The following is a 54,876-nucleotide window of genomic DNA, read 5'->3' as shown; positions in this document are numbered from 1 at the left end:
GCCTGCAGGTTCGGGCCTGGCAGAGTTCTATCGTACTAACGCGTTTGCGCCAATATGGGTCGGAGACACGCCCGAGCACGAGGCGCGTAGGGCTCGGTTGATCAAGGCTTTATCGACTACGAACCTGCATGGTTTGCCAGAAGGGGCTTATGACGTTCAGTCGATTGTTTCAAAGATGCAGGACGCCAGATCGCTGCGGGACTTGGGTGCAGTTGAAATTGAACTGAGCAAGGCGTTTGTCAGCTACGCAAGTGATCTGTTTTCGGGCACATTGCGTCCTGCGCAGATCGACGATGGGCTGGTCCGCAAGGTGTCGCGTCGGTCGGTCAATGACCATTTGCAGGGCCTGCTTACTGCGAAGGGTGACGCGTATTTCGATCAACTCGCGCCGCAGTCCACCCAGTACCGCGCATTGATGAAACAGAAAATCGCGCTGGAAGCTTTGGTCAACCAAGGCGGTTGGGGTGCCGGTGTGCCCGTGGGTAAGTTGGAGTATGGCGATACCGGACCTAATGTAGTTAAGCTGCGTAACCGTCTGATCACAATGGGGTATCTAAGTCCGACCGCAAGCCCCGAATTTGATGAGGCAATGCTTGTCGCTGTCAAAGACTTCCAGCAAGCGCATGGTCTGGCCACAGATGGTGTCGCCGGAGAGGGCACGATCACCGAACTAAACCGCACGGCGACCGAGCGTTTGAAGGCCGTGTATGTTGCACTGGAACGCGAACGTTGGTTGCCGCGAGAACGGGGTGAGCGGCACATTCTGGTCAACCAGGCCGACTTTTCAGCCAAGATCGTGGACGATGGCCGGGTTACCTTTGAAACCCGCGCCGTGATTGGCAAGAACGTGCATGACCGTCGCAGCCCAGAATTTTCGGACGAGATGGAGCATATGGTCATCAACCCCAGTTGGTATGTGCCGCGCTCGATCATCACCAAGGAATATCTGCCAAAACTGCAGTCAAATCCGAACGCCGTTGGCCACATCCAGATCACGGATCGCAGCGGTCGCCTGGTTAATCGGGGCGCGGTTGATTTCACCCAGTTTAACACCAGAAACTTCCCGTTTGCCATGCGTCAGCCCCCCAGCAAAAGCAACGCGCTGGGGCTGGTAAAGTTCATGTTCCCCAATAAGTACAACATCTATCTGCATGATACACCTCAGAAATCTCTGTTTGCACGTGAGACACGGGCGTTCTCGCACGGATGTATCCGTTTGGCGCAACCCTTCGAGTTTGCCTATGCGCTTTTGGCCAAACAGGAAGAGGACCCAAAGGCGTTTTTCCACCGGGTATTGGCGTCCGGCAAGGAAACGACCGTCCCGCTGGAACAGCATGTTCCGGTTCATCTGATCTATCGCACCGCCTATATCGGTCCGAATGGTGAGGTTCAGTATCGCCGCGATGTCTATGACCGGGACCGGAAAATCTGGGACGCTCTGCAGAAAGCAGGGGTAGCCCTGCCGGACGTTCAGGGGTAATCACCGGGGGCAGGTCCTTAATTCGGGAAGCCCGTCATGCAGTACACTATTCAGCAAATCGCCGAAGCCTTGGGCGCGGACTGTCAGGGTGAAGTTGGCCTTGTTATAGAGCGCGCCGCAGAACCGGTCGATGCCGGGCCGTCTGACCTGGCAATGGCGATGTCGCCGAAATACGCGGACGCGCTTAGCACGGGTGCCGCCCGCGCCGCCGTTTTGTGGGAAGGTGCGGATTGGCAGGCTCTGGGGTTGGAGGCCGCGGTTTTTGTGCCGCGTCCACGCATGGCGATGGCAGGTATCACGGCAATGCTGGATCGCGGGCAGGGAGTTCAGCCGGGCATTCACCCCTCTGCCGTAATCGACCCAACGGCGGAGATAGGCGAGGGTGCCTCGATCGGTCCATTGGTAGTTGTTGGTGCCGGTGCGCGTATCGGTAAGAATGCGGTCATCGGGCCACATTGCGTGATCGGTCTGGATGCCGTTCTGGGTGACCACGCCTTTCTGCGCGAGATGGTGAGTATCGGAGCACGTGCTCAGATCGGTGACCGTTTCATTGCCCAACCCGGTGCGCGGATCGGCAGCGACGGTTTCAGCTTTGTGACGCCCGAGGTATCAGGCGTGGAAAACGCCCGCAAATCTATGGGCGATCAGGGTGAAGCCCGGGCGCAAAGCTGGCTCCGCATTCATTCTTTGGGTGCCGTTGAGATTGGCGATGATGTCGAAGTCGGTGCGAATTGCACCGTGGACAATGGGACCATCAGGAACACATGCATTGGCGATGGTTCAAAGCTCGATAACCAGGTTCATATCGGGCACAACACCCGTGTCGGGCAGGATTGCCTGTTATGCGGGCAATCCGGTGTGTCCGGATCAGTTGAAATTGGAAACAACGTTGTTTTGGGCGGACAGACCGGAGTGTCGGACAATATCTTTATCGGCGATGGTGTGATTGCGGGCGGGGGCACAAAAATCCTATCCAACGTTCCCAAAGGGCGCGTGGTTATGGGCTATCCCGCCATCAAAATGGAAACGCATACAGACATTTACAAAGCGCAGCGCCGGCTGCCGAGATTGGCACGTGACGTTGAGGCGCTGAAAAAGGCTGTTTCCAAACAGCCTCCGAGCGATTAAATCAACCACAACATGATAATTAGAGGATCGACATGAGCATCAGCGACCGCGTCATCGCAATCATTGCAGAGCAGGCCGTGCTGGAGCCGTCGGATGTGACACCCGAAAGCACGCTCGAAGATCTGGGTATCGACAGCCTTGGACTGGTCGAGAGCATTTTTGCCATCGAGGAAGAGTTCGATATCTCGATTCCGTTCAACGCAAACGAGCCGAGCGCCAGCGACTTTGACATTTCGAACGTCGCGGCCATTATCACCGGCATCCAAAAGCTGGTGTCGGAAAAGGTCTGACATAATCCTATGAAACGCGTCGTTATCACCGGGGCCGGTACAATCAATTCACTGGGCCATTCGGTGCCTGATACGTTAGAGGCTATGCGCGAAGGGCGCTGCGGTATCTCTGCGCTTGAATTTCGCGATGTTGAAAGACTGGCCATTCAGATTGGTGGTCAGGTCCGCGGGTTCGAGGCCGAGGGGCGGTTTAACCGCCAGCAAATGACCCTGTATGACCGGTTCACACAATTCACTCTGACAGCGGCCAAAGAAGCAATTGATCAATCCGGGATCGAATTCCACGGTGACCTCGCGGCCCGCTCGGGCGTTGTGTTGGGAACCGCTGGTGGAGGCGTTTCGACCTGGGATGACAACTACCGTTCCGTTTACGAGGATGGCAAAAACCGGGTGCACCCGTTTGTCGTTCCCAAGCTGATGAACAATGCGGCGGCCAGTCACGTCTCGATGGAGCATAACCTTAAGGGCCCCAGCTTTACGGTGTCGACGGCCTGTGCCTCGTCCAACCACGCAATGGCGCTGGCGTTCCAGATGGTACGCAGCGGTGCTGCTCCGGCGATGCTGACCGGTGGGTCAGAGTCGATGTTGTGTTTTGGTGGTGTCAAAGCCTGGGAAGGGCTGCGTGTCATGTCCAAGGACGCCTGCCGCCCGTTCAGCGCGAATCGCAATGGCATGGTGCAAGGCGAAGGCGCAGGTGTCTTCGTGTTCGAAGAATTCGAGCACGCCCGCGCCCGTGGGGCTGATATCCTGTGTGAGGTCGTGGGTTTTGCGATGTCGTCAGATGCGTCGGACATTGTCATGCCCAGCAAACAGGGCGCTGCGCGTGCCATGTCGGGCGCGCTTGCGGATGCAGGGTTAAGCGCGGACAGTGTTGGATATATCAACGCGCATGGAACCGGCACCGCGGCCAATGATAAGACGGAATGCGCTGCCGTGGCCGGTGTCTTTGGTCCTCATGCGGATGAACTGATGATATCTTCGACCAAGTCGATGCACGGCCACCTTATCGGTGGCACCGGCGCGGTCGAACTGCTGGCCTGTATCATGGCACTGCGGGATGGGGTGATCGCTCCGACCATCGGCTATGAAGAGCCGGACCCCGAATGCGCGCTGGATGTCGTGCCAAACGAAGCCCGCGAGGCGAAAGTGGACGTAGCACTGAGTAACGCCTTTGCATTTGGCGGGCTGAATGCGGTAATTGCCTTAAAACGCATTTAAAATCTGATTTCAAACAAAGAAGCCGCCGGTAAATCCCGACGGCTTCTTTAGTTTAGCGAAACCTCAGTTCTGCAGAACTTTCAAGCCTTCAAAACCTGCTGTGAAGCCCGACAGCGAAACTTCCAGTTGCAGTAGTTGGTTTGGTGCGAGAACCGACACGAGCGACAAGGTCGCTTTGGTTCCGACCTTCATTGCTTCCACGTCGCCCTCGGTAAAGCCCATCTGCGCAACACAGCCAACGGGGTTACAGTGGTGGTAGTCATAGCGCTTGCCCGGAGCACCATCGATCGAAAGCGCCAGCTGCGCCTGTAGCATTGTTTCCAGCGGGACAACCACAGTTGCTCCGGCAACCGCGGCCACGCCCTCGGGCAATTTTTCCAGAGTAATTTCCGCGATCGGCTGACCTTGCTCGCCGGTCAGGATCTGACGCATCGCGCAGGGGTCTTCGTCGGCATCGGTCTTGATGCACAGGATCGCCCAGTCGCCCTTTTCTTCCTTAACGTATTGTTCGCCGACGCGCGGGCCGGTTTCACCCAGGTCCAGATCACTGCCGACCTCTGTTTGCGAGGTCTGGGGCTGTTGTTCGGTTTCCTGCGTCGTTTCCTGTGCGTACGCGGCTCCGCACCACAAAGCAGTGGTCACCAGGCTGATGGATAGGGTGTTCTTAATCATGATTGCCTCGGTCTTATGTTGGATTTTTTATTCGTCTATCACCCTTGCCAGACCCTGTCAGGGGCTAAGGTGGGTCAAATCAACATGTGAACGGTTTTTCGCCGGGTTATCGGAAATCCAGCGCGACGACAAAAAGAACAAAGGGAGCCGGTGGAGCGGCTCCCTTTATATAATTTTCTCCCCGTCGGACTGGCCGACTTATTTATGCGCAGACGTTACGAAAGGTGGGGGCATCGGTCAACTGAAAACCTGAAATTTTAATGTAACGGCCATGATTTGTGAAAAAAACCGCGCCCGAAGGCGCGGTCAGTCGACAGGGAGGAAATATGCCGCCCCGTAACCTTAGCCACAAGGCAGCAATTAGACTTTCGCAGTTAAAGGTTAACTTTGTATGCTGGCCGTAGATCGGTGGAAATAAGGCCTTACATTCATGGACCAAAACATATTCTTGGGCGGCGGTGGCAACGACTACGGCCAACCGCAGTCGCTGACGCTGAAATATGCCAACCGCCACGGCATGATCGCGGGGGCGACGGGAACAGGTAAAACGGTGACACTGCAAATTCTGGCCGAGGGGTTTTCCCAGGCCGGTGTTCCGGTTTTCCTGTCTGACGTCAAAGGGGACCTGTCCGGTCTGGCCAAGGCGGGCAGCGAAGGTCACAAGCTTCACAAAGCGTTTCAGGATCGCGCCCAGCGGATAGGCTTTACCGATTACGCGTATGGCGCGTGTCCGGTCACGTTCTGGGATCTGTTCGGGCAACAGGGACATCCCGTTCGTACAACAGTAACCGAGATGGGACCTCTTCTGCTGTCGCGCCTGATGGATCTGAGCGAAGCACAAGAGGGCATTCTGAACATCGCGTTCCGGGTGGCAGACGAAGAGGGCTTACCGCTATTAGACCTCAAAGACCTTCAGTCCTTGCTGGTCTGGATTGGGGAAAATAGGGCTCAGTTGTCTTTGCGCTATGGCAATGTCTCAACCGCTTCGATCGGGGCTATTCAACGCCGCCTGCTGGTGCTGGAAAACCAAGGCGGCACCAAACTGTTTGGTGAACCCGCATTGGAACTGGCCGATCTGATGCGCGTGGATGAGAACGGGCAGGGCGTCGTGAACATCCTTGCTGCCGACAAGCTGATGGGGTCACCGCGTCTGTACGCAACATTCCTGCTGTGGTTGCTAAGCGAGCTGTTCGAAGAACTGCCGGAAGTTGGCGACCCGGACAAACCCAAACTGGTGTTCTTCTTCGACGAAGCGCATCTGCTGTTCGATGATGCGCCCAAGGTTCTGGTGGACAAGGTCGAACAGGTCGCCCGCCTCATTCGCTCCAAGGGGGTGGGTGTCTATTTCATCTCGCAGAATCCGGCGGACGTTCCAGAAGACATTCTTGGCCAGCTGGGCAACCGGGTGCAGCATGCCTTGCGCGCATTCACGGCGCGGGATCGCAAGAACCTGCGACTTGCAGCAGAAACCTATCGTGAAAACCCAGCCTTCGACACCGAAGAGGCGATCCGTGAGGTTGGTGTCGGTGAGGCCGTGACCTCGATGTTGCAGAAAAAAGGCGTGCCAGGGATCGTAGAACGCACTCTGATCCGCCCGCCGGGAACGCAACTGGGGCCAATCACCAAGGCCGAGCGGAAGGCGCTGATGGATGCGTCAGCGATGAAAGTGAAATACGGGCAGTTGAAGGACCGGAAATCTGCCTTTGAAATCCTTCAGTCCCGCGCAGATGCAGCAGCGCAAGCAGCGGCCGAGGCCGAGGAACAGTTGGAAACGCAATCCACGGCCGAGCGTGAATTTGCGACAGCAAGACGCTATTCCGGCAGCCGGGTTGGGCGGTCATCCTCTCGCGTGATGCGTAAGAAAGACACATTCGCAACCGCTATGAGTGAGGCTGTGATCAAGGAACTGAAAGGAACAACCGGACGTCGCATTGTACGCGGCATTCTTGGCGGTTTGTTCAAGGCCAGATAAGGGTAGTGCCGGGCAGGAACCTTCTACCCGGCGCACGTATTTTACTTCAGACGGCGCTGGCCTTCTTGCTTGCAATAGGCGTCCGCTTCGGAGACCGACATTTTGGTGGCCGGGAAGTTGGTCGCTCGATCCCAGATCACACGGTCTGGACGATATAGTTGGCACGTAACTTCACCCTTAGGCGTCTGCACTTTTACCGGGGCCGTTTCCAACTCTTCCGGCGACGGGATACATCCAGCCAGCATGGCGAGCAGCGGGACGGTAAGGGCTATTTTAGTGAAGGAAGTATTCATGTGCACTCTTTTTAAACTCGTAGGTTTCCCGAATGATCGCGGGCCAAGCATCAATTTAGCGTAAATACTGGCCAAAAAGAGGGCTGGATCAAGGCGGTACTGGGATTCGTCTAATCCGTATACCGTATAAAATCAAGAAACCGCACCAGTCAGTTGGCGCGGTCTCAAGAATTGATGGAATGTGATCTTACTTTTCCGGAATCAATCCCCTTGGACTGAACCTGAGAACAATCAGCAGGATAAGGCCCATGGTGAACAGACGCATATGCGCGGCACTGTCGATCAAATGAGACTTAAGCGCGCTGCCATCCGGCATGCTCGAAGTGATCAGGTTCATGAACCACAATCCCATCGGCTCGACCTGAACCCAAAGGAACCAGATCAGGAATGCGCCTAATACAGCACCGAAATTGTTGCCCGAACCGCCCACAATGACCATCACCCAGACAAGGAACGTAAACCGTAGCGGATTGTATGTGCCCGGCGTAAGTTGCCCGTCCAGAGTTGTCATCATCGCACCGGCGATGCCACAGATGGCCGAGCCGAGCACGAAGATCTGTAGGTGGCGGCGGGTAACATCCTTGCCCATTGCCTCTGCCGCGACCTCATTGTCGCGGATGGCGCGCATCATGCGGCCCCACGGGCTTTTCAACGCCATTTGCGCCATCCACAGCAGGACAAGCAGAACGATCATGAACAGCAGCGAATAGCCCAGTTTGACCGACAGGGTCGACGCGATGACCGGATCCAACCCGAGCCAGTCAGCGCGGGCGACAAAGCTGGGATCGTTCTGCAGTTCGACCTCGTAACCAACCACAGGGGCAGGGCGCGGGATGCCGTAGACGTTCTTTACACCTCGGGCCAGCCAATCCTCGTTCTTCATGATGGCAATGATGATCTCGGCAATGCCCAGTGTCGCGATCGCCAGATAGTCAGAGCGAAGGCCCAGCGCCGTCTTTCCGATCAGCCACGCCGCACCAGCGGCCAGCAAACCGCCCGCAGGCCAGGCCACAAGGACCGGCAGGTTCAAACCGCCAAGGTTGCCGGCAACTGCGGGTTCGATTGCCTCGACCCCCACAACGCTTGGATCAAATATTGCGCGGTAGACAAAGAACCCAACAAGGAGAATGGCAATAATCGTCAAGGTTTGGGCACGCCCCTTGGGCATCCGGGTCGCCACCAGCACAGCCGCCACAACGGTTGCTGCGCCTAAAAGCAACGCCAGAAGAATGCCATAACCACCCGAGGACCATGCGCCGGGGGTCGGCGGGGTCGATATCAAAACAACAGCCAGTCCACCCAGTGCGACAAAACCCATGACGCCGACGTTAAAGAGGCCGGCAAACCCCCATTGCAGGTTTACCCCAATCGCCATGATGGCCGAGATCAACCCCATGTTCAGGATCAGGATTGCGGCGTTCCAGCTTTGTGTGAAACCGGTCAGCAGGATCAGACCGCCAACGACAATGAAAAGCAGCGTGTTTTTGACGGACACGGTCATACCGCTTTCCCCTTAAACAGGCCGGTAGGCTTGAACAGAAGCACGATCAGCAAGATGGCAAAGCTGACGGCGAATTTGTAATCAGTGGACAGGAATTGCACCAATCCCGAAGGCGCCAGACTTTCTGGCGCAACGTAAGTCAGTACCTTTTTCCATGCATAGGTAACAGTGACCTCTGAGAACGCGATGATGAACCCGCCCGCGATGGCGCCCAGCGGGTTGCCAAGGCCGCCGACAATGGCCGAAGCGAAGATCGGCAGCAGAAGTTGGAAATAGACAAAAGGCTTAAAGCTCTTGTCCAAACCATAAAGAACACCAGCGGTGGTCGCCAATGCTGCCACGATGATCCAGGTGATCATCACAACACGCTCGGGGTTAATACCTGAAAGCAGCGCCAGATCCTCGTTATCGGAATAGGCCCGCATCGATTTTCCCGTGCGGGTCTTGTTGAGGAACCAGAACAGCAGCGCCACCGCGATAACGGCAACTACCAGAGTGATGCCCTGAGAGGTCTTGATCGCAAGCCCCTCACGCAGTCCGGTCATCGCCTTGAAATCACGGGCGGATATGATGAACCGCGCGCCGTCCGAAAACCTTTGGTCATCCGGACCGATGATAAAGCGAACAAGCCCGTTCATGATGAACATGACACCCATCGAGACGATCACAAGGATCACCGGCTTGGCCTTTTGTTCCCGGTAGAACCGATAGACCAACCGATCGGTTATCAAAACAAGTACGATACAGCCCAGGATCGCAAAGGGCAGGGCCAGCAGCGCGGTGGGTAGCGGGCCAAAACTCACGCCGGCGGCTTGCAGGCCCCAGGTAACCAGCACGGCAATCATCGCACCAAAGGCCATCGTGTCGCCATGGGCAAAATTCGAAAACCGCAGGATGCCGTAGATAAGCGTGACCCCTAGCGCGCCAAGCGCCAATTGGCTGCCGTAAGCAACCGCAGGCACGATGACAAAGTTTGCCAGCGCGACTAACGCATTCAATAAGTCCATTTGATCGTCTCGTTCTTTCGGGTGCGGCTTTATGGCATGCGTTTTGCCATTTGCACAATCATTCCCACGTCTTTTCCGGCGTTAATTTGGGAAATTTTCAACCCGAAAGCGACAAAATCGGCATTGCTCCGATTGCTGATGACAGCGGCGTTCTCTTTGTGCGTGTTCAGGCGGGGCTGACCCGCCAGAACGGTTGTGGTTTGGGACCCCAACGGGGCGTATTGGACCTGGTGTCGTCAGCTGACCGTGCAGGTTCCACGCTCGTTTCGGCTGTTGGCTCCCGTTGCCCGGATCGCGAGCGTACCGCTTTCGTCGATAGTGTAACCGACGCTGCCGCCATTGGTGATTTGCAGAAATTCATAAGAACCAAGCCCTTTGAAAACATGCAGCTCGGCAATATCGCCATCGACGCTCAAGGTTCCTTTGGATGCGCCCTCAACACGTTTCAGCATGATTTTCTTGGGCGCTGTGGCAGGGGAACATTTGCCGGACTTGCAAATCTCTTCAATCTGACACTCGTAAACAAACTCAGCTCCCGGTGTATTCTGCGTTGTGGCCTGCGCGACAGCGGGCAGCAACAAGGCAGCAAGAGCGGCCAGATATTTCATATAAGCTCTCCTAAAAGGTGTTGGCCGACAAATCGGTCCATGTGTTGGTAAACCGGCCATCGAAGGGCGCGATTTCTGGGCCTCACTAGGTGGGAAAAATGGCGAGAATTAATCCTTCTGGGGACAGATTTCTGAATGCTGAAATTTCCAGAAGTCTGAGGCCACAGAAATTATACATTGAAAACTCAGGATATAATTCGATGAAGATTGGTTTCCTGACCGTTCCAGCGTAAAATCCGCCTTATTTTGGACAGATTTACCGACCGTCGCTGTAACGTTGTGCAAATCCTTGCGTACCGACATTGAAACAACCAGATTCGGGGATGCTCTCAGTGACCAGCAAATTATGGCGTCCGACGTTACGAACAGTATCACGCAACCTCAAGATGAAGTGATCCGCTTGGGACAACGCTTTGATCTCGGTGGGATATCCCTAGCTTTCCAGAACGGCTCGCCGGGAAATGCGAAGCCCAACTTACGGAATACGGATCACGTCATGGCGCAGACCCAGCGGCTCCGGGAACAGAAAGGCAAGACATGAAAAACGCGGCGATTTTGTTTTTAAGTTTGGTAGCGCCCGGTGTTGCGGCGGCTCAGAACGATCCTCTGAACGGTGAGGATTTTGTGGTGAACTGCGTCTCGGACAGCACGGGCAACGCGGTGACGCTGGCGCGGTCAGGGGCCACGGACAAAGGGTTCATTGTAACCGATGACGTCAAAGGTGAAGCCGTCATCATCGGCGGGCTGAACTCGCTGACGTTTTTGCACATTAAGGATAAAGATGTGATTACCTTTGTCGTCGACTTCGAGAATCTTGACTACGACATGTCGATCAGGGGCCCGCATGCCGCGCAGGACTTTGGGTCCTGTGGTGATCCGATAGGGTAAATGAGGTTTGATATCTGGCCAGTGAAAACGGGGTCGGGAAAAGAAAACCCTGTTTTCCCGGCACAGCAATTTCAATGAAAGTTGGCGATGCTAATCCAACACGTCGAAACTTGGATAGTCGGCCTAGGCGGTTGCGGGAACAAAGACGAAGCTGAAGAGCGCCACATGGGCGTTGAGGTAGGCCACTAGTATTCTTCTCCGCAATGGCCATGGGTTACCAAAACGTCGACCATCCAACCTCTGGTTTGCGTGGTGATTGTAATGTCGGTGGGTTGGCCTTTGTGCAATTTGACTTGCATGTGCGCGATTTCGCTATCCTCAACACTGCTTGCGAAAACAGTGTTTTCTGTGGAAAGCTCTGGATCGATACTAAATTCTCCCATAGGGAACTTGCTGTCTTTTTCTGGAGAAACGGCAAAGGTATTCACCAGGCTCCCGATGGACGAGATTTCCAAGTTAAATCCGTCTCCAAGACATTCGACGGCCTCACAATCGTTGGAAATACAGTGTGCCCGAACTTCACACATCTTCATTCTACAATGCGACAGAGGAACACTTTCGGCGTAAGTCGCTTGCGGTAAAGCGAACCCAACAATGACCGAGGCAAGCAAGTAACACAGTCTTTGTTCAATAAACACCGTCGTTACCCCCCCAAGAAACTCTTCCGCACCTCCGGATCAGCCAACAGTTCCTTGCCCGTTCCAGTATAGGCATTCCGCCCCTGAACAAGCACATACCCCTTGTCCGCGATCTCCAGAGCCTGACGAGCATTCTGCTCCACCATCAGGATCGGCAGACCGGTCCGCGAAACTTCGATGATCCGGTCGAACAGTTCATCCATCACGATCGGCGAAACACCAGCGGTCGGCTCGTCCAACATCAGAACTTTGGGCTGAGTCATAAGCGCTCGGCCTACAGCGACCTGCTGACGTTGACCGCCCGACAGCTCTCCGGCCGCTTGATTTCGCTTGTCGCGCAGGATGGGGAAGAGGTCGTAGACCTGTTCCATGGTTTGGCTGATGTCGTCGCGACGGATGAAAGCGCCCATCTCAAGGTTTTCTTCAACCGTCATCGAGGTGAAGATGTTTGAGGTTTGCGGCACAAACCCCATCCCGCGGATAACGCGGTCCTGCGGAGTGAGGTTGGTGATGTCTTCACCGTCCAGCCGGACAGATCCCGACCGGACATCCAGCATTCCAAAAACGGCCTTCATCGCAGTAGACTTACCTGCGCCATTGGGGCCAACGATCACCGCGATCTGACCTTTGTCCACAGCGATGGTGCACTCATGCAAGATGTCCGGCCCCTTGCCATAACCACCGGTCATGGTGTCACCGATCAGAAACGGCTCAGACATTCAAAGGATCCTTCTTCATCTGGCCTTCAAATATCCCGGGGGTTTCGGGGCAGCGACCCCATTTGCGCAAACTGTGTGCACTCACTCTCATCACATCGCTCATGCCCCGGCCTCTAGTTTGTCTTTGTTCTTCAGGCCAGTGCCCAGATAGGCCTCGATCACGTGCTCATTGGCTTTGATCTCGTCCAGTGTACCCTCGGCCAGGACTTTCCCCTCGGCCATACAGATGACCGGGTCGCAAATCTTGCCGATAAAATCCATGTCGTGTTCGATAACGACAAAAGTATAACCGCGTTCTTTGTTCAAACGCAGGATGGTGTCGGCGATGGTCATCAGCAGGGTGCGGTTCACGCCCGCGCCGACCTCGTCCAGAAACACGATCTTGGCGTCGACCATCATGGTGCGGCCGAGTTCCAGCAGCTTCTTTTGCCCGCCAGAGACCTGACCTGCCTTGTGGTCGGCCAGGTGCTCAATGGTCAGAAACTCCAGAACCTCATCCGCTTTAGCCATTAGGGCACGTTCTTCGTCGGCGATGCGCTTGCGACCGAACCAGGTGTTCCACAGCGATTCACCCGATTGGGCGCCGGGCACCATCATCAGATTCTCGCGGCAGGACATCGAAGAGAATTCATGCGCGATCTGAAAGGTGCGCAGCAAACCCTTGTGAAACAGGTCATGCGGGGGAAGGCCGGTAATTTCTTCGCCGTCCATGTACACCCTGCCGCTGGTCGGTGGCAGAACGCCCGCGATCACGTTGAAAAGGGTGGTCTTTCCCGCCCCGTTTGGCCCGATCAGGCCTGTGATCGAACCTTTTTGGATTTCCAGCGACGCCCCATCCACCGCGTGAAACCCGCCGAAATGCTTGTGCACGTCCTCGACGACGATCATCTATTCCCCTAGCCACCCTTGTCGGTGTTTCTGCTTCCTCGACCCCAAAAGGTGAGGTGCGGCCTTTTTTCATTGAAACAGCCCGGACACAAGGCCCGGGCTGCTTGATTTTATGACGTTTAAGACCGGATCAACGGAAGTTGACGGTCTTGTTTTCGCCGTCGGTCACTTCGATCTCGCGATAAGAACCCGCGCTTTCACCTGGGCCGATCAGCTCAACACCCGACGCGCCGACATAGTCGATGTCCTGACCAGCGGCGAGAAGCTCCAGACCTTTGGCCAGTTCACCCGGATAGATCTTCTCACCCGGGGCGTTGGCGACATCCAATATCTTGGCGCCGTATTCAGCCGGGTTAGTGGAACCTGCCGCCTGCATGGCCAGCATGAACAGCGCGGCAGCGTCATAGGATTCAGGCGAATAGGGCGACGAACCGTCAAAGCCTGCGGCTTCGGCCATGGCAAAGTACTTTTCAGCACCTTCACCGCCCGAACCGGCGATCTGACCGAACGAGCCGTTCAGGTCGGGACCGACGTTGGAAGGCAGCGAGTCACCGATCATGCCGCCCGGCAGACCAAATGTGTCAAACGCACCGCTGTCCAACGAGGACTGAATGATGCCCAGACCGCCCTGGTCCAGATAGCCTGCGACAACCAGAATATCGCCACCAGCCGATGCCAGCGCACCAACTTCAGCCGAGTAGTCAGCCTTGCCGTCTTCGTGCGCGGCAACGATGGTCACTTCACCGCCGGCTGCTTCGAACGAGGATTGGATCGCGTCTGCCAGACCCTTGCCGTAGTCGTTGTTGGTATAGGTCAGGGCGATCGAGTTGATGCCGCGATCCTTCAGGATGTCAGCCATCACTTCGCCTTCACGCGCATCCGACGGTGCGGTGCGGAAGAACAGACCATTGTCTTCCATAGTCGACAGACCCGGCGATGTTGCCGACGGCGAGATCATGACCATGCCATTCGGGATCGCAACGTTTTGCAGGATCGCGCCGGTCACACCCGAGCAGTCGCCACCGACGATGCCCGCAACGCCGTCCGCAATCATGCGTTCGCCGTTCGATGTCGCCAGACCGTTGTCGATACAGCCGGTGTCAGCGCGCGATGCTGTGACCTTTGAGCCGTCCAGCAGTTTGCCGGATTCGGTGACCTCGGCCATCGCCATTTCGGCGCCTGAACCCATTGCGGGTGCCAGCGATTCAATCGGGCCGGTAAAGCCAAAGAGGACGCCCAAAGTGACGTCTTCGGCTAGTGCCGGACCAGCCAGCAGAGCGGATGCTGCGGTTGCAGTAAGCAGCTTTTTCATATGGTTACTCCCTTATTGGAACGTATTCGTTCTGGGCAAGACCCTAGGCAAGCTGTCTGGAAAAGAAAAGTCCTAACGCAAATGTGTTTTTGCCAAGAATAAACCTATTTGTTTTGATGAGTTTGTCACGTTTTACCAAAGTTGGAGATTCTCATGCTTAGGGCTGCCGCGATTCTGGTCCTGTCGGTTTTTGCCGGCCCCATCAGCGCCGATACCCTTCAAACCTCAGCCGGGACGGTTCAGGTCACGGCGATGGTCACCGGGCTGGATGCACCTTGGGCGATCGGCTTATTGCCCGGAGGCGGAACATTGGTGACCGAACGGGACGGCGATCTTTTGTTTGTCTCGGAAGGCGAGGTCAAACGCATTGCCGGGGTGCCCAAGGTGGCTGCGAACGGGCAGGGCGGGCTGCTCGATATCACCGTGGCACGGGATTTTCCGCAGACCCGCGAGGTGTTTCTCACCTTCTCTAAACCCCAAAGTGGCGGGGCGGGAACCGCGGTGGCCGTGGCGCGCCTGTCGGAAAACGGGAGCCGCTTGAACAACGTACGGATCATTTTCGAAGCAGTTCCGGGCGGTTCGACTGGCCGACATTTCGGTTCGCGCGTGGTCGAGGCGCAGGACGGAACGCTGTTTGTTACGATTGGGGATCGCGGCGACCGTCCGTCAGCGCAAGACAGGTCAAACCACATGGGCACCGTTATTCGCATCAATCGCGATGGCACGGTACCTGCCGACAACCCTTTTGTCGGACAGGCTGGAATTCGCCCTGAGATTTGGTCATTTGGTCATCGCAACCCGCAGGGCGCTGGGTTGGACAGGCAAGGTCGCTTGTGGATTTCAGAGCATGGTGCGAAGGGCGGGGATGAAGTGAACCTGATCCAACCGGGGCGGAATTTCGGCTGGCCGGTGATCTCCTACGGCGTTCACTATTCGGGCCAAAAAATCGGAGAGGGGACCTCGAAACCCGGGATGGAACAGCCGGAACACTATTGGGATCCGTCCATCGCAACGTCCGGTTTGCTGGTCTATTCCGGCAAGCTTTGGCCAGAGTGGCGGGGCGATATCTTTGTCGGGTCGCTCAAGTTTGACTACATCTCGCGCCTTGAAGGAACACCGCTGCGCGAGGTCGAACAGATCAAAGGGCCGGAAACCGAGCGCGTTCGCGATATCGTCGAAGCCCCGGATGGGGCAATCTGGTTTATTTCGGTGGGACAGGGAGCCATCTATCGCATGACCCCCGGATAGGCGTAGATCAGACGGACAACCGCCCGCTTTGCGCACCACGTTCACGATAAGGCGTGGTGTTGTAATGGGCCCGGTAGCATTTTGAGAAATGGCTGGGCGAGGCAAAGCCGCAAGCCAAAGCCACGTTGATCACACTCATGTCCGTCTGCATCAGCAGGTTGCGTGCTTTGTGCAGGCGCAATTCCATGTAGTAGCGTTTGGGTGAGCGGCTGAGATAGCGGCGGAAAAGGCGTTCCAGTTGTCGGGTGGACATGCCCACGTCTTTTGCCAGAATCGATGGCGAGATCGGCTCTTCGATATTCTTTTCCATCATCAGGATAACCTGGCTTAGCTTGGGGTGTCGTACACCAATCCGGGTCGGGGTCGACAGGCGCTGTGTATCCTGATCGGTACGGATCGAGGAATAGATCATCTGGTCCGCCACGGCGTTCGCCAGATCCTCACCATAATCATCGGCAATGATCTTGAGCATCAGGTCGATTGAGGACGTGCCGCCCGCAGTCGTCATCCGGTTTCCGTCGATCTGAAACACTGATTTGGTCAGTTCAACTTCGTCGAACTCTTCGATAAAGCTGTCCGAGTTTTCCCAGTGGATCGTTGCGCGTTTACCATCCAGCAATCCGGCCTTGGCCAACGTAAAGGCTGCTGTGCACAGACCGCCGATGCGCAAACCGCGCCGCGCTTCGCGGCGGACCCAGTTCAGCACTTTCTTTGTTGTCGCCAGTTGCACGTCGACGCCGCCGCAGATCAAGACCACGTCATCGCGTTGCAGTTCGACCAAGTCGGTTTCAACGTTAAAGGTAGTCCCGGCAGAACAGCTGACCGTATCACCACCTTCACCGGCCAGGGCCCACGTGTAGAGTTCTTTGTCTGCCATACGGTTGGCAATCCGCAGGCTGTCCAACGCCGAGGCAAAAGACAGCAGGGAAAACTTGTCCAAAAGGACAAACACGAAATGCCGAGGATTGGCCTCAGCGCCTTCCACTGTGACAACTTGGCGTTGCTCTTGCATGGCTTGGTGTCCTTGATTCGGCGCGTTGTTACGTCGCGTCCGGCGTCGTTGTTGCCAGCCACCATGATCAAAGCTTGTTTCCGACGTCAAGAGGCGCAAAAGGGATATGGTCAGTCTTCAATGCATTTTGTATAGAGACGACCTGACTACTTCAGCGGAGATCAAAGCTATGACCGAATGGCAAAAAACGAACTGGCGCAACAAGCCCCGGGTTCAGATGCCAGACTATATCGATGCGGCCGCGCTGGCCAAAGTCGAGGCTCAGCTTTCTCAGTATCCCCCGCTGGTCTTTGCTGGCGAAGCACGGCGTCTCAAACAACATCTGGGTGCCGCCGGTCGCGGCGAGGCTTTCCTGTTACAGGGCGGGGATTGTGCTGAAAGCTTTGAACAATTCAGCGCGGATGCAATTCGTGACACCTTTAAGGTGATGCTGCAGATGGCGATGGTACTGACCTATGGTGCCAAGGTGCCCGTGGTCAAAGTGGGCCGTATGGCGGGCCAGTTTGCCAAGCCGCGCAGTGCGCCGACCGAGGTTCTGGACGGTGTTGAGTTGCCCAGCTACCGCGGTGACATCATCAACGAGCTGGCTTTCACGCCCGAAGCCCGCATCCCGAATCCCAGCAAGATGCTGCAGGCCTACACGCAGGCTGCCGCTACCTTGAACCTGTTGCGTGCATTCTCGACCGGCGGATTCGCCGATATGAGCATGGTGCATTCGTGGACATTGGGCTTCACGGATGAACAGGATGTACAGAAATACTCGGAAATTGCTGACCGTATCCAAGACACGATCGACTTCATGGATGCCGCCGGGATCACAGCGGACACTACGCATGAGTTCTCAACCGTGGAGTTTTACACCAGCCACGAAAGCTTGCTGCTGGAATACGAAGAGGCTCTGACCCGTCTCGATTCTACTTCCGGCAACTGGTTGGCAGGGTCCGGTCACATGATCTGGATCGGCGACCGTACGCGTCAGCCAGACGGTGCGCATGTGGAATTCTGCAGCGGGGTACTGAACCCGATTGGTCTAAAATGCGGCCCGACCACGACAGCCGAGGACCTCAAGGTTCTTATGGCCAAGCTGAACCCGGAAAACGAAGAGGGTCGCCTGACCCTGATCGCACGGTTTGGCGCAGGCAAGGCAGGCGAGCACCTGCCGCGCCTGGTCAAGGCGGTTAAGGAAGAGGGCGCCAAGGTCACCTGGGTTTGCGACCCGATGCATGGCAACACGATCAAGTCGGCAACCGGGTACAAAACCCGTCCGTTCGACTCGGTCCTGCGTGAGGTACGCGACTTCTTTGGCGTCCATCAGGCCGAAGGCACGGTTCCTGGTGGTGTGCATTTTGAGATGACCGGTCTGGACGTCACAGAATGCACCGGCGGCGTGCGCGCGGTGACCGAAGAGGACCTGTCAGATCGTTACCACACAGCGTGCGACCCACGCCTGAACGCATCGCAGTCCTTGGAACTGGCATTCCTGGTCGCAGAAGAGCTGACCAACCTGCGCCGCGACCGCAAGAACCGCGCAGCCAGTTAAGGTTATAGACAATAATCGGAAAAGGCGGGCTGGATGGGCCCGCCTTTTTTTGTTTGTGACTTAGTCATCGCGCGACACAACCAGCCTCAGATGTGAACCGGGACGGTCAAAATTTTGCTGATCTTCTGCGAATCCGGTCTGGACCGTTTGCGACGGTTGTTTGGGAACCTGCACATCCGACACCGGGCGCAAATTGGTTTCTGAGATTGTGAATCGTCGGGGTGTTGCACCTATAGCGCCGTCGCTGACCATTACGCCCAGAATGCGGCTGACATCACCTAAATCGCTTTTCAGCGGTAACAGAAGCATGCGGGCCTGTAACTGCACACGCCCCAACCGACCTGATGATTCCAGGGTCAGATTGGCGATAGCTGGTTGTGCGAATACCTGTTCCGACACGGTCTTGATCTGGTCCCGCGCGCCGGGCTCAAAGAAGGAAGTCAGCGGCATACCACGCACTTCCATCCCGGCCAGCTGGTTCAAATGCCTCCCGGCCAGACGGAATCGGGTAAGTCCGGGGGCGATGCGTTCCAGAACGAAAGTGTATTCCAAAATGTTCTCAAGCCCGCGCGGGTCGATTTGCGACCGCATGGGAACCCCATCACCTGTCAGAAGCGCCGTCCAATACGCCTCGGCCTGCCGGATAGGCGAAAGGCTGCGCCCGCTGTCAAAACGATCCATAGAGACGATCTTTCCAAAACTTGACCCGAAACCGTTCCCGAAAAAGGTTTTCATCATTATCACCCTGGCGCCTATCGACCGTCATTTTCCTAAAATGCGAAGTACCGGGGACCTCTATCCGAGGCCAGTGTCCGCAGGTGTAAGACTGACGCAGGTTGAGTCAATTTTGGAGCAAATCTTTAACGAATGGTTAACGACTGACGGACAAAGGCAGAGTCAGCAAACTCTTGCCCTGTGCGCGCAGTTCGCATTAGGTGCGCCCAGCAAACTGAAAACGGGCAGCTATGGAAAGGGCAGGCATGATTAAATCCATGACGGGTTTCGCCTCGGGCAAAGGGGCGTTTGGCCCGCATAGCTGGACGTGGGAGTTGCGCAGCGTGAACGGCAAGGGGCTGGACATGCGTCTGCGCGTGCCGGACTGGTTGACCGGGCTTGAGGCTGCGTTGCGCGCCGCGATGTCGAAAAAACTAAGCCGGGGCAATGTGACATTGTCTTTGCGCCTCAGCCGAGATGAGACGAAGGCGGACCTGGTCCTGAACGAGACTGCCATGGGTGCCGTTCTTGAGGCTGTGGCGCGAACGCAGGAAATGGCCATTGCGCGGGACGTGACCCTTAGGCCCTCGACGGCCGCTGATCTGATCTCGCTCAAGGGTATGTTGGATGCGGGCAGTGATGGGGATGACCCGGGCCCATTGGTTGGCCAACTGACGGCAGAATTCAGTGGCCTATTGGGCGAATTCATAGAAATGCGCCAGTCCGAGGGTCGGGCGCTGGCAACTGTTCTGGAAGATCAACTAGGGCAGGTGGCTTCATTGACGGCCCAAGCGGCAGAGCTGGCAGAGCAACGCAAGGACAAGATGACCGAGGCTCTGCGGGATAATCTGGCGCGTGTCATGGACAACGCGCAGGGGGTTGATCCGGACCGCGTCGCTCAGGAATTGGCGTTGATTGCCGTCAAGGCGGACATCACCGAAGAGATTGATCGCCTGAAAGCGCATGTCGTGGCGGCGCGGGATCTGCTGGCGCAGGACGCGGCGGTCGGGCGCAAGCTGGATTTCCTAATGCAGGAGTTCAACCGTGAGGCTAATACTCTGTGCTCAAAGGCGCAAAGCGCGGAATTGACAGCGGTCGGCCTTGAGTTGAAGGCCGTAATAGATCAGATGCGTGAGCAAGTGCAGAACGTAGAATAACCACAGGAGCGCCCAAATGGCGGATCGACGCGGCCTATTAATCATTCTGTCCTCGCCTTCGGGGGCCGGTAAATCGACCCTGGCGAAACGGCTGATGCAGTGGGATTCTGAGCTTGAGTTTTCGGTCTCGGCCACCACCCGCGCACCACGCCCGGGTGAGGAAGACGGGCGCGAGTATTACTTCCTTAGTGAGGATGCGTTCCGGCAGCAGGTGTCCGAGGGACAAATGCTGGAACACGCGCACGTGTTCGGTAATTTCTACGGCTCACCGGCGGGTCCGGTACGCGAGTCCATTAACAGCGGCAAAGACGTTCTGTTTGACGTGGACTGGCAAGGCGAGGTGCAAATCCGCAATTCGGATCTGGGCAAGCACGCTTTGTCGATCTTTATCCTGCCGCCGTCTATCCCCGAGCTGCGCCGCAGGCTGGAAAGCCGCGGTCAGGACAGTGAAGACGTGATCGCCAAGCGGATGTTGAAAAGCTGGGATGAGATTAGCCACTGGGGCTATTATGACTATGTTCTGATCAATGACGATCTGGATGCCACCGAAGAGAAGCTGAAAACCATCGTCAGCGCCGAACGCATGCGCCGCATCCAGCAGCCCAGCCTGCAGAACCATGTCCGCACGTTGCAAAACGAATTTGAGGGCTTGGCATGACCATTTACGCTTTGGGTGACCACGCGCCGCAAATCCACGAAGACACCTGGGTTGCGCCGGACGCCAACCTGATTGGGAAAGTCGTTCTGGAGCAGGGTGCCTCGGTCTGGTTCGGCTGCACCATCCGCGCCGACCACGAAGAGATCCGCGTGGGCGAGGGCAGTAACGTCCAGGAAAACTGCGTCATGCATATCGACGCCGGGTATCCGCTGACCATTGGTAAGAACTGCACCATCGGACACAAGGTCATGCTGCATGGCTGCACGATCGGGGAAAACACGCTGATCGGAATGGGCGCGATTGTCTTGAACGGCGCAAAGATCGGGAAAAACTGTCTTATCGGTGCCGGCGCCCTGATTACCGAAGGCAAGGAAATACCCGATAACTCTCTGGTCATGGGGTCACCGGGCAAAGTTGTGCGGGAACTGGATGCGGCGGCAGCGCAAAAAATCACCTTCAGCGCGCTGCATTATCAGCAGAATATGCGCGCGTTTCGCAAAACTTTGAAACCTGTGTCCTAGGTTGATTCCAAACGCATCAAGAGTGACGGAAATGCCAAACGACCTGCTTGCTGAAATTGTGTCGGCCATTCCGATGCCCACGCTTATGGTTGATCAGACCGAGCGCATCATAGCGGCAAACACCGAAGCCAGAACTATGCTGGGACAGAACATCGAAGGCCGTCATTTCGCAACGATCCTTCGGCAGCCACAAGTCATCGACGCGATGGAGCAGAGCCTGCGCAGTAAAGGCCCAGCCAAAACGCGCCATTTGTCCAATGATGGTGCCCAGGACACCACTTTCGAAGTGCAATGCCGTTACATGAAGGGTGTGGGCGCGGTGGGGGGTGGTGCCGTGATGGTCGTTTTCCAGGATGTCACGCATCTGGAACAGGCCGGACAAATGAGACGCGATTTTGTTGCGAATGTCAGCCACGAACTGCGCACGCCTCTAACTGCTCTGATGGGCTTCATAGAAACATTGCGTGGTCCGGCGCGAGACGATGCAGCCGCCCGTGAGCGGTTTCTGCAGATCATGACCGACGAAGCCAACCGGATGAACCGGCTGGTCGGCGATCTGCTATCCCTGAACCGGGTCGAGAGCGAAGAGCGGGTTCGCCCCAGGGAGCAGCTTGATCTGACAGGTCTGTTGCAATCAACGCTTACAACGCTGCGTCCCCTTGCTGAGGCTGCAAATGTGGACCTGACACTGGATGCGTCTTCGGGACCAATCTCGGTGACCGGAGATAGCGACCAATTGCGTCAGGTGTTCACGAACCTGATCGAGAATGCCATCAAATATGGCGGTAGCGGCGGTAGTGTTGATGTGCGCATTCAGTCATCTGAGCGCGACACCGCCATGCGCGGCCCTGCGGTTCGGGTACAGATCGCAGACAAAGGCCCAGGGATTGATGCCGTGCATCTGCCGCGCCTGACCGAGCGATTCTATCGCGCCGACAGTCACAGATCCCGCGAACTGGGCGGTACGGGGTTGGGCCTTGCGATTGTAAAACATATTGTAAACCGCCACAGGGGGCGGTTGCGGGTCGAAAGCGATCTGGGCAAAGGCTCTGTTTTTACAGTGATTTTGCCGCGCTGATTTTCGGCCAATGACGCAGGTTCATTTCAGACGCGCGCTGTGTTCCGTACTGTCCTGTTAAGAAAACTTAAGAAAATCGTTACGTGTCATAAAACCGTTACGTACTTGTCACAAAAGGCTTACGCACGGCTTTTAGGAGTTCGCGCAGATCATCATGGGGTGATCACAATTTATCTTTTCAGGGAGACTGAAATGTCCTTTGTAAAACTGTCGGCTTCGGCGCTTACCATTGCTGCTGTATCGGCCACCGCGGCCGCCGCTCGTGATCAGGTTCAGGTTGCGGGTTCTTCAACCGTGCTGCCATACGCCTCGATCGTAGCAGAAGCCTTCGGTGAGAATTTTGACTTCCCGACACCGGTTGTTGAATCGGGTGGTTCCTCGGCAGGTCTGAAGCGTTTCTGTGAAGGTGTTGGCGAAAACACCATCGACGTTGCGAACGCATCGCGCCAGATCCGTGAAAAAGAAATCAAAGCCTGTGCTGAAAACGGCGTTACTGACATCATCGAAGTTCAGATCGGTTATGACGGCATCGTTTTCGCATCCGACATCAACGGCAACTCTTTCGAGTTCACGCCGGAAGACTGGTACAAAGCTTTGTCCGCTCAGATCGTCGTTGACGGTGAACTGGTCGACAACCCCAACAAAACCTGGGCCGACGTAAACCCTGCATTCCCGGCACAGCCGATCGCAGCCTTCATCCCGGGCACCAAGCACGGCACTCGTGAAGTGTTCGAAGACAAAGTGATCCTGGCTGGTTGTGAGCATCTGGGCGACTTTGACGTCTACAAAGCGGCCAATGGCGACGACAAGAAAGCCGCCGAGAAAGCCTGTATCGCTCTGCGTACCGATGGCGTTTCGGTCGACATCGACGGTGACTACACCGAAACTCTGGCCCGTATCGACAGCAACAAAGACGGCATCGGCGTCTTTGGTCTGGCGTTCTACGAGAACAACACCGACAAGCTGCAAGTCGCAACCATGTCTGACGTTGTTCCTTCGACCGAGTCGATCGCAACCGGCGAATACCCGGTTTCGCGCCCGCTGTTCTTCTACGTGAAGAAAGCGCATATCGGCGTGATCCCCGGCCTGAAAGAATATGCTGAGTTCTTTGTCGCTGACGAGATCGCAGGTCCCGACGGTCCGCTGGCAGAATACGGCCTGGTATCCGACCCTGAGCTGGTCAAGGTACAGGAAGCTGTTGCCAACGAAACCGTCCTGGGCGGCGGTTCCTAATCACTCTTACGAACGGAACCGGGGCGGTTTTTCTCGCCCCGGTTCTTTTTGACTCCATCTCTGCCATCCCCACGGAGTTCTCATGGCGTTATCCTGGCTGTTGCTTATCCTGCTTGCGCTGGCAGTGATCGGATTTTTTGCGGGTCGGTCCCGCGCTCTGGCAAGTGCGGGTGGTAACGTCCGCGATTTGCATTCTTTACCGTCTTACTACGGTTACAACGTTGCGCTGACGGCTCTGGTTCCTGCAGTTGGGGTGCTGATCGTCTGGCTCCTTGCCCAACCGATGATCGTGAACAGCACGGTATCCGAGCTTATTCCCGATCATGCAGTGCCCGAAGGGTCGGATCGCGGCCTGATCATGAGCGAAGTGCGCCGTGTCGCCTACGGCTTGGACGGCGCTGTTGCCAGCGGTGCGATGACCGAAACTCAAGCCCGGAACGGCAATGCGGATATCGAAGCGCTGACGAAAACGCTGAAAGACGCAGGCCAGGTTCTTACTCAGGACATCACACAGCCGATTTTGGTTGCAGCACAAAAGTTCCGCAGCATGACGTCCACAGGGACAGTTGCCATGCAAGTCGTAGTGCTGGCGATGGCACTACTTGGGGCCGCCTTTGCCTATGTGCGTACGCACAAGGAGTTTCGGGCGCGCAACGTGGTAGAGCAGGGGGTTCTGGCCCTTCTATTGCTGGCCGCGTCAATCGCGATCCTGACAACCATCGGCATTGTTCTGTCGATGCTGTTTGAGACGATGAACTTCTTCCAGCTGCATTCGTGGAAGGACTTCTTCTTCGGCAGCACTTGGGCACCGAACTTCCGCGGAGGCAGTGAGCTGTCGATCCTACCGCTGTTGTGGGGCACGCTGTACATCTCTGTGATCGCGCTGCTTGTGGCGGTTCCGATTGGCCTGTTTGCCGCGATCTATCTGTCTGAATATGCTTCGGGCGTGACGCGGTCCATCGCGAAACCGCTGCTGGAAATCCTCGCAGGTATTCCGACCATTGTTTACGGCCTGTTTGCCTTGCTAACTGTGGGTCCTGCGCTGGTGTCGATGTTTGGTGACGGTGGCGCGTTGGGAGTGGGCTGGATGGCCAGTTCGAACGCGGTTCTGACCGCTGGGCTGGTTATGGGGATCATGCTGATCCCGTTTGTCTCATCTCTGTCGGATGACATCATCAACGCGGTGCCGCAATCCATGCGTGACGGCTCGCTGGGTTTGGGAGCGACGCATTCGGAAACCGTGCGCAATGTGATTCTACCGGCAGCGCTGCCGGGCATTGTCGGCGCGATCCTTCTGGCCGCAAGCCGCGCCATTGGCGAAACGATGATTGTTGTGATGGCCGCCGGAGCGATCGCCAAATTCTCGGGCAACCCGTTCGAAGCGATGACAACCATCACCACGCGGATTGTCAGCCAGCTGACAGGCGATACCGATTTTGCCAGCCCCGAAACGCTGGTGGCCTTTGCGCTGGGTCTGACCCTGTTCATCATCACACTGGGGCTGAACATCTTTGCCCTCTACATCGTACGCAAATACCGGGAGCAGTACGAATGACCGATATTTCCCAAATGCCTGACGCTGCTCCGACCACGAAGCCCAAGGGCGGCTCGCTGTTCGAAAAGGACGCGCGCACCAAGCGGCGCAACGCAGCCGAAAGCCGGTTCAAAATGTATGGCATCGCCGCCATTGGGATCGGATTGCTGATGCTGATTGTGCTGGTGACCAATATTGTCACCGCTGGCACCGGTGCCTTTCAGCAAAGCTTTCTTGAACTGAATGTCGAATTGAAGGCCGACAAGCTGGACAAGAAGGGCAACCGGAACATCGAGGATATCAAGAAGGTTTCGACCTTTGGCTATGCCCCTCTGATCGCGTCTGCGCTGGAAAGCGAAGTCGAAAAGCTGAGCATCCAGACAGACCTGAAACCCAAGGAGATGGGCAAGATCCTGTCCAAGGCCGCGCAAGCCGAGTTGCGGAACTATGTGATCGCCAACCCCGATGAGATCGGCAAAACGGTCAGCTTCCGCTTTTTGGTCAACAGCCGTGTCGATGGCTACATGAAAGGTCGCGTGACCCGCGATTCGATTGCCAACGACAAGAGTATCTCGGTCGAACAGTTGGATTTCGTGGATCAACTGCGCGATGCAGGTGTGCTGTACAAAGCCTTCAACCCGGATTTCATTTTGGGTGCAGATGCGTCAGACCAGCGGCCCGAAGCGGCTGGGATCGGTGTCTCTATGCTGGGTTCATTGTTCATGATGTTGGTCGTCCTGGCGCTGGCCTTGCCCATCGGTGTAGCGGCTTCGATTTATCTTGAGGAATTTGCGCCACAGAACCGGTTGACCGATATCATCGAGGTCAACATCTCGAACCTGGCCGCTGTTCCGTCGATCGTGTTCGGTATTCTGGGTCTGGCTGTGTTCATCAACTACATGCACCTGCCGACGTCAGCCCCGTTGGTGGGTGGTCTGGTGCTGACACTGATGACGCTGCCGACGATCATCATCTCGACCCGCGCGTCGCTGAAAGCTGTACCGCCGTCGATCCGTGAAGCGGCGCTTGGAGTAGGGGCCTCGAAAATGCAGGCGGTGTTCCACCATGTCCTGCCGCTGGCTGCACCCGGCATTCTGACCGGTACCATCATTGGTCTGGCGCAGGCACTGGGGGAAACCGCACCGTTGTTGCTGATCGGGATGGTAGGCTTTATCGCCTCAAATCCGCCCGATGGCATTGTCGCGGGCTTCCTGTCACCAAACTCGGCCATGCCGGCGCAGATCTATGAATGGTCCAAGCGCGCCGACCCGGCCTTTTATGAACGTGCATGGGGGGGCATCATCATCCTGTTGATCTTCCTCGTTACAATGAACACCATTGCGGTACTTCTGCGCCGCCGCTTTGAACGCCGCTGGTAAATGGGGGCTATTATGAATGATATGACACGAGTGGAGAGAACCGTGGACTCCAAAGCCATCAAGATCGCCGCCAACAACGTTCAGGTCTACTACGGCGACACGCACGCCATCAAAGACGTGGACGTCCAGATCGAGGACAAGACCGTAACGGCCTTTATCGGCCCATCGGGCTGCGGCAAGTCCACTTTTCTGCGCTGCCTCAACCGGATGAACGACACCATCGACATTTGCCGGGTCGAGGGCGATATCCTGCTGGACGGCGAAGATATCTATGACAAGCGTGTCGACCCGGTGCAGTTGCGTGCCAAGGTCGGAATGGTGTTTCAGAAACCCAACCCGTTCCCCAAGTCGATCTATGACAACGTGGCCTATGGCCCGCGCATCCATGGTCTTGCAAAGAACAAATCGGAACTGGATGATATCGTTGAGAAATCTCTGCGTCGTGCTGCGATATGGGATGAGGTCAAGGACCGCTTGGACGCCCCCGGTACAGGCCTGTCCGGTGGTCAGCAACAGCGCCTGTGCATTGCCCGTGCCGTGGCAACGGAACCTGAGGTTTTGCTGATGGACGAGCCATGCTCGGCGTTGGACCCGATTGCCACTGCGCAAGTCGAGGAACTGATTGACGAACTGCGGTCGCGCTATTCGGTGGTGATCGTGACCCACTCAATGCAACAGGCTGCGCGGGTGAGCCAGAAAACGGCGTTCTTCCATTTGGGCAACCTCGTGGAATTCGGCGAAACCGGCCAGATCTTTACCAACCCCGAAGACCCCCGCACGGAAAGCTACATCACCGGCCGTATCGGCTGAGGACAGGTATTTGAACATGACCGAACAACATATTGCATCCGCATTCGACCGCGACCTTGAAGCGGTTCAGGCCCATATCATGAAGATGGGCGGTCTGGTCGAGGCCGCGATCATGAACGCCGCGCGCTCGCTTGAAACCCGGGATGTCGAATTGGCCCAACAGGTGCGTCAGGGCGACAAAGCCATTGATGCGCTTGAGGATCTGATCAACGAAGAAACCGCGCGGGTGATCGCGCTGCGGGCACCCACAGCGAGCGACCTGCGTCTGGTTCTGTCTGTTCTGAAGGTCTCGGCCAACCTGGAACGCATTGGCGACTATTCCAAAAACATCGCCAAACGCACCACGGTTCTGGTCGACGCCGGTGAGATCAACGGCAGTGCCGCCGCCCTGCGCCGTATGGCGCGCGAGGTTGAGCGGATGCTGCGCGACGCGTTGGACGCCTATATTCAACGTGACGCCGAATTGGCCGCTGACGTGATCCAGCGGGATGAAGAAGTAGACCAGATGTACAATGGCCTGTTCCGCGAGTTCCTGACCTTCATGGCCGAAGATGCACGCAATATCTCATCGTGCATGCACCTGCATTTCATTGCCAAGAACATCGAACGGATGGGTGATCACGTAACAGCCATCGCAGAACAGGTGGTCTATCTGGTGACTGGGGAACGGCCATCGGAAGCACGTCCCAAAGCTGATACCACCTCGCAAACCGCCTAGGAGGCAACGATTATGTCCGCTGATCAGCCTACGGTACTGGTTGTTGAGGATGAACTGGCCCAGCGTGAAGTGCTGGCTTACAACCTCGAAGCAGAAGGGTTTCGTGTATCCAAGGCGGCCAATGGTGACGAGGCGTTGCTACTGGTTGATGAAGACAATCCGGACATCATCGTTTTGGACTGGATGATGCCCAACCTCAGCGGGATCGAAGTGTGCCGCCGCCTTAAAACGCGCCCGGATACACGATCGATCCCCATCATCATGCTTTCCGCCCGGTCGGAAGAGGTCGACAAGGTGCGTGGTCTGGAAACCGGGGCGGATGACTATGTGGTCAAGCCGTATTCGGTTGTCGAGCTTATGGCGCGCGTGCGCACACAGTTGCGCCGTGTTCGCCCGGCGACGGTCGGTATCAAGCTTGAATTTGCGGATATCATTCTGGATTCCGAGACACACAAGGTCAGCCGAAACAGCAAGCCGCTGAAACTGGGCCCGACCGAGTTTCGTCTGCTGAGCACGTTCATGGAAAAACCGGGTCGTGTCTGGAGCCGCGAACAGTTGCTGGACCGGGTCTGGGGGCGCGATATCTACGTCGATACCAGAACGGTCGATGTTCACATCGGCCGCTTGCGCAAGGCGCTGACGCAGCATGGCGGTGAAGATCCTGTGCGTACGGTCCGCGGCGCAGGGTATGCGCTGGGGTAAAAACACGGGGCAGGGCGCACTGCCCTGTTCTATGCGGTTTACTCATGGTTCGTTGCGAATCTGTAGCTGTTATTTGCGGTTACGGCAGGGTATTTTGCGACAAAGCCGACTAGCGGAGAACCAAAATGAACGCCCCGAACACCAAACCGACTTTGCGCGCCAAAGATGCACCTGACATGGGGGCGTTCTCGTGGGACGATCCATTTCGTCTGGCGGATCAGCTAACAGAAGATGAGCGCATGATCGCCGCGAGTGCGCAGGCATATTGTCAGGAAAAGCTGCAACCACGGGTTCTGGAAGCCTTCCAGAACGAGGAAACGGACCCGGAAATCTTCCGCGAAATGGGTGAAATGGGCCTTTTGGGCACCACGATCCCCGAAGAATACGGCGGTCTTGGTAGCGGCTATGTGTCTTACGGTCTGGTCGCGCGCGAGGTTGAGCGTGTGGATTCTGGCTATCGCTCGATGATGTCGGTACAAAGCTCATTGGTGATGTACCCGATCTATGCCTATGGCAGCGAAGAACAGCGCCGGAAGTACCTTCCGAAACTGGCCAGCGGCGAATGGATCGGTTGCTTTGGTCTGACAGAACCTGATGCCGGCTCGGACCCGGCGGGCATGAAAACCCGCGCGGAAAAGATCGACGGTGGTTATCGGCTGACCGGCAGCAAAATGTGGATCTCGAATTCACCCATCGCAGACGTCTTTGTGGTGTGGGCTAAGTCCGATGCTCATGACGGCAAGATCCGTGGCTTTGTTTTGGACAAGGGTCTCAAAGGTTTGAGCGCGCCCAAAATTCAGAACAAGATGAGCCTGCGGGCATCGATTACGGGTGAGATCGTTCTAGACGGCGTCGAAGTGGACGAGGGCGCCTTGCTGCCGCATGTTCAGGGCCTGAAGGGTCCGTTTGGCTGTCTGAACCGTGCGCGCTACGGGATCAGCTGGGGCGTCATGGGCGCCGCTGAAAGCTGTTGGCACGGTGCGCGTCAGTATGGTCTGGACCGCAAACAGTTCAACAAGCCGCTTGCGCAGACGCAGCTGTTCCAACGCAAACTGGCGGACATGCAAACCGAGATCGCTTTGGGCCTGCAAGCCAGCCTGCGCGTTGGCCGCTTGATGGATCAGGCCGAAGCAGCGCCCGAGATGATTTCGATCGTTAAGCGCAACAACTGCGGCAAGGCGTTGGAGATCGCGCGGAATGCCCGCGACATGCACGGTGGCAATGGCATCTCACTGGAATTCCAGGTTATCCGCCACATGGTCAATCTGGAAACTGTGAACACCTATGAGGGCACGCACGACGTTCATGCGTTGATTTTGGGGCGGGCACAGACCGGACTTCAGGCCTTCTACTAGGATATTCTAAATACCGCATAATCGGTATTATGGTAAAAAATAGCATTGGCAATTTCCGGTTTTCCCAAAATTGCCAATGCCTTACGATGCCTTTCAAAACGTCCAATTCGGAGCCCCTGATGAACTTGAATGGCAAGACTGTGGTGGTCACCGGTGCAGCCAACGGTATCGGTAAAGGTCTGGCAACCCGGTTCGCGCGCGAAGGTGCAACGGTCGTATGCGCAGACATAGACACCGAAGCTGCGCGTTCTGTGGCCACGGAAATCAATGGACACGCGGTAACATGCGATGTTTCAGACGAAGCCAGTATCAAAGCGTTGATTGATCACGTCGAAGATGAGATTGGCCCGATTGATCTGTTCTGTGCAAATGCTGGTATCCTGACCCTTGGTGGTCTGGACGTTCCGGATGAAGACTGGGAGCGGATCTGGAAAATCAACGTCATGTCTCATGTCTGGACCGCGCGGCATATGGCTCCGCGTATGATCGCGCGCGGCGGTGGCTACATCATGACAACGGCCTCGGCTGCAGGACTTTTGAACCAGCCTGGCGCTGCACCATACGGCGTTTCCAAACACGCCGCCGTGGGCTTTGCTGAGTGGCTGTCGCTGACATACAGCCATAAAGGCCTGCGCGTTTCCGTTCTATGTCCGCAAGCGGTTCGGTCCGAAATGACACGCGGCTTTGAGGATTCGGTAGCGTCTATCGACGGTATGCTAGAGCCTGAAGACGTGGCCCAGGCCTGTGTCGAAGCCATTGAGTCCGAACAGTTTCTGGTGCTGCCGCATTCGAAAGTGTTGGACTACATTCGGCACAAATCCAGTGATTACGACAGCTGGATTAGGGGTATGAATAAGTTAAATCAACAGTTTACGGGCGATGATTAAAGTTTCTTCTGCGCTTTGCGCATCAAGCCTTCCTGTGTGACCGAAGCAACCAAAGTGCCGTCTTGTGCATAGATCGACCCTCGGTTGAAGTTGCGCCCTCGCCCACTCCATGGCGATTCCATCGAATACAGATGCCAGTTTTCGAAATGTATCGGCGCGTGGAACCACATAGCGTGATCAAGGCTGGCCGCGTTGACTTCACCCGTAAACCAGCTGAGGCCGTGCGGTCGCATACCTGATCCCATCAGATACATGTCAGACGCGTAAGTCAGCAGCAACTGCTGAGTGGCAGCATCAGCGCCCGCGGCACCGGGCATACGGAACCAGACTTGATTTCTGTCATCCGTCTTTTCGGGTGTAAACGGATCAAGATGGCTGGCCTCACGGACCTCGATAGGTCGCTCGCGTGTCAACTCTCCGCGCAGGTGTTTGGGCACCAGATCCACGTACTTCGCGCGTAGTTCTGTGCGTGATGGATAACTTTCGGGGGCTTCCATCTGGGGCATCTCGTGGTGATGATCCCAGCCTTCATCCTGAATGTGAAACGAAGCCGACACGTTCAGGATTTGTTTGCCATGCTGGATCGCGACCACACGCCGTGTTGTGAATGAACCTCCATCCCGCGCTCTATCGACCTGATAAATAACAGGAATAGTTGGATCGCCGGGACGAATGAAATAGGCGTGCAACGAATGGCACAACCGATCATCCACAGTTCGGTACGCCGCCGCCAGAGCCTGCGACACCACCTGCCCGCCAAAAATTCGCGTCGGTGTTTCGCCGCCTGAACCTGTGCCCCGGAACAAGTCCACTTCGAGCCTTTCGAGGTTCAAAAGGTCAAGAAGGACACGTTCTGCTTCGGTCATTGGCGACTCTCCGATTGGCTATGAAAAAGGCGTATCAGCGCCGCGCGGGTCATTCAACCAACGCGCCCATTACCAGCGCCTTAAGCTCGGATCGGGACGGGTAAGAGCTGGATGGAGACAATTGGGTGAAGAATACGGCCGACAGATCGTTGCTGCGGTCAATCCAGAAGAATGTCGAAGCCATACCGCCCCAACTGAAATCCCCCAATGATCCAGGTGTTCGGGTTCTGCCGGGGTTGATGATGACTGACCCGGCCAGACCAAATCCCATGCCTTCCATCGGTTGCTCGGCAAAGCTCTGCGGGCCCATTGAGGCGATATCGCCCGGCAAGTGGTTTTGAAGCATGAAGTCGACTGTCATTGGACCCAGCAAGCGGTGGCCGTTGCCCTGCCCCCGGTTTCGCATCATCTTGGTGAATTTAACGTAATCGTCGATCGTACTGACCAGACCGCCACCGCCCGAAAAGGTCGTCGCCTTTTCAAATGGGGATGCGCCTGCCTCGTCCGTCAATCGCAGAGTGTCATCGCCGGTCTCGGCCGAATTCAGCGCCATCGCGTCCCCAGCCAGCGGCGTATAGAGAGACGCGAACCGATCCCCTGCCCCTTTGGGCACAGAAAATCCGGTCTCGACCATCCCAAGCGGCTCAAAGATCTCTTGCTCGAAGAACTGATCCAAGGATTTGCCGGACACAACCTCGACCACGCGGCCCAACACATCAGTGGAAACTGAATATTCCCAACGGGTTCCGGGCTGGAATGCCAATGGCAGTTGTGCCAGTGCGCAAATCCTGTCCTTCAAAGACCCTTGATTTGGGCTAAAAATTAGCTTCCGTGCATCCATTGCCGCCGGGAGAACACCGGGATTGAACGGATAACTGAATCCGCTTGTATGTGTCAGAAGCTGATGCAGTGTCGGGGATGGTGCATCTTCGGTATGATCCAGCCTCTCCGCCCCGGGGACAAGAGCCTGCATTGAAGCAAATTCAGGCAGGAATTCAGAGAGTTGCGCGTCGAGGTGGAACAACCCACGCTCGGCCAGCATCATCACCGCGACCGAGGTGATGGGTTTCGTCATAGAATAGATCCGAACGAGCGTATCGCGCTGAAATGGCAGGTCCTTCTCGACATTTCTGAGGCCACTGGCGTGAAAAAACGCCTCGGACCCGTGGTGGGTCAATAGTAGTGAACTGCCCGCGTATTTGCGCTCATCTACATAGCGCTGCATCCAGTCCCGTATGCGGTTCAGGCGGGCAGGATCAAGGGTTGTCTGGCTGCGCATGGGTTTCTCGAACTTCCTCGGCGGTTTCGTTGATCTTGACCGGTGACGCACTGAATTGACAGAGGAGTTCCTGATTTCCCACATCGTGACCAACGGCCAGTGCGCGCCGGCCTTCCCGCCTGTACACTAGACGCGTTATAGATTCGTCCGGTGGTTCAGAGTTCATTTCACAGATCGTCGTATCGGAGTTTAGACAATGACGCAGACCATAGATTTCATTTTCGATTTCTGCAGCCCAAATGCATTTCTGGCCCACAAGGTCTTGCCCGAACTGGCGGAACGAAATGGCATGCAAGTAAGCTATGTGCCCGTGTTACTGCCCACGATATTCAAGGCGACGCATAATCAGAACCCGTTCGAGGCATTTTCGGAAAACCGCCAGAAAACAGCCTATCTGAACCATGATCTTCATCGCTTTGCCCGCAGACGCGGATTAAGTTTTCATATGAGCCCGCATTTCCCGGTGAACACCAAGTTTGCCATGCGTGGTGCTGTATTTGCCTCCGGTAAATCTTGGGAATCCAAATATATAGACGCGATATATGATGCGATCTGGGTACATGGCCAGAAAGTCGATGAACTGGGTGTGCTGATGGATATCATGCACGAAAACAAACTTCCCGCGCGCAAAATCCGCGAGGCCATGACGGGTGCCGAAATAAAACAGCGGCTCAAAGAACAATCCAAGGCCGCCGTAAAACGAGGCGTATTTGGAGTGCCCACAATGTTTGTGGGTACCGAGATGTTTTTTGGCAAGAACAGCCTTGGCAATCTGAGGCTAGAGCTTTCCAAGTCGCCGGACTGACGGCCGAACTACGAATTCAGGGCTTCAAGCCCGTGTTTTGCAAACACCGATACATAAGCCCCAAACACCTGCGCGCGTTTGGGATCAGATGCGTTCCCGTCCAAAGCGCGCTTATACACCCCCTGTAGAATTCCGGCCATTCGGAAGAAATTGAACGCCAGGTAGAACCCGAAATTCTCAATCCCAGGCAATCCGCGACGCTGGCAATATCGCCCGATAAACTCTTGATCTGACGGTATTCCCAGGGCTTGACGGTCGACACCTGCCAATCCGCGCCCCTCGTTTCCAGGGGGCAATTGCCACTGCATGATGACCGCTGCCAGATCCGCGAATGGGTGCCCGATCGTCGACAGCTCCCAATCCAGAACGCCAATGCAGCGCGAGCCGTTCTGTTCGAACATCAGATTATCAATGCGGTAGTCACCATGCACCAAAGTTCGCTGACCGTCATCGTTTGGAATGGCCCCCTCAAGCGCGGAAATAAGCGCGTCCATTTCGGGGATGGTCGTTGTCTCGGATGCGCGATACTGCTTGGTCCAACGGGCAATTTGGCGCTCAAAGTAGTTGCCCGGCGGGCCATAATCGGACAGGCCTACTGCCTCCACATCGACGTCATGCAAATCGGCCAGCACGCGGTTCATTTCGTCGAAGACACCACTGCGAGTTGCGTTGTCGGCCTCATCCACCGTCGGCTCAAGGAATACACGCCCCTGCAACCGTTCCATGACGTAGAACGCCGAGCCGATGACGTTGTCATCCTCACATAAAAGCATCATCCGAGGGACCGGAACCGCGCTATCGGCCAGTGCGCTTTGAACGCGAAACTCGCGTTCCACAGCATGGGCTGACTTCAGCAAAACGCCTGGTGGTTTACGGCGCAGCACGTAAGTCTTGGACGGTGTGCGCAGTTCGAAAGTCGGGTTGGATTGTCCAATGGCGAACTTCGTCGCTTCCAGCGGCCCCATGTAACCGTCCAAATTTGCGCTGAGATAGGTGTCTAGCGCCGTCAGGTCGAGTTGTGATTTATCACGCATTTCCAATAACTATTCCCCCGGCCCTATAGTGCTTCGGCGAAGAGATTACCGGCGGTCACCACGTTCAGGCCCCCAGAAACCGGGATAACGGCTCCGGTCACATAGCTGCCGCCACGCCCGCACAGGAACAACAAACACCCGGCGATATCCTCGTCGCGACCTACACGGCCCAACGGAACTGTCTTGCCAACCTTTTCGCGCGTGCCCTCGTCTGCCGTCGCAAAGGCTGTCATCCGTGATACAAATGGTCCCGGCGCAAGCGCGTTAACAGTGACGTGATAGGGCGACAATTCCTTGGCCAGAATCTTGGTCAAGTGCAGCACCGCAGCTTTGGATGCGGAATAGCTGTAGGCACCGTCGCCCATCGGTACCTCACCCATTACCGATCCAACGTTGACCACGCGCGCCGGATCATCAGGTGTTCCGGACTTCATCAGCATCGGCAACAGACGCTGCGTAAGTTCGAACAGACCAGCGACGTTGACGGAATTGACCTTTTCCCACGCTTGATGGGGAAACTGTCCCAGCGGTGAACCCCAAGAGATGCCCGCATTATTCATCAGGATATCAAGGGTATCCGTGCGATTTTTGACCTCATCGACCATGGCCAGAACGCCTTCTTCCGTTCCGACATCTCCGCTGAAACCTTCGGCGCTTCCGGGCGCGTCCAGAGCATTCAGCTCGGCCGCGACGGTTTCACAGGCTTCCCCCTTGCGCGACGCGATCAGCACGCGTGCCCCTGCCCTTACAAGCGATTCCGCAGCCATCCGGCCAATGCCGGTGGCACCGCCTGTAACCAGTGCGGTTTTTCCCTGCAGCGAAAATAGGGTTTCAGGGGTCATGGTCTGCTCCTCGGTTTTGAATTGTGGCACAGGTGGCGATTTTCGGCGAGATTTGCACCCTGCGGAATTCTTGACAACATTCACCGCTGCGCCAAAGGTCCTCTCAACCGAATAACAAGGACAAGACAGTCAATATGCAAGCGTTACTCAGCGTCGCGCCGGGCGGACCGGATACATTGGAACTTACGACCCTGCCCGACCCGGTGCCAGGAAAGGGAGATTTGCTGGTCGGGGTCAAGGCTGCTGGCGTCAATTTCCCCGATACGTTGATGATCCAAGACCTGTATCAGATTAAGCCACCAAGACCATTTGCCCCCGGGGGGGAAATCGCAGGTGAGGTATTGGGCGTTGGAGAAGGCGTGAACGGGTTCGAAGTTGGGGACAGGGTTCTGGCGCTGACCGGATATGGCGGTTTTGCAACGCAATTGACGGTCAAGGCGGCTACAGCCGTGAAATTCCCCACATCGATGCCATTCGATGACGCGGCTTGTTTCATTTTCACCTACGGCACGTCCTACCACGCGCTGAAAGACCGTGCCGCATTGCAGCCTGGTGAAACCCTTTTGGTGCTGGGTGCCGCAGGTGGTGTCGGTAGCGCGGCCGTTGAACTGGGCAAGGCGATGGGCGCGCGTGTCATAGCGGCCGTATCTTCTCAGGAAAAGGCGGATTTTTGCCGTCAAATCGGCGCGGACGACACAATCGTATATTCCCGCCAGATGGATCGTAATGCGCAAAAGGCATTCTCCGGTGAAATCAAGGCTATAGCGGGCGCAAATGGCGTGGATGTCGTCTATGATGCCGTTGGTGGGGATTATGCCGAACCAGCGCTGCGCAGCATGGCGTGGAATGGCCGGTTCCTTGTTGTCGGGTTTCCGGCCGGTATTCCCAAAGTCCCACTCAATCTACCATTGTTGAAGGGCTGCCAGGTCGTTGGTGTGTTCTGGGGGGCTTCGGTCTATCGTGATCCCAAGAGCCATGCCGAAAATGTCAGCGAGTTGTTCGACTTATACGCCAATTCACAGATAAAGCCGCAAATCAGTCGGCGGTTTCCTTTAGCGGATGCAAGCGAGGCACTGAAATTATTGAACGACCGCACCGTTCTTGGAAAAGTTGTGGTAACGATGCCAGAATCCTGACTGGTTTTCGACGCTTGGTTCAAGATCAGATGGTGTTAGATGCGCGACACTCGCCTGATGAGTGCGCAGGCTGGTGGACATCCATACCTAATCACGTTTATCAACCAGTAATGGGACGGAGAATGAATGCATAAAGTTCTGATTTTGAACGGTCCGAACCTGAACTTGCTGGGCACACGACAACCCGAGGTTTATGGCCGTACAACGCTGAAAATGGTCGAAGAAACCTGTGTAAGCCACGGCGCGTCTATCGGGTTGGACGTATCACACCTGCAATCCAATCACGAAGGTGTGCTGATCGACGCGATCCACGCGGCCAAAGGCAATCAGGACGGGATCGTTCTGAACGCCGGCGCGTATACACACACCTCGGTCGCTTTGATGGATGCGATCGCTTCGGTAGACCTGCCGGTTGTTGAGGTTCACCTGTCGAACATACACGCACGTGAACCCTTCCGGCACAAATCCTATGTGGCGCCGGTTGCGCTGGGACAGATCTGCGGCTTTGGGCTGCAGAGCTATGTGATGGCGTTGGATGCGCTGTCGGCGCATTTGCAAAACGAGGGGTCCGTATGAAGCTGGGCGAGTATCTGAATTTCCTCAGCTACGTCAAAACGCTGGAAGAGCTTTGGGACGCTCATTGCCGCCAGATGGCAATTTTCGGTTTCGACCGTCTGCTATACGGCTATACGCGCTACAGGACCGAAACGTCTTTGGGAGACCCCGAAGACTTCACCATCCTTACAAACCACGGCAAAGAGTACATTGATGGTTTCGTTCGCGATGGGCTGTACTTTCATGCACCCATGCTGAAATGGGCGCTGCACAATGAAGGCGCGGCCAGTTGGAGAATGATTCAGGATATGAATTCCGACGGCACGATGACCGCCCAGGAACGCCAAGTATACGAGTTCAATCGGTCAAAAGGCGTTGTGGCGGGATACACTATCAGTTTCACCTCGGTTTCGATGCGGTCGAAGGGTGCGATCTCTCTTTCGGCTGGTGGGGCCACTAGTCAGGATGAGGTCGATGCAATCTGGGCGGAACATGGCGATGACATTTTGTTGATGAACAATGTCGCGCATCTGAAGATACTTACCCTGCCCTACAACACCCCCAATCGCGCTCTGACGAAGCGTCAGCGCGAGGCGCTGGAATGGGTTGGCGATGGGAAGACGACACAGGACATTGCGCTTTTGATGGGGCTGACGTCGGCGACCGTTGAGAAGCATTTGAGGCTTGCCCGTGAGTCGTTGTCAGTCGAAACAACGGCGCAAGCCGTGCTCAAAGCATCCCTGCAAAATCAGATGTTCATCATGGAAGCATGATGTGTTTTTTTTGACGCTAAATTGCGTCAATTTACGTAAGGTAAGGAAAACATGACTTCCCGAATCTGAGCCCCAGTTGCAAAGTGATATTGTTCCGTGAGTGGTGGCTTTAGCCTGGGAACGTTTTGATCGGATCTTTGCAATACCAAAGCTCTCCGGTCGCTCTGACATAAAGGCGTATATTTGTCCGCGTCTCTTAGTCGGAATTTTGGGGGGCCTCGACCATCCCCATCTGCGGGGCCCCTCAATCCTTCCAATAGTAGTGTTTGATCTGTTGTTCCTAACGCCGGAAGGCGCAAAAAACCGACTACTGGAAAGTAGCCGGTTTTAATTCTGTTCAGGTTGAGGCCCCTTTCAGGGCCTCTGCCAGAATTAGCCCTGTACGGCTTTGGCAACTTCAGCTGCGAAGTCTTCTTTTTCGACCACGATGCCTTCGCCAACTTCCAGACGGACGAAACCAGTGATGGTTGCGCCTGCTTCTTTGGCAGCGGCTTCGACGGTCAGGTCAGGGTTCACAACGAACGACTGGTTCAGCAAAGTTGATTCCGCTACGAATTTCTTCATACGGCCAACGATCATTTTTTCGATCACCTGCTCCGGTTTGCCGGATTCTCGGGCGATGTCCATCTGAACCTGCTTTTCTTTTTCGACAACAGCCGGGTCCATGTCCGCTTCGGAAAGGGCCGCCGGGTTCACGGCTGCGATGTGCATCGCAATCTGTTTGCCGATCACTTCGTCACCACCGGACAGAGCAACCAGTACACCGATTTTGCCCATGCCGTTGGTGGCTGCGTTGTGAACGTAGGACACAACAGTGTCGCCTGACAGTTTCGCCATGCGGCGAACTGACATGTTCTCACCAATGGTGGCGATCTTGTCGGTCAGGGTGTCAGCAACGTTCTTGCCGCCCAGATCAGCGGCCAACAGAGCTTCGACATTGTCGACGCCTTCTGCCGCGTAAGCAATCTTGCCAACCATTTCCTGGAACTCTGCGTTCTTTGCGACGAAGTCGGTTTCCGAGTTCACTTCGACAGCAACACCACTGCCACCGTTGACGTGCACTGCAACCAGACCTTCAGCTGCGGTACGGCCGGATTTCTTGGCCGCCTTTGCCAGACCTTTGGTACGCAGCCAGTCAACGGCTTCGTCCATGTTGCCGCCGGTTTCGGTCAGCGCTTTCTTTGCGTCCATCATGCCTGCGCCGGTCGAGTCGCGCAGTTCTTTAACCATTGCTGCTGTGATTGCCATCTTTTGGCTCTCCTCAATTCAAACGGAATTGGGGCAGGTCTACCCTGCCCCATATGTCAATTACGTGACGGGCAGCTTACGCTTCGGCTTTGGCTTCCGGCGCGGCTTCTTCGGCAACGGGTGCTTCTTCCGCAACGACTTCTTCAACCGGTGCTTCTTCGAATGCGCCCAGGTCAACGCCTGCAGCACCCATCTGAGCGGTCATACCGTCCAGAGCGGCACGAGCAACCAGATCGCAATACAGAGAGATTGCGCGCGCTGCGTCGTCGTTGCCGGGGATGATGTAATCAACACCATCGGGCGAGCAGTTGGTGTCGACAATTGCCACAACCGGGATACCCAGCTTGTTGGCTTCGGCGATGGCCAGTGCTTCTTTTTTGACGTCGATGACGAACAGCAGATCAGGAACGCCGCCCATCTCGCGGATACCGCCCAGCGATGCCTGCAGTTTGCCCTGGTCACGTTCCATGCCCAGACGCTCTTTCTTGGTCAGGCCTTCGGCGCCCGATTCCATGGCTTCGTCAATCTGGTTCAGGCGGTTGATCGACTGGGAAACGGTTTTCCAGTTGGTCAGCGTGCCGCCCAGCCAGCGGTGGTTCATGTAGTACTGAGCCGACTTTTCAGCGGCTTCTGCGATCGGCTGAGCTGCCTGACGCTTGGTACCAACGAACAGAACGCGGCCACCTTTTGCAACGGTGTCACGAACGGCCTGCAGAGCCTGGTCCAGCATCGGAACGGTCTGGGTCAGGTCCATGATGTGGATGCCATTGCGCGAGCCGTAGATGAACGGGCCCATGCGGGGATTCCAACGCTGTGTCTGGTGACCAAAGTGAACGCCAGCTTCCAGCAGCTGACGCATGGTGAACTCGGGAAGAGCCATGCTATTTTCCTTTTCCGGTTTACGCCTGGGCGGGGGTGAAAGAAGCGGATGCTCCAACCGGCGGGCCAGATAAGGATGTCTCCCTCAAATAGCCCAAACCCCGCCTGCGGGTTTTAATGGCGCGCGTATACGGTAGGAATTCGCCCTGTGCAAGTGCCAAATGGCCTTATTTTTCAAGCCGCGCAATTGCATGCGCGTGGCGCACTGCCTCTTCGCAATGTGCCGCCAACGCCTTGCGGTCGGCAAAATCGCTGACTTTGGCTGGAACGTGGTAAATCAATTCCACCGTCCCCTGCCGACGCGCGCCCAAGGTCTTGAGAAGATGCGGGGCAAAATCCATATCGCCCCACCAACCATAGAACCTGTCAGGCTGCCCTTTGGGCGCGTGAAAGACTACGGATACAGGCTGAACATACATGAAGTCCCGCAATTCATCCGAGAAGAACGCGGCGAAAAGTGTTGTTTTAAAAGGTAAAACACGAAGACCATCGGTCGAGGTGCCCTCGGGGAAAAACAGCAGCTTATGCCCGACTTTCAAGCGCTCTTCAAAGATCAGGGTCTGTTCGCGGGCTTTCTTGCGGTCACGTTCGATAAACACCGTGCCCGTGGCGCGGGCCAGCCAGCCGATACCCGGCCATTTGGCCACTTCGGCCTTAGACACGAAGTACACCCGTTTGCGTGCGTTCAACGCAAAAATATCGAGCCATGATGTGTGGTTCGCGACCACAGCGCCGCGTTCGCGCATCAATTCGCCGGAACTGCGAAAGCCGATGCCAAGAAGCCGGAGCGCATTGCGACAGACAAACTGCGCGATGAACGGGGTGATCGGACGCCGTAACCCAAACAGCGGGCGCTCGATCAGGCGAACGGTCAACAAAACGAGCAGCCCGCCAAAGACCAGCAGTGCCAGCGGAAGGCCGCGCAGGATCACCAAAACCCAGCCCAGAATTCCCAATTCAATCGGGTCTGGCGCGTCGTCACTGTCCCAAAGCGGATCGTTCACTGGATCAGGCTCCGCCGTAGATACGCCGCTGTCGCTCGTTCATGCGCGCCGTGTCGAGGATCAGGCAAACATCTGTTGTGTTGAACGCGTGGTCGATAAACGCCCCCTCGCCCACAAAGCCACCCAACCGCAGGTACGCCTTGATCAGCGCGGGCACCTGTACCATCGCCCCACGGCGATCCAGCGCATCCGGCGCGACAAGGTTCATGCTCTGAAACACATCGGGTTGCGCCCTGACCCGAAGATCCGGCGGGGCAAGGTGATTGTGGTGCAACATCGACAAAGGCTGGGCCAATTCCTGTACATTGATGCCGTGAAAGCTGGCGACCCCGAACAGAACCTCAATCTCGCGCTCGGCCACATAGCTCGCCAGACCATTCCATAGGTGGTACATCGCCGTTCCGCCCCGATAGTCCGGGTGAAGGCAGGAACGTCCAAGCTCCAACAATTTGCGGCCGCTTTGTTTCAGCACGGTCAGGTCGTATTCATCCTCGGAATAAAACTGCCCTAATTCGATGGCTCGTTCACCCGGTAACAGCCTGTAAACGCCCACAACTTCGCCAGTGGCGTCATCATAGGCCAGCATGTGATCAAAATATGGATCGAACTGGTCCTGCTCTAACTCCGCCTCGTGGTCCACCATCTTGCCGCCGCCGCCCAATTCGCGGACGAACACGTCATATCTCAGCCTCTGGGCTGCGCGCAGTTCGGCCTCGGATTCGGCAAGTTTGACAGTGAAAGAAGGGCCTGCATCCGGCATCGGGTATTCCGCTTTTGTTTGCGCGCTGATACCGCAGTTTTCGGTCAAATGGCAACCAGCACGGCGGTGGCCCATCGTTAACCATTCTTAAACCAGTTTCACGGATCAAAGACGGGCGTCAGGGCGATGCGGGTTCCGTCAATCACCACTTTTCCCTGTTCTTGAAAATTCACGGTGATCTTGCCCCCAATGTTGGACTGCACCTGTCCGACGCCCCAGTCGGGGAAATCGGGGTGGCGGACATACATGCCCGGTGCAAGTATGGCATTGAGGTCTGTCATGATCGGGCTCCGGTCCGGCGGCAGATACAACAGGAGAGGTACGCATGGGCGACACCAACGTCAATCTGGCCGAACTGATCGGGTCGCGAATTTGTCACGATCTGATCAGCCCCATTGGCGCAATAAACAACGGGCTGGAACTGCTTGAGATGGTCGGAACCATGCAGGGCCCCGAAATGGAGCTGATCTCGGGCAGCGTCGGAAGCGCCGGAGCAAAGATCAGGTTCTTTCGCGTCGCTTTTGGGTCGGCCAGCGATCAACCGTTGGGTCGGGCCGAGGTCACAGAGCTGTTGAAAGACGTCGAAAGCGTTGGTCGTGTGCGTGTCAACTGGCACGTGACCGATGCCATGCCCCGCAATCAGGTCAAGCTCGCCTTTCTGGCCCTGATGTGTTGCGAAAGCGCCATGCCGATGGGGGGCGATGTCACCGTGGCAAATAACGGCGGCAGTTGGACGGTGACCGGTGTGGCGGACAAGCTGAATATAGAGGCTGATCTTTGGAAGAACCTACCCAAAGGCCAATTTGCGAACAAGGTGACGCCAGCGCAGGTGCAATTCGCGCTACTTCCGCAAACGGCCGCGTCCATGGGGCGGCGGGTTGCGGCGGAAACCACCTCAACCCGCGTCGCTATCCGGTTTTAAGACCGGACGGTCCCATTGCCGCGGACAAGATATTTGAAGCTCGTCAGCTGAGCGGCCCCGACCGGGCCGCGCGCATGCATTTTGCCGGTTGCGATTCCGATCTCGGCCCCCATTCCGAACTCGCCACCATCGGCAAACTGGGTTGAAGCATTGTGCATCAGAATCGCACTGTCCAGCCGTTCAAAGAACCGGACAGCGGCATCGGCATCCTCGGTCATGATGCAATCGGTGTGGTTCGAACCGTACTGACGAATATGTGCGATCGCTGCATCGATATCCGCCACCGGCTTGGCCGCGATGATGCTGTCGAGGAATTCCTTGCCCCAGTCGTCGCCCGTGGCCGCGATGGTGCCGTCCAGGGCCAACGCGCCTTCGGCATGGATTTCGACGCCCGCCGCAAGCAAGGCGGAAATGATATCCCGGCCGAGTGTTTCAGCCACATCCTGATGGATCAGCAGACATTCGGCCGCACCACAGATTCCGGTACGCCGGGTTTTGGCGTTCAGCACGACGTCCACCGTTTTCAGGGGGTCCGCAGCCTTGTCGACATAGATGTGCACGATACCTTCCAAGTGCGCAAAGACGGGCACGCGTGCTTCGCGCTGAACCAACCCCACCAGACCTTTTCCGCCACGCGGAACGATGACGTCCACACAATCGGTCATGGTCAGCAACTCTTGCACTGCGGCGCGGTCTCGCGTGGGCACAAGTTGAATGGCGTCTTCTGGCAAGTTTGCAGCCTTTAGCCCTTGGACCAGACCGGCGTGAATGGCGGTTGAGGAATGGAAACTTTCCGAGCCGCCACGCAGGATCACCGCGTTCCCCGACTTCAGGCACAATGCGCCTGCATCCGCCGTCACATTCGGACGGCTTTCGTAGATCACTCCAATCACGCCCAGAGGCGTTCGAACACGCTGGATGTTCAGGCCCGAGGCCATGTCCCATTCGGTCAGAACCTCGCCTACGGGGTCTGCCTGATCCGCGACCGTGCGCAGGCCATCAACCATGCCCTGAATGCGCGCATCATCCAGCATCAGCCGGTCCATCATCGCCGGGCTCAGGCCCTTTTCACGCCCAAACTCCAGGTCTTTCTTGTTGGCCTCAATGATATTTGCGCGGTTGGCCCAAACAGCGTCAGCTGCAGCAATTAGGGCAGCATGTTTACGCTCGGCGCTAGCAAAGGCCAAATCGGCCGAGGCCGCTTTGGCGCGTTTTCCAAGATCGGCCATCAGGGCGGGAATGTTGTCGAAATCCTTCATCTCAGGTGCCTTTCGGTCGGTCTTTGCGTTTTAACATCGCGCCGTTACAGCGCCAAATCATCTCGGTGGATCAGGACGGCGCGGCCCGGATAGCCCAACGTCTCTTCGATTTCCGAGGACTTTCGTCCCTTGATCGCATCTGCCTCTTGCGCAGTGTATCGGCTGAGCCCCTGTGCCAGCCGTCGTGCCTGCGGGTCCATAATCGCAACTGGGTCACCGCGCCCAAAGTCGCCTGTGACTTCAACAATTCCAGCGGGCAACAGGCTTTTACCATTGCCCAACGCCCTTGCCGCGCCTGCATCGACCACGATTTCACCACGCGGTTTCATGGCCGAGATCCAGCGCTTGCGCGCGGCATGCGGGTCCAGCGTCGCTGTAAACCAAGTGCAATTGGCGCCATCTTCAAGCGATTTCAGCGGGTTCAAAGTCGAACCTTCGGTGATCGCCATATCACAACCGGCAGCAGTTGCCATCTTGCCGGCCAGCAGCTTGGTCTTCATTCCGCCTTTGGACAGGCCGGAACCAGCATCGCCTGCCATTTCCTCGATCTCGGGCGTGATGGCCTCAATCACATCGAAACGCTTGGCGTTTCCGTCTTCACTCGGGTTCCCGGTGTAGAATCCGTCAACATCCGACAACAGGATCAATTGATCGGCCCCAACCGTCACGGCGATCTGCGCCGCCAACCGGTCATTGTCGCCGTAGCGGATCTCATCCGTAGCCACCGTATCGTTTTCGTTGACGATCGGAACCACGCCTAAACTCAGCAGCGTTTCCAGCGTCGCGCGAGAGTTCAGATACCGCCGCCGGTCCTCGCTGTCTTCCAGCGTCACCAAAACCTGCGCAGTTGTGATTGTGTGCGGCGTCAAAGCCTCTTCATAGGCCCGCGCCAGTCGAATTTGGCCAACAGCAGCGGCGGCTTGGGATTGTTCCAACGGCAAATCCGCCATGGGCAGGCCCAAAACTCCGCGCCCCAACGCAATCGATCCGGATGAGACCAAAATGACGTCAGTTCCCTGCCCTTTGAGCCAGGCCACGTCTTGGGCCAGCGAGTGCAACCAACCCGACCTCAGCAACCCGGTATCACGGTCCACCAGCAAGGCAGAGCCGATTTTGACCACCAATCGGCGTGCTGCGGTCAGGGTTGCCAAGACTTGGTCTCCTCAACGGGTTTTTGCCGCAGGCGGTTTTCGTCGATCTGGGCACGCAAGGCGCGCAACACTTCGGTCACGCCCAGATGCGCGACACCAGACATGGTCATCACAGGGCCACCAACAGCCTCTTCCAGCTCAGCCCTTTGCAGCGCCTGTTCCTCTTCGTCCAGCGCATCGACCTTGTTCAGAACTGTGATCCTGGGCTTTTCAGCCAGTTCACCGCCGTAAGCTTCGAGTTCATGAATGATGGTGCGGTAATCCTCGGCGACGGTTTCCGAGGTGCCATCGACCAGATGCAGCAGAACGGCACAACGTTCCACGTGACCAAGGAACCGGTCACCGATCCCGCGCCCCTCATGGGCGCCTTCGATCAGGCCGGGAATATCCGCGACGACAAATTCCACATTGTCGACACCGACAACACCAAGATTGGGATGCAGGGTCGTGAACGGATAGTCAGCAATCTTGGGCCGCGCGTTCGATGTGGCCGCCAGAAAGGTCGATTTACCGGCATTGGGCATGCCCAACAAACCGACATCCGCGATAAGTTTCAGCCGCAGCCAGATCGTGCGGTCGATCCCCGCCTGCCCCGGGTTAGCCCGGCGCGGAGCCTGATTGGTTGCCGATTTGAAATGCAGGTTACCAAAGCCGCCATTGCCGCCCTTGGCCAGCAGAACACGCTGCCCAACCTCTGTCAGGTCGCAGATGACGGTCTCTTCGTCCTCGTCAAGTATCTCGGTTCCAACCGGCACGCGCAGGATGATTTCGTCACCATCCTTGCCCGTGCGCTGCTGACCACGACCGGGTTGACCGTTCTTGGCAAAGAAATGCTGCTGATAGCGGAAGTCGATCAGGGTGTTCAGCCCATCCACAACTTCGGCCCAGACCGAACCGCCTTTACCGCCGTCACCGCCATCGGGACCGCCGTATTCAATGTACTTTTCACGCCGAAAACTGACGCACCCGCCACCGCCGGCCCCTGACCGGATGTAGACCTTTGCAAGATCGAGAAATTTCATGTGTGTCCCCTACTGCAAAGGCCCCATCGGCCACAAGTCAGAGTTTTTTACTATATGTCCAGGTGGGCACATTCGCATCGCGCGCCACCGAGTAACTTTCGGCGTCACCCAGATACTGGAACCCACAATGGGTCAGAACCCGGGCCGAGGCAGGATTGTCCTGAAACACGCTGGCAAACAAATTCGAATTTTCAAGCGGGTTAGCTTTCACCAACATCTCGACGGCCAGTGAGGCTACGCCTGTATTCCAGTAAACAGGTGCCACCCAATAGCCAACTTCGGACTGATTGCGATCCAGCCGTGTAAGCGAAATCAGACCAATCAGTTCCGGCCCACCATCTTTGGTGGCGTCCATCGCCCAGACGTCCTCATCCCGGTCTTCAGCCATCGAACGCGTCACAAACGCCTCGACCGACCCCGGTGGCAGCGGATGCGGGATCGACGTAGTCATACGTGCCACGCGCTCATCGCCTGCATAATGCTCGATGAGACCCATATCCGACCGGCGCAATGGGCGCAGATCGAACCGCTCGGTTTCGAGGACCGGCTGGTTTATTATTGTCTCGAGTTTCATGAGTGCGTTCCTCCTCCGAACAACACAAAAAATACGGACGCAACAGTGAGACTCGCTAACGTCCACATCAGATATTTTTCCACGGGCCGACCTTCAACCACGTGGGCAATTCTATCTCCGGCAAATGTCCAGATCGGGTGTAAAACCGCCTGGCAAAGCAATAAACAGAGAGCGATCGTGAACGTCGCGTTAAAGCTGGGCGTGCCAACCGCAACGAACCCGGTAAAACCGGCTATGATCATGGCCCATGCCTTTGGGTTAAGGGGATGAACGATCAGCCCCGCCCAAAAACCGGGCACGTCTCCAATGGTTTCACTGCGCGAAAGACGCAGGTTCGCGATCTTCCAGGCCAGCCAGCAGATATACGCCGCCGAGGCGTATTTCAGGACCGAAAAGACAATCGGTGCCTGATCCGCGAGTTGCAGCAGACCAAAACCCACCGGCCAGATGATCAGCTGTTTGCCTAGGATCACACCGACCACAAACGGCAGAGCCGCCCGAAACCCATAGCGTGCACCTGTGCCTAGCAGGACCATATTGGCGGGTCCGGGCGTTCCGACCTGAGAGGCTGCGAAGATCAGGAAACTGGCGGTTGCAACGGTCATTGCATCGCCTCCCAGTCCGCTCGACGCAGCAGAACGTCCTGAATTATCACATCTTCGTTGGTCGACCGCGCCGTCGCACGATGCTGCCCATCTGGTTTGAACCCAAGTTTGGACAGAACCGCCTTGGACCGTTCGTTGCCGACGTGATAACCCGAGGTGAGTTCCTGCCGATCAGATCGAAAGAACCTCGAAATCATCGCACGGGAGGCTTCGGTCACATAGCCCTGCCCCCAGGACGCTTTGGCAACCCAATACCCCAACTGAGATCCGGTCGAGATGCAGCCAATGACGTTCTCTTCTCGAGTGATGGCAAAGGCATCATGCTTAGCAGCCACCACGTCGACAAATTCGGTCGAATGCGTGGCCTCATAGGGATGCGGCACCACTGTCAACCAGCGCACCACGTCCAGATCGTTCAGAAGAGTGACAAGACGCGACGCGTCCTCACGCCGAAACCGACGTAAGACAAGACGCTCTGTTTTTATCACTTCGGTCATGGGACCGCTCCTGAAAACGAGAAAGGGGACCGGCACTTTCTGCCGGTCCCCCATGAAATTTTCTTAAACCTTCTGGGTTTCGGCTTACTCTGCGGCCTCCGCCACTGGCAGGACCGAAATAAAGGTGCGGTTTTTCAGTCCCTTGTGGAACTTCACGGCGCCATCCACGGTTGCAAAGATGGTGTGATCTTTGCCCATGCCTACGCCTTCGCCCGGCCAGAACTTGGTGCCGCGCTGACGCACGATGATGTTGCCTGAAATGGCGGCCTGGCCACCATACAGTTTCACGCCAAGGCGGCGACCAGCTGAGTCGCGACCGTTACGGGAGGAACCGCCAGCTTTTTTATGTGCCATTCTGTCTCTCCTTAGCCTTTAGCCAGATCTTTGGCCTGCTCAACCCATTCGGGTTTCACTTTGACCGTTTCGATAGCAGCAATCTGATCGTCCGACAAGGCGGCCAGAGCGGCAAAGCTCTCGATACCGGCTTCGGCCAGCTTCTTGGCAGCGGCGGGGCCGACACCGGTCAACTGGGTCAGATCGTCAGCGGCAGCAGCAGCGGCAGGTGCCTCTGCTTTGGCTTCAGCTTTCTTGGCAGGCTTTTTTGCCACGGGGGCAGCTTCGCCAGCCGGCGCCGAACCGGTTGCAGCTTTGATGCCCGACTTGTCGGCGCCTGACGCCAAAATGTCGGTGATCTTAACCAGAGTCAGCTTCTGACGGTGGCCAACGGTACGCTTCGAGCTGTGCTTACGACGGCGTTTTACGAAGTTGATGACCTTGTCACCTTTGATCTGTTCGATCACTTCGGCCTGAACGCCTGCGCCTGCGACGAACGGTGCACCAACAACCGGAGCGTCGCCGCCCAGCATCAGAACATCGTTGAATTGAACTGTTTCACCTGCGTCGGCAGCCAATTTTTCAACGCGGAGGATATCGCCCGCCTGAACTTTGTACTGCTTGCCGCCAGTCTTGAGGACCGCAAACATGCGTCTTTCCTTTGTCTAATCGCGTTCTATGGTCCCCGACCGGGCGTTTTTGGCTTTCGCCACCTCGAACAGCGCGCCCTTTTCGGGCTGTGTGACGACCCGTGGGGCAAAGCCCTGGGGTCAATAATAACGACACCCGGCGCGGAAAACCGGCCGGGATGCGCGCTTATCCATAGATTGGTCGGCAAAGTCAACATCAAATGCGCGGTCAAAGATCTGATGCGGTAAGCGCCCGTGAGACGGCCTGACCCAGTTGAAAATAGATCTGGTCATACATCTTATCGAAACCGCCGAAAAAGGCTTCGTTTACGGCGCGTCCGGTCTCAGTTCTGGAAAAAGCAATATTCTCGCGCATCTGAGCCTCATCAAGCGGTTGATAGGCCACCAGAAGGAAGGAATACAACCAGATGCGGTTTTCTTCGGCAAGACTGTCCTTGTCCGACAAGAGCTGCGCCAGAATATCTTCCGAGCTGGTTCCGTTATCCGCGCTGAGACCGCGAAAAAAGTTGTAATCCGAACTAAGCGAGCTTTGTACGTTCTTTTCGATCAGGTCGTTGACTTCTATGTACTCGCCGATCAGCCGATAGAGCTGAGTGCCGCCTGCCCCGTTCAGATAGTTTTCGCGCGCCATGTCCTTGATGGTTTCATCTGCGAAAGCCTTTCTGGCCGAGTTTTCCAGTGTGATAACGGTTTGCCCGACATCACTTTCAAAGAACAGGATCGCGCGATCTATCTGGCTGGCTGTCAGGCTGGTCTCGAAGGTACCAGAGATCTGCTCCTGCATCCACTCCGGATCATAAATCTGGTCCACCTGATCATCGAAGAGCGGCCCGCCTTCACCACCCAGAAAAGTGTCGTTCAGGCCTTTCGCCTGAGCCAACCCTTCGTCACGCAGGATATCGACGACCTGTTCCATTTGAAGCGCCTGCATGAGGCGTTCAACCGACTCGGACGCCGCAAGCGGCATGGCTGACAGCAACACGGCGAAACAAGCAGCGATCTGGCGCATCAGATATCCTGGGCCGGATGTAGTTCCGCCATACGCGCGGCCAGATCTTCAAACTTCATGGCCATGATTTCGTATTGGATGGCATTCAGCAGCTCATAGACTTCTTGCATCAAAGGCTGCTCCAAAGCCTCAGCATAGGCGACGACCTCAGAATCCGAGAAGTCCTGATAGGTATAGGCTGCCCCGGCAAGTGCGGACAGCTGCAAAGCCTGACGCATGCCGGTCTCATTGCGCTTCATCATCTGACGCAGCTCATCCGCGCCCAGTTGCAAGTCGATCACCCCCGAGGCGCTGGCAGCGAGCAAAAAGCGCACCTGAATTTCCTGCAGCGCACGCAATGCCGTCCCGCTGGAATCAATTGCATTGTTCATGCGTTTCAGATTTTCGACCCGTTTCGATCCACCCTTGATCAGGTCCGAGACGATTTTCTGCCCTTCCAGTTGCTTGGCATCGTCATCTTCAACCATGTGCGATGCATTCTCGGACTCGACCAGCCGTTGCCCAAGATCGGATGCATAAAACTCGACCGCATGGGTTAGCGCCTCATCGCTCAGCGTTTGTTCCAGAATAGACACGGCTGTTTCGCGCATGTCCTCGGTATCAAAGACCTCTTCGGTCAGGCGTGTCCAGTCGGACCCAAACCCATCAGGATCGATCCCCAACATTTGCGGGGCTGAGGCCGAGGCCAGAGCGATGCTTTCAAGTGCAACGTCGAACCCGGTTGTTGTCAAAAAGGCTTCGATCCGATCCCGTCCGGCAGCAAATGCTTGCTGCGACCCGGAAATCACGAACAGAACGGCGGCGAATAGCGGTAGGATAGTTTGGCGTAAAGGATATGTCATACCCATGAGCCTAGGGGAAATACCGCGTCAGGCAACGGAAAATCCCGCCTTTGTCATTTTCAGGAATTTTCTGCTTGCACCCCCGCGCGTTCCTCACTAAATCCCCCCCTCACAGACCCCCGCGGAGAGGTGCCGGAGTGGTCGAACGGGGCGGTCTCGAAAACCGTTGTGGGTGCAAGCCCACCCAGGGTTCGAATCCCTGTCTCTCCGCCACTATCCCAAGACCGCCACATACCCTGGTCAACGGTGCGAAGCATCACTCACTATCGGTGTTCTTTTCGTCAAACAACAGAGGGGTCTGTGTTCAGAAATACCAAATCAGCTTTTTTCAGTTTCAGCAAATATATCTGCACAGGTGAGCGAGCCTCTTCCTGCAGCCTCTATTCGGCCACACCGGACATTCGATCATTCCTATATTACGCAGGGCGGCAGCAAATCCTATTTGTCTCTCTATCAACACTTCAAGCAGCTAAACTTTTGAATGGATTACATCCAAGTTTTGGGCTCTTGCTGATATGCTCGCAAGAGTGTTCGGCTCTCACGATCTGTGCTTGTTTTGGCAATAGATACGCTTATCGAACAGAAAGAACTATCAAACGCAACATATACGAGACCCTTTCGGATCAAATACTTGATAAAAGAAAATTTGGCTGGTCATTAGTCGATCTATTAGTAACTTGCATACGCATCAGATTGTGATTGTAATCGCTTATTGCGGAAAATCTATTGGAGTGCACTCTTGATAATTCCGTTTCATGTTCGGGAAATGCTTCAACGTATTAGGGCACGATTTGACGCTGATCAGATACCGAAACAGATGGCACCAAATGATGCCGAGTTTTCAACACTGCGCCCGTCCCGCAAACCTACCAAAGAGATGGTCGCGCGCTTTTGGGAGCAGTTGAAACCCACAGCCAGCGATGAGGATCAAACGCAAATCGCTGATCCGGAAACGGTAGAAGCTGCCGAAACCTATGGCACCAATATTGAGAACTTCATCGGGACGGTTAAGCTTCCTGTCGGGGTCATTGGACCTTTACGTTTGAACGGAATGAACGCAAACGGCGATTTTCATATCCCCCTTGCAACAACCGAGGCGGCGCTGGTCGCGTCTTATGCCCGGGGCGCTTATGCCGCCACCCGATCGGGCGGTGTCAGTACAGCTGTTTTGTACGAAGGTGTTCTGCGGACACCGGCGTTTGTTTTTGAGAGCCTTCTTAAGGCCGGGCAATTTGTGGATTGGGTTGTGACAAATGTCGACATACTCAAATCTGCGGCCGAAGCGACGACCCGTCATGGCAAGCTTGTATCGCTGGAGCCGTTCATTGATACAAACGTCGTTTTTTTGATTTGCCGCTACACCACAGGTGACGCAGCGGGTCAGAATATGGTGACCATCGCCACCGACGCCTTGTGCCACGCAATCGCGGATAGCTGCCCTGTCGCGATTGAGAACTGGTATGTCGAAGGTAATTTCTCGGGCGATAAAAAGGCTTCGGCGCTGGGGCTGGTGACGGGGCGCGGGCGTAAGGTCAGCGCCTCGGTCACGCTTCCGGCTGAGGTTGTCAAAAAGACGCTTGGAACGACGGTCGAAGCGATGCTTGACTATGGCCGTGTCGCCAATCTGGGGGCGCTTTTGTCCGGCCAATTTGGGGCGCAGGCGCACTATGCCAACGGGCTGGCGGCATTCTACATTGCAACCGGACAGGACGCGGCCTGCGTTGCCGAAAGCGCGATGGGAATCACGCGAATGGAACCAAGGGGCGACGATCTTTTCTGTTCGGTGACACTTCCGAACATCTTGGTTGGCTCGGTCGGCGGGGGCACTGGATTGCCCAGCCAGGCAGCAGCGCTGAACATACTCGGCCTACGAGGCAGCGGGTGTGGCACAGCTTTGGCTGAAGTGGCCGCGGCCACGTGCCTATGTGGTGAAATCTCCATCGTCGCCGCGATTGCTGCGGGCCATTTCACCCGCGCCCATGAAAGTCTGGCCCGCCACAGATGAGCATTCAGAACCGATTCTGGATTTATCAATCCGAGCGTTTTCCACTGAAGAAAACCGTCCCTCTGTTGCTGGTGTTTTCCTCGGCCAGTATCTGCGTGTCCGCCCGTCTCGCAGACCGCCCCCTGCCCGAATGGCCCGCCTTTGCCGCCGGCTTTGTGCTGGCTATGGCGTTGTTCTTCCAGATGCGGGTCTGTGACGAGTTTAAGGACGCCGAAGACGACCGGCGCTACCGGCCCGAAAGGCCGATCCCACGCGGATTGGTTTCAACCGGTGAAGTTCTGAGCCTGGGTTTGCTGACCATTCCACTGGCATTTGCGGCCGCCTGGTTCTGGCACCCGTCGGTTTTGTGGCTGTTGGGCGCGGTCTGGATCTGGCTCGCGGCGATGACGGTCGAATTCGGTGTCCCGGCCTGGCTGAAGGCGCGGCCGGTTTTGTACCTGCTAAGCCATATGGCGATCATGCCCTTGATTGATCTGTTGCTGACCGGCCTCGAATGGCTGCCGGCAGGCGGGGCGGCGCCCTCTCTGTGGCTGTTTCTGGCGTTGTCCTTTGTGAATGGCTGCGTCCTTGAGATCGGGCGCAAACTGTGGGCTCCTGAAAACGAGATTACCGGTGTCGACACCTATTCCGCTCTATGGGGTCCGCGTCCGGCGGGGCGTACCTGGATCGGCTGCGTCTTGCTGTCCTACGCGCTTCTTGTCGGCACGGGCAGCGCCACAGGCGTTGGCTGGCCAAGTGCCCTGATTGGCGCGCTGGCGCTGGTTCCCTGCGGGGCTGCCGCATTCCGCTATAGTCAGTCACCAACTGAGAAAGCCCAGAACAGGATGGACACTGTTTCCGGCCTTTGGGTGTTTTTCTGCTATGCCACGGCTGGTTTCCTGCCCTTCTTGTTCGGAGCCGCTGTATGACATTCATCGTCGCCCAAACGGATGCCAACGATGTCTCGGTTGTCGGAGGCAAAGCGGCGGCACTGTCGCATCTGACGCGGCACGGTTTTTCCCCACCCAAGTTCTTTGTCATCACCAATGACGCATTTCGCATGGGGCAATTCGGGCCCATCGCGAAAAAGGGCCTGCGATCGGCTGTGATCTGCGCACTTAAAACGCTTGGGCCCGGGCCTTACGCGGTGCGCAGCTCTGGCCGGTCCGAAGATGGCGTGGACCACAGTCACGCGGGACAGTTCGAGTCTGTCCTGAACGTTCCCGGCAAGAGTGTGATCGCAGCGGTCAAGCAGGTTTGGCAATCCGGTTTCTCGGCAACGGTCGAAACCTACCGGGCGGTCAAATCCGGCGGCCAAGCCGAGGCCCCTGCGATCATCGTGCAATGCATGGTCGATGCAAAGACGGCCGGTGTCGCCTTTTCCGCCGATCCGGTCAGTGGTCGGCGCAATGTGGTCGTGATCTCGGCCATTGAAGGCCTCGCAGAACAGCTTGTGTCAGGTGAAGCGGACGGAGAGGACTGGATCATCGGTGCGGATGGCACACCGGAAAGCGCACCAGACACCCCAACGCATTTGACCGTGAACGAGGCGCAATCCATCGCGGCCCTTGCCCAAAAGGCCGAAGCTCTGTTTGGATCACCTCAGGACATCGAATGGGCCATTGATGCGCAAGGGCTACATATTTTGCAGGCCCGACCGATCACCACGGCCTTACGTCCTGAGCCG

Annotated in this window: 58 protein-coding genes and 1 tRNA gene (2 of these 59 running past the window's edge); 29 read left to right on the top strand and 30 right to left on the bottom strand. The window is 56.4% G+C overall.

Features of this window, described 5'->3' with window-relative positions:
• The 4 genes in view from AC2FI8_RS02545 to AC2FI8_RS02530 are tightly spaced (at most 36 nt apart) and all read left to right on the top strand, a layout consistent with a single transcriptional unit that may run on beyond the window.
• A protein-coding gene (locus AC2FI8_RS02545; protein ID WP_496776888.1) for a L,D-transpeptidase family protein crosses the window boundary here: on the top strand, positions 1–1,480 show its 3' portion. The gene continues 125 nt to the left of window position 1, outside the view; only the last 1,480 of its 1,605 coding nucleotides appear in the window; the start codon falls outside the window, past its left edge; the stop codon is at positions 1,478–1,480.
• Between the two features lie 36 nt (positions 1,481–1,516).
• Positions 1,517–2,608: a UDP-3-O-(3-hydroxymyristoyl)glucosamine N-acyltransferase gene (gene lpxD, locus AC2FI8_RS02540; RefSeq protein ID WP_496764844.1), complete on the top strand. Its 1,092-nt coding sequence runs from the start codon at positions 1,517–1,519 to the stop codon at positions 2,606–2,608.
• Between the two features lie 32 nt (positions 2,609–2,640).
• A complete protein-coding gene (locus AC2FI8_RS02535; protein WP_058271604.1) occupies positions 2,641–2,898 on the top strand; it encodes an acyl carrier protein in 258 nt (85 codons plus the stop codon).
• Between the two features lie 9 nt (positions 2,899–2,907).
• Positions 2,908–4,116 carry a beta-ketoacyl-[acyl-carrier-protein] synthase family protein gene (locus AC2FI8_RS02530; RefSeq protein ID WP_282168295.1) on the top strand — a complete coding sequence of 403 codons (1,209 nt, stop codon included), beginning with the start codon at positions 2,908–2,910 and terminating at the stop codon, positions 4,114–4,116.
• A 63-nt stretch (positions 4,117–4,179) separates the two neighbouring features.
• Here the strand turns inward: AC2FI8_RS02530 and AC2FI8_RS02525 are convergent, their stop codons facing one another.
• Positions 4,180–4,788 (bottom strand): invasion associated locus B family protein, encoded by a 609-nt coding sequence (locus tag AC2FI8_RS02525; protein WP_496776886.1) that lies wholly within the window; start codon positions 4,786–4,788, stop codon positions 4,180–4,182.
• Between the two features lie 430 nt (positions 4,789–5,218).
• Here AC2FI8_RS02525 and AC2FI8_RS02520 point away from each other — a divergent pair, with 430 nt between their 5' ends.
• Complete coding sequence (locus AC2FI8_RS02520) at positions 5,219–6,760, top strand: helicase HerA-like domain-containing protein (RefSeq protein ID WP_496738577.1); 1,542 nt, start codon at positions 5,219–5,221, stop codon at positions 6,758–6,760.
• A 41-nt stretch (positions 6,761–6,801) separates the two neighbouring features.
• On the opposite strand, the gene AC2FI8_RS02515 is transcribed toward AC2FI8_RS02520, so the two are convergent.
• The 4 genes from AC2FI8_RS02515 to AC2FI8_RS02500 form a co-directional block, all read right to left on the bottom strand.
• On the bottom strand, positions 6,802–7,053 hold the full coding sequence (locus AC2FI8_RS02515) for a hypothetical protein (RefSeq protein WP_496722924.1): 252 nt from the start codon (positions 7,051–7,053) through the stop codon (positions 6,802–6,804).
• A gap of 187 nt (positions 7,054–7,240) precedes the next feature.
• Entirely contained in the window at positions 7,241–8,554 is a 1,314-nt protein-coding gene (locus AC2FI8_RS02510; protein WP_496776884.1) for a branched-chain amino acid ABC transporter permease, read from the bottom strand.
• On the bottom strand, positions 8,551–9,561 hold the full coding sequence (locus AC2FI8_RS02505; protein WP_496722920.1) for a branched-chain amino acid ABC transporter permease: 1,011 nt from the start codon (positions 9,559–9,561) through the stop codon (positions 8,551–8,553). The genes AC2FI8_RS02510 and AC2FI8_RS02505 overlap by 4 nt, the downstream gene beginning before the upstream one ends.
• A 236-nt stretch (positions 9,562–9,797) precedes the next feature.
• A complete protein-coding gene (locus AC2FI8_RS02500; protein WP_496738579.1) occupies positions 9,798–10,169 on the bottom strand; it encodes a hypothetical protein in 372 nt (123 codons plus the stop codon).
• A 537-nt stretch (positions 10,170–10,706) separates the two neighbouring features.
• On the opposite strand from AC2FI8_RS02500, the gene AC2FI8_RS02495 reads away from it, so the two are divergent.
• Positions 10,707–11,057 (top strand): hypothetical protein, encoded by a 351-nt coding sequence (locus AC2FI8_RS02495; protein WP_496776882.1) that lies wholly within the window; start codon positions 10,707–10,709, stop codon positions 11,055–11,057.
• Between the two features lie 185 nt (positions 11,058–11,242).
• Here the strand turns inward: AC2FI8_RS02495 and AC2FI8_RS02490 are convergent, their stop codons facing one another.
• The 4 genes from AC2FI8_RS02490 to AC2FI8_RS02475 all read right to left on the bottom strand — a co-directional run bounded on the left by AC2FI8_RS02490 (position 11,243) and on the right by AC2FI8_RS02475 (position 14,614).
• Positions 11,243–11,695: a hypothetical protein gene (locus AC2FI8_RS02490; protein WP_496776880.1), complete on the bottom strand. Its 453-nt coding sequence runs from the start codon at positions 11,693–11,695 to the stop codon at positions 11,243–11,245.
• 5 nt (positions 11,696–11,700) lie between these two features.
• Positions 11,701–12,414, bottom strand: coding sequence for an ABC transporter ATP-binding protein (locus tag AC2FI8_RS02485; protein ID WP_496722912.1), 714 nt, complete (start codon positions 12,412–12,414; stop codon positions 11,701–11,703).
• Between the two features lie 99 nt (positions 12,415–12,513).
• Complete coding sequence (locus AC2FI8_RS02480) at positions 12,514–13,302, bottom strand: ABC transporter ATP-binding protein (protein WP_496776877.1); 789 nt, start codon at positions 13,300–13,302, stop codon at positions 12,514–12,516.
• 130 nt (positions 13,303–13,432) lie between these two features.
• Positions 13,433–14,614, bottom strand: a complete 1,182-nt coding sequence (locus AC2FI8_RS02475; RefSeq protein WP_108858629.1) for an ABC transporter substrate-binding protein — start codon at positions 14,612–14,614, stop codon at positions 13,433–13,435.
• Between the two features lie 153 nt (positions 14,615–14,767).
• Between AC2FI8_RS02475 and AC2FI8_RS02470 the strand changes: the two genes are divergently transcribed.
• Positions 14,768–15,862, top strand: a complete 1,095-nt coding sequence (locus AC2FI8_RS02470; protein ID WP_496776875.1) for a PQQ-dependent sugar dehydrogenase — start codon at positions 14,768–14,770, stop codon at positions 15,860–15,862.
• Between the two features lie 7 nt (positions 15,863–15,869).
• Here AC2FI8_RS02470 and AC2FI8_RS02465 read toward each other — a convergent pair whose 3' ends face one another.
• Positions 15,870–16,874, bottom strand: coding sequence for a GlxA family transcriptional regulator (locus AC2FI8_RS02465; protein ID WP_496738584.1), 1,005 nt, complete (start codon positions 16,872–16,874; stop codon positions 15,870–15,872).
• Between the two features lie 169 nt (positions 16,875–17,043).
• Here AC2FI8_RS02465 and AC2FI8_RS02460 point away from each other — a divergent pair, with 169 nt between their 5' ends.
• Positions 17,044–18,414: a class II 3-deoxy-7-phosphoheptulonate synthase gene (locus tag AC2FI8_RS02460; protein WP_496738585.1), complete on the top strand. Its 1,371-nt coding sequence runs from the start codon at positions 17,044–17,046 to the stop codon at positions 18,412–18,414.
• Positions 18,415–18,474: 60 nt separating this feature from the next.
• On the opposite strand, the gene AC2FI8_RS02455 is transcribed toward AC2FI8_RS02460, so the two are convergent.
• Positions 18,475–19,149 (bottom strand): PAS domain-containing protein, encoded by a 675-nt coding sequence (locus AC2FI8_RS02455; protein ID WP_496776873.1) that lies wholly within the window; start codon positions 19,147–19,149, stop codon positions 18,475–18,477.
• Between the two features lie 245 nt (positions 19,150–19,394).
• Between AC2FI8_RS02455 and AC2FI8_RS02450 the strand changes: the two genes are divergently transcribed.
• The 12 genes from AC2FI8_RS02450 to AC2FI8_RS02395 all read left to right on the top strand — a co-directional run bounded on the left by AC2FI8_RS02450 (position 19,395) and on the right by AC2FI8_RS02395 (position 31,160).
• On the top strand, positions 19,395–20,285 hold the full coding sequence (locus tag AC2FI8_RS02450) for a YicC/YloC family endoribonuclease (RefSeq protein ID WP_496776871.1): 891 nt from the start codon (positions 19,395–19,397) through the stop codon (positions 20,283–20,285).
• Positions 20,286–20,301: 16 nt separating this feature from the next.
• Positions 20,302–20,943, top strand: a complete 642-nt coding sequence (gmk, locus tag AC2FI8_RS02445; RefSeq protein WP_058271617.1) for a guanylate kinase — start codon at positions 20,302–20,304, stop codon at positions 20,941–20,943.
• Positions 20,940–21,464 carry a gamma carbonic anhydrase family protein gene (locus AC2FI8_RS02440; RefSeq protein WP_496722896.1) on the top strand — a complete coding sequence of 175 codons (525 nt, stop codon included), beginning with the start codon at positions 20,940–20,942 and terminating at the stop codon, positions 21,462–21,464. Before gmk ends, AC2FI8_RS02440 begins: the two co-directional genes overlap by 4 nt.
• Before the next feature lie 31 nt (positions 21,465–21,495).
• Positions 21,496–22,542, top strand: coding sequence for an ATP-binding protein (locus AC2FI8_RS02435; RefSeq protein ID WP_496776869.1), 1,047 nt, complete (start codon positions 21,496–21,498; stop codon positions 22,540–22,542).
• A gap of 192 nt (positions 22,543–22,734) precedes the next feature.
• Positions 22,735–23,775 (top strand): substrate-binding domain-containing protein, encoded by a 1,041-nt coding sequence (locus tag AC2FI8_RS02430; protein WP_496722892.1) that lies wholly within the window; start codon positions 22,735–22,737, stop codon positions 23,773–23,775.
• Positions 23,776–23,857: 82 nt separating this feature from the next.
• Positions 23,858–25,330 (top strand): phosphate ABC transporter permease subunit PstC, encoded by a 1,473-nt coding sequence (pstC, locus tag AC2FI8_RS02425; protein ID WP_496764863.1) that lies wholly within the window; start codon positions 23,858–23,860, stop codon positions 25,328–25,330.
• On the top strand, positions 25,327–26,688 hold the full coding sequence (gene pstA / locus AC2FI8_RS02420; protein WP_496776867.1) for a phosphate ABC transporter permease PstA: 1,362 nt from the start codon (positions 25,327–25,329) through the stop codon (positions 26,686–26,688). The genes pstC and pstA overlap by 4 nt, the downstream gene beginning before the upstream one ends.
• A gap of 12 nt (positions 26,689–26,700) precedes the next feature.
• Positions 26,701–27,498, top strand: a complete 798-nt coding sequence (pstB, locus tag AC2FI8_RS02415; protein WP_058271912.1) for a phosphate ABC transporter ATP-binding protein PstB — start codon at positions 26,701–26,703, stop codon at positions 27,496–27,498.
• A gap of 16 nt (positions 27,499–27,514) precedes the next feature.
• Positions 27,515–28,216: a phosphate signaling complex protein PhoU gene (phoU, locus tag AC2FI8_RS02410; RefSeq protein WP_496764868.1), complete on the top strand. Its 702-nt coding sequence runs from the start codon at positions 27,515–27,517 to the stop codon at positions 28,214–28,216.
• A 12-nt stretch (positions 28,217–28,228) separates the two neighbouring features.
• Positions 28,229–28,918, top strand: a complete 690-nt coding sequence (gene phoB, locus AC2FI8_RS02405; RefSeq protein WP_058277939.1) for a phosphate regulon transcriptional regulator PhoB — start codon at positions 28,229–28,231, stop codon at positions 28,916–28,918.
• A gap of 125 nt (positions 28,919–29,043) precedes the next feature.
• Positions 29,044–30,273, top strand: coding sequence for an acyl-CoA dehydrogenase (locus AC2FI8_RS02400; RefSeq protein WP_496776866.1), 1,230 nt, complete (start codon positions 29,044–29,046; stop codon positions 30,271–30,273).
• 119 nt (positions 30,274–30,392) lie between these two features.
• Entirely contained in the window at positions 30,393–31,160 is a 768-nt protein-coding gene (locus AC2FI8_RS02395; RefSeq protein WP_496776865.1) for an SDR family oxidoreductase, read from the top strand.
• On the opposite strand, the gene AC2FI8_RS02390 is transcribed toward AC2FI8_RS02395, so the two are convergent.
• Positions 31,157–32,026, bottom strand: coding sequence for an acyl-CoA thioesterase (locus tag AC2FI8_RS02390; RefSeq protein ID WP_282151218.1), 870 nt, complete (start codon positions 32,024–32,026; stop codon positions 31,157–31,159). The two genes, AC2FI8_RS02395 and AC2FI8_RS02390, sit on opposite strands and share 4 nt — an antisense overlap.
• A gap of 49 nt (positions 32,027–32,075) precedes the next feature.
• The gene (locus AC2FI8_RS02385; RefSeq protein ID WP_496776864.1) at positions 32,076–33,305 is read right to left on the bottom strand and encodes a serine hydrolase domain-containing protein; all 1,230 of its coding nucleotides are present in this window, start codon (positions 33,303–33,305) and stop codon (positions 32,076–32,078) included.
• 196 nt (positions 33,306–33,501) lie between these two features.
• Between AC2FI8_RS02385 and AC2FI8_RS02380 the strand changes: the two genes are divergently transcribed.
• Positions 33,502–34,110 carry a 2-hydroxychromene-2-carboxylate isomerase gene (locus tag AC2FI8_RS02380; RefSeq protein ID WP_496776863.1) on the top strand — a complete coding sequence of 203 codons (609 nt, stop codon included), beginning with the start codon at positions 33,502–33,504 and terminating at the stop codon, positions 34,108–34,110.
• Between the two features lie 8 nt (positions 34,111–34,118).
• On the opposite strand, the gene AC2FI8_RS02375 is transcribed toward AC2FI8_RS02380, so the two are convergent.
• Complete coding sequence (locus AC2FI8_RS02375) at positions 34,119–35,144, bottom strand: phosphotransferase family protein (protein ID WP_496776861.1); 1,026 nt, start codon at positions 35,142–35,144, stop codon at positions 34,119–34,121.
• A 23-nt stretch (positions 35,145–35,167) separates the two neighbouring features.
• On the bottom strand, positions 35,168–35,986 hold the full coding sequence (locus AC2FI8_RS02370) for an SDR family oxidoreductase (protein ID WP_496776857.1): 819 nt from the start codon (positions 35,984–35,986) through the stop codon (positions 35,168–35,170).
• A 134-nt stretch (positions 35,987–36,120) separates the two neighbouring features.
• Here AC2FI8_RS02370 and AC2FI8_RS02365 point away from each other — a divergent pair, with 134 nt between their 5' ends.
• The 3 genes from AC2FI8_RS02365 to AC2FI8_RS02355 all read left to right on the top strand — a co-directional run bounded on the left by AC2FI8_RS02365 (position 36,121) and on the right by AC2FI8_RS02355 (position 38,450).
• The gene (locus tag AC2FI8_RS02365; RefSeq protein ID WP_496764890.1) at positions 36,121–37,122 is read left to right on the top strand and encodes an NADPH:quinone oxidoreductase family protein; all 1,002 of its coding nucleotides are present in this window, start codon (positions 36,121–36,123) and stop codon (positions 37,120–37,122) included.
• A 126-nt stretch (positions 37,123–37,248) separates the two neighbouring features.
• Positions 37,249–37,698 (top strand): type II 3-dehydroquinate dehydratase, encoded by a 450-nt coding sequence (aroQ, locus tag AC2FI8_RS02360; protein ID WP_282168319.1) that lies wholly within the window; start codon positions 37,249–37,251, stop codon positions 37,696–37,698.
• Positions 37,695–38,450 carry a helix-turn-helix transcriptional regulator gene (locus AC2FI8_RS02355; RefSeq protein ID WP_058271634.1) on the top strand — a complete coding sequence of 252 codons (756 nt, stop codon included), beginning with the start codon at positions 37,695–37,697 and terminating at the stop codon, positions 38,448–38,450. Before aroQ ends, AC2FI8_RS02355 begins: the two co-directional genes overlap by 4 nt.
• 372 nt (positions 38,451–38,822) lie before the next feature.
• On the opposite strand, the gene tsf is transcribed toward AC2FI8_RS02355, so the two are convergent.
• The 5 genes from tsf to AC2FI8_RS02330 all read right to left on the bottom strand — a co-directional run bounded on the left by tsf (position 38,823) and on the right by AC2FI8_RS02330 (position 42,622).
• Positions 38,823–39,698 carry a translation elongation factor Ts gene (gene tsf, locus AC2FI8_RS02350; RefSeq protein WP_496776855.1) on the bottom strand — a complete coding sequence of 292 codons (876 nt, stop codon included), beginning with the start codon at positions 39,696–39,698 and terminating at the stop codon, positions 38,823–38,825.
• A gap of 76 nt (positions 39,699–39,774) precedes the next feature.
• On the bottom strand, positions 39,775–40,578 hold the full coding sequence (gene rpsB, locus AC2FI8_RS02345) for a 30S ribosomal protein S2 (protein WP_496776853.1): 804 nt from the start codon (positions 40,576–40,578) through the stop codon (positions 39,775–39,777).
• 166 nt (positions 40,579–40,744) lie between these two features.
• Complete coding sequence (gene olsA / locus AC2FI8_RS02340; RefSeq protein WP_496776851.1) at positions 40,745–41,581, bottom strand: lyso-ornithine lipid O-acyltransferase; 837 nt, start codon at positions 41,579–41,581, stop codon at positions 40,745–40,747.
• 4 nt (positions 41,582–41,585) lie between these two features.
• A complete protein-coding gene (olsB, locus tag AC2FI8_RS02335; protein ID WP_496776850.1) occupies positions 41,586–42,341 on the bottom strand; it encodes an L-ornithine N(alpha)-acyltransferase in 756 nt (251 codons plus the stop codon).
• Positions 42,342–42,439: 98 nt separating this feature from the next.
• Positions 42,440–42,622 (bottom strand): DUF3553 domain-containing protein, encoded by a 183-nt coding sequence (locus AC2FI8_RS02330; protein WP_058271637.1) that lies wholly within the window; start codon positions 42,620–42,622, stop codon positions 42,440–42,442.
• Positions 42,623–42,666: 44 nt separating this feature from the next.
• Between AC2FI8_RS02330 and AC2FI8_RS02325 the strand changes: the two genes are divergently transcribed.
• Positions 42,667–43,263 carry a histidine phosphotransferase family protein gene (locus AC2FI8_RS02325; RefSeq protein WP_496739992.1) on the top strand — a complete coding sequence of 199 codons (597 nt, stop codon included), beginning with the start codon at positions 42,667–42,669 and terminating at the stop codon, positions 43,261–43,263.
• Here the strand turns inward: AC2FI8_RS02325 and AC2FI8_RS02320 are convergent.
• The 10 genes from AC2FI8_RS02320 to AC2FI8_RS02275 all read right to left on the bottom strand — a co-directional run bounded on the left by AC2FI8_RS02320 (position 43,260) and on the right by AC2FI8_RS02275 (position 51,205).
• Positions 43,260–44,522: a glutamate-5-semialdehyde dehydrogenase gene (locus AC2FI8_RS02320; RefSeq protein WP_496776847.1), complete on the bottom strand. Its 1,263-nt coding sequence runs from the start codon at positions 44,520–44,522 to the stop codon at positions 43,260–43,262. The genes AC2FI8_RS02325 and AC2FI8_RS02320 overlap by 4 nt on opposite strands.
• A 44-nt stretch (positions 44,523–44,566) precedes the next feature.
• Positions 44,567–45,673, bottom strand: a complete 1,107-nt coding sequence (gene proB, locus AC2FI8_RS02315) for a glutamate 5-kinase (RefSeq protein ID WP_496764902.1) — start codon at positions 45,671–45,673, stop codon at positions 44,567–44,569.
• Positions 45,661–46,695, bottom strand: a complete 1,035-nt coding sequence (gene obgE / locus AC2FI8_RS02310; RefSeq protein WP_108858609.1) for a GTPase ObgE — start codon at positions 46,693–46,695, stop codon at positions 45,661–45,663. The genes proB and obgE overlap by 13 nt, the downstream gene beginning before the upstream one ends.
• 37 nt (positions 46,696–46,732) lie before the next feature.
• Complete coding sequence (locus tag AC2FI8_RS02305; protein ID WP_058277925.1) at positions 46,733–47,269, bottom strand: GNAT family N-acetyltransferase; 537 nt, start codon at positions 47,267–47,269, stop codon at positions 46,733–46,735.
• Entirely contained in the window at positions 47,266–47,874 is a 609-nt protein-coding gene (locus AC2FI8_RS02300; protein ID WP_496776844.1) for a LysE family translocator, read from the bottom strand. Before AC2FI8_RS02300 ends, AC2FI8_RS02305 begins: the two co-directional genes overlap by 4 nt.
• Complete coding sequence (locus AC2FI8_RS02295; protein ID WP_496776841.1) at positions 47,871–48,371, bottom strand: GNAT family N-acetyltransferase; 501 nt, start codon at positions 48,369–48,371, stop codon at positions 47,871–47,873. The genes AC2FI8_RS02300 and AC2FI8_RS02295 overlap by 4 nt, the downstream gene beginning before the upstream one ends.
• Before the next feature lie 84 nt (positions 48,372–48,455).
• Complete coding sequence (gene rpmA, locus AC2FI8_RS02290) at positions 48,456–48,725, bottom strand: 50S ribosomal protein L27 (protein WP_058271644.1); 270 nt, start codon at positions 48,723–48,725, stop codon at positions 48,456–48,458.
• An 11-nt stretch (positions 48,726–48,736) separates the two neighbouring features.
• The gene (locus AC2FI8_RS02285; RefSeq protein ID WP_496771932.1) at positions 48,737–49,354 is read right to left on the bottom strand and encodes a 50S ribosomal protein L21; all 618 of its coding nucleotides are present in this window, start codon (positions 49,352–49,354) and stop codon (positions 48,737–48,739) included.
• Positions 49,355–49,562: 208 nt separating this feature from the next.
• Positions 49,563–50,363 (bottom strand): DUF2059 domain-containing protein, encoded by an 801-nt coding sequence (locus AC2FI8_RS02280; RefSeq protein WP_496776839.1) that lies wholly within the window; start codon positions 50,361–50,363, stop codon positions 49,563–49,565.
• Positions 50,363–51,205, bottom strand: coding sequence for a DUF2059 domain-containing protein (locus tag AC2FI8_RS02275; protein ID WP_496776837.1), 843 nt, complete (start codon positions 51,203–51,205; stop codon positions 50,363–50,365). The genes AC2FI8_RS02280 and AC2FI8_RS02275 overlap by 1 nt, the downstream gene beginning before the upstream one ends.
• A 123-nt stretch (positions 51,206–51,328) precedes the next feature.
• Between AC2FI8_RS02275 and AC2FI8_RS02270 the strand changes: the two genes are divergently transcribed.
• The 4 genes from AC2FI8_RS02270 to AC2FI8_RS02255 form a co-directional block, all read left to right on the top strand.
• Positions 51,329–51,418 (top strand) — tRNA-Ser (locus AC2FI8_RS02270).
• Positions 51,419–51,971: 553 nt separating this feature from the next.
• A complete protein-coding gene (locus tag AC2FI8_RS02265; protein ID WP_496776835.1) occupies positions 51,972–53,210 on the top strand; it encodes a hydroxymethylglutaryl-CoA reductase in 1,239 nt (412 codons plus the stop codon).
• Positions 53,207–54,118, top strand: a complete 912-nt coding sequence (locus AC2FI8_RS02260) for a UbiA family prenyltransferase (RefSeq protein ID WP_496776833.1) — start codon at positions 53,207–53,209, stop codon at positions 54,116–54,118. The genes AC2FI8_RS02265 and AC2FI8_RS02260 overlap by 4 nt, the downstream gene beginning before the upstream one ends.
• A protein-coding gene (locus AC2FI8_RS02255; RefSeq protein ID WP_496776831.1) for a PEP/pyruvate-binding domain-containing protein crosses the window boundary here: on the top strand, positions 54,115–54,876 show its 5' portion. Its footprint extends 1,695 nt past the window's final position; only the first 762 of its 2,457 coding nucleotides appear in the window; its start codon is at positions 54,115–54,117; its stop codon lies beyond the right edge, outside the window. The genes AC2FI8_RS02260 and AC2FI8_RS02255 overlap by 4 nt, the downstream gene beginning before the upstream one ends.

It is taken from the genome of Ruegeria sp. CDSB029 (genome assembly GCF_059611125.1).
Note: the sequence above shows the minus strand (reverse complement) of the source record. Positions and strands in the feature narration are given on the sequence as shown.

Excerpts from the sequence above, each read along its gene's own strand:
- lpxD (WP_496764844.1), top strand. The coding sequence starts at position 1,517 with ATGCAGTACACTATTCAGCAAATCGCCGAAGCCTTGGGCGCGGACTGT.
- AC2FI8_RS02535 (WP_058271604.1), top strand. The coding sequence starts at position 2,641 with ATGAGCATCAGCGACCGCGTCATCGCAATCATTGCAGAGCAGGCCGTG.
- AC2FI8_RS02530 (WP_282168295.1), top strand. The coding sequence starts at position 2,908 with ATGAAACGCGTCGTTATCACCGGGGCCGGTACAATCAATTCACTGGGC.
- AC2FI8_RS02525 (WP_496776886.1), bottom strand. The coding sequence starts at position 4,788 with ATGATTAAGAACACCCTATCCATCAGCCTGGTGACCACTGCTTTGTGG.
- AC2FI8_RS02520 (WP_496738577.1), top strand. The coding sequence starts at position 5,219 with ATGGACCAAAACATATTCTTGGGCGGCGGTGGCAACGACTACGGCCAA.
- AC2FI8_RS02515 (WP_496722924.1), bottom strand. The coding sequence starts at position 7,053 with ATGAATACTTCCTTCACTAAAATAGCCCTTACCGTCCCGCTGCTCGCC.
- AC2FI8_RS02510 (WP_496776884.1), bottom strand. The coding sequence starts at position 8,554 with ATGACCGTGTCCGTCAAAAACACGCTGCTTTTCATTGTCGTTGGCGGT.
- AC2FI8_RS02505 (WP_496722920.1), bottom strand. The coding sequence starts at position 9,561 with ATGGACTTATTGAATGCGTTAGTCGCGCTGGCAAACTTTGTCATCGTG.
- AC2FI8_RS02500 (WP_496738579.1), bottom strand. The coding sequence starts at position 10,169 with ATGAAATATCTGGCCGCTCTTGCTGCCTTGTTGCTGCCCGCTGTCGCG.
- AC2FI8_RS02495 (WP_496776882.1), top strand. The coding sequence starts at position 10,707 with ATGAAAAACGCGGCGATTTTGTTTTTAAGTTTGGTAGCGCCCGGTGTT.
- AC2FI8_RS02485 (WP_496722912.1), bottom strand. The coding sequence starts at position 12,414 with ATGTCTGAGCCGTTTCTGATCGGTGACACCATGACCGGTGGTTATGGC.
- AC2FI8_RS02480 (WP_496776877.1), bottom strand. The coding sequence starts at position 13,302 with ATGATCGTCGTCGAGGACGTGCACAAGCATTTCGGCGGGTTTCACGCG.
- AC2FI8_RS02475 (WP_108858629.1), bottom strand. The coding sequence starts at position 14,614 with ATGAAAAAGCTGCTTACTGCAACCGCAGCATCCGCTCTGCTGGCTGGT.
- AC2FI8_RS02470 (WP_496776875.1), top strand. The coding sequence starts at position 14,768 with ATGCTTAGGGCTGCCGCGATTCTGGTCCTGTCGGTTTTTGCCGGCCCC.
- AC2FI8_RS02465 (WP_496738584.1), bottom strand. The coding sequence starts at position 16,874 with ATGCAAGAGCAACGCCAAGTTGTCACAGTGGAAGGCGCTGAGGCCAAT.
- AC2FI8_RS02460 (WP_496738585.1), top strand. The coding sequence starts at position 17,044 with ATGACCGAATGGCAAAAAACGAACTGGCGCAACAAGCCCCGGGTTCAG.
- AC2FI8_RS02455 (WP_496776873.1), bottom strand. The coding sequence starts at position 19,149 with ATGAAAACCTTTTTCGGGAACGGTTTCGGGTCAAGTTTTGGAAAGATC.
- AC2FI8_RS02450 (WP_496776871.1), top strand. The coding sequence starts at position 19,395 with ATGATTAAATCCATGACGGGTTTCGCCTCGGGCAAAGGGGCGTTTGGC.
- gmk (WP_058271617.1), top strand. The coding sequence starts at position 20,302 with ATGGCGGATCGACGCGGCCTATTAATCATTCTGTCCTCGCCTTCGGGG.
- AC2FI8_RS02440 (WP_496722896.1), top strand. The coding sequence starts at position 20,940 with ATGACCATTTACGCTTTGGGTGACCACGCGCCGCAAATCCACGAAGAC.
- AC2FI8_RS02435 (WP_496776869.1), top strand. The coding sequence starts at position 21,496 with ATGCCAAACGACCTGCTTGCTGAAATTGTGTCGGCCATTCCGATGCCC.
- AC2FI8_RS02430 (WP_496722892.1), top strand. The coding sequence starts at position 22,735 with ATGTCCTTTGTAAAACTGTCGGCTTCGGCGCTTACCATTGCTGCTGTA.
- pstC (WP_496764863.1), top strand. The coding sequence starts at position 23,858 with ATGGCGTTATCCTGGCTGTTGCTTATCCTGCTTGCGCTGGCAGTGATC.
- pstA (WP_496776867.1), top strand. The coding sequence starts at position 25,327 with ATGACCGATATTTCCCAAATGCCTGACGCTGCTCCGACCACGAAGCCC.
- pstB (WP_058271912.1), top strand. The coding sequence starts at position 26,701 with ATGAATGATATGACACGAGTGGAGAGAACCGTGGACTCCAAAGCCATC.
- phoU (WP_496764868.1), top strand. The coding sequence starts at position 27,515 with ATGACCGAACAACATATTGCATCCGCATTCGACCGCGACCTTGAAGCG.
- phoB (WP_058277939.1), top strand. The coding sequence starts at position 28,229 with ATGTCCGCTGATCAGCCTACGGTACTGGTTGTTGAGGATGAACTGGCC.
- AC2FI8_RS02400 (WP_496776866.1), top strand. The coding sequence starts at position 29,044 with ATGAACGCCCCGAACACCAAACCGACTTTGCGCGCCAAAGATGCACCT.
- AC2FI8_RS02395 (WP_496776865.1), top strand. The coding sequence starts at position 30,393 with ATGAACTTGAATGGCAAGACTGTGGTGGTCACCGGTGCAGCCAACGGT.
- AC2FI8_RS02390 (WP_282151218.1), bottom strand. The coding sequence starts at position 32,026 with ATGACCGAAGCAGAACGTGTCCTTCTTGACCTTTTGAACCTCGAAAGG.
- AC2FI8_RS02385 (WP_496776864.1), bottom strand. The coding sequence starts at position 33,305 with ATGCGCAGCCAGACAACCCTTGATCCTGCCCGCCTGAACCGCATACGG.
- AC2FI8_RS02380 (WP_496776863.1), top strand. The coding sequence starts at position 33,502 with ATGACGCAGACCATAGATTTCATTTTCGATTTCTGCAGCCCAAATGCA.
- AC2FI8_RS02375 (WP_496776861.1), bottom strand. The coding sequence starts at position 35,144 with ATGCGTGATAAATCACAACTCGACCTGACGGCGCTAGACACCTATCTC.
- AC2FI8_RS02370 (WP_496776857.1), bottom strand. The coding sequence starts at position 35,986 with ATGACCCCTGAAACCCTATTTTCGCTGCAGGGAAAAACCGCACTGGTT.
- AC2FI8_RS02365 (WP_496764890.1), top strand. The coding sequence starts at position 36,121 with ATGCAAGCGTTACTCAGCGTCGCGCCGGGCGGACCGGATACATTGGAA.
- aroQ (WP_282168319.1), top strand. The coding sequence starts at position 37,249 with ATGCATAAAGTTCTGATTTTGAACGGTCCGAACCTGAACTTGCTGGGC.
- AC2FI8_RS02355 (WP_058271634.1), top strand. The coding sequence starts at position 37,695 with ATGAAGCTGGGCGAGTATCTGAATTTCCTCAGCTACGTCAAAACGCTG.
- tsf (WP_496776855.1), bottom strand. The coding sequence starts at position 39,698 with ATGGCAATCACAGCAGCAATGGTTAAAGAACTGCGCGACTCGACCGGC.
- rpsB (WP_496776853.1), bottom strand. The coding sequence starts at position 40,578 with ATGGCTCTTCCCGAGTTCACCATGCGTCAGCTGCTGGAAGCTGGCGTT.
- olsB (WP_496776850.1), bottom strand. The coding sequence starts at position 42,341 with ATGCCGGATGCAGGCCCTTCTTTCACTGTCAAACTTGCCGAATCCGAG.
- AC2FI8_RS02330 (WP_058271637.1), bottom strand. The coding sequence starts at position 42,622 with ATGACAGACCTCAATGCCATACTTGCACCGGGCATGTATGTCCGCCAC.
- AC2FI8_RS02325 (WP_496739992.1), top strand. The coding sequence starts at position 42,667 with ATGGGCGACACCAACGTCAATCTGGCCGAACTGATCGGGTCGCGAATT.
- AC2FI8_RS02320 (WP_496776847.1), bottom strand. The coding sequence starts at position 44,522 with ATGAAGGATTTCGACAACATTCCCGCCCTGATGGCCGATCTTGGAAAA.
- obgE (WP_108858609.1), bottom strand. The coding sequence starts at position 46,695 with ATGAAATTTCTCGATCTTGCAAAGGTCTACATCCGGTCAGGGGCCGGC.
- AC2FI8_RS02305 (WP_058277925.1), bottom strand. The coding sequence starts at position 47,269 with ATGAAACTCGAGACAATAATAAACCAGCCGGTCCTCGAAACCGAGCGG.
- AC2FI8_RS02300 (WP_496776844.1), bottom strand. The coding sequence starts at position 47,874 with ATGACCGTTGCAACCGCCAGTTTCCTGATCTTCGCAGCCTCTCAGGTC.
- AC2FI8_RS02295 (WP_496776841.1), bottom strand. The coding sequence starts at position 48,371 with ATGACCGAAGTGATAAAAACAGAGCGTCTTGTCTTACGTCGGTTTCGG.
- rpmA (WP_058271644.1), bottom strand. The coding sequence starts at position 48,725 with ATGGCACATAAAAAAGCTGGCGGTTCCTCCCGTAACGGTCGCGACTCA.
- AC2FI8_RS02285 (WP_496771932.1), bottom strand. The coding sequence starts at position 49,354 with ATGTTTGCGGTCCTCAAGACTGGCGGCAAGCAGTACAAAGTTCAGGCG.
- AC2FI8_RS02280 (WP_496776839.1), bottom strand. The coding sequence starts at position 50,363 with ATGCGCCAGATCGCTGCTTGTTTCGCCGTGTTGCTGTCAGCCATGCCG.
- AC2FI8_RS02275 (WP_496776837.1), bottom strand. The coding sequence starts at position 51,205 with ATGACATATCCTTTACGCCAAACTATCCTACCGCTATTCGCCGCCGTT.
- AC2FI8_RS02265 (WP_496776835.1), top strand. The coding sequence starts at position 51,972 with ATGCTTCAACGTATTAGGGCACGATTTGACGCTGATCAGATACCGAAA.
- AC2FI8_RS02260 (WP_496776833.1), top strand. The coding sequence starts at position 53,207 with ATGAGCATTCAGAACCGATTCTGGATTTATCAATCCGAGCGTTTTCCA.